Origin of the sequence: Halorubrum sp. AS12 (assembly GCF_051122765.1) — an archaeon.
Classification (GTDB): domain Archaea; phylum Halobacteriota; class Halobacteria; order Halobacteriales; family Haloferacaceae; genus Halorubrum; species Halorubrum trapanicum.
Genome location: NZ_CP185385.1, coordinates 1,130,754 through 1,188,424, shown reverse-complemented (window position 1 = coordinate 1,188,424; position 57,671 = coordinate 1,130,754). Strand labels below are relative to the sequence as shown.

Below are 57,671 nucleotides of genomic sequence, written 5' to 3'. Positions count from 1 at the left end.
CAGAAGTAGTGGAATCCTCACGCTTCAGCGCGGGGAGGATGTCAGTCGGCGCACACAGTCTCTCTCGGAGAGTCACATTACTGATGCTAGGGCCTGTGTTCGCTCGCTTGTGACCAGATGTTTATGTGTCTCGAGTCGTGGTCTTGACCGCGTCGAAGCAGCTCACCACGAACCGTCGATCGTTCCCTAATAGGTGTTTCTGCCTGCTCGGCGATCGCGTCCCAGTCGTACTTTCGAGCGTGCTCGGCTGGGGATGTTGGCGGCCGGGCCCCGCCTAGCGCGGCGTCGAGTCGCTTCGCGAGCGCGTCGACTGTCGGCTCGACGCAAACGCCGACGTCGGCGATGACTTCGTCGACGGCCCGGTGGCTGAGCATGTCCTCGTCGCCCTCGAAGCGGATGAGTACGTCAACAGAGCGGGGCCACTCTTCCGATATTCGATACCCCGTCCTACTGTTCCCATGGAATTAGAATCATCCCCATTCTGTATAGGTGGTCCAAATGTAGCTACATCTTGACATGAGGGCGGATACACCATCAACTCCCGAAGCGGCCAGCCGGGATCTGTATGTCGCGTTTGAGATAACGCCCATAATGGAAAGCGACTGTCCCCTGAACGAGTTCGACGGTGAGGGGGCTGATGTGATCGAGATAAACCAGCAACTACAACACGGTCAGTGCCGCACGGAAACGATGATTCAGACCAATGAGCCTCCTGAATCCTCGGACTGCGGGAAAGCGAACGTCGTCCATTCAGCCAGTGATGTCGGAGAGGGCTGTTACTGTGCGGTTTTTGGTAATTTCGGGTGTATTCCAAAAATCACCGGTGTTAACGGGGATATGATTCACATCGAGACGTTTCTCCCCGATCGAGAGCGACTTACCGACTTGGTCGAGGCACTGAAAGCAGTTACCGAAGAACTGCGACTTCGACAACTGAAACGGATCGACTCCACCAACAACAGTGACGCCTCCAGCCAAACGGTTACGCTCGTTCTCGACGAGGTCACGGAGAAACAGCGTGAAGCGGTCACGAAGGCTGTCGCAGCGGGCTACTACTCCACCCCTCGTGAGACGTCACTTAAAGAATTGGCTGACGACCTCGGTATCTCGAAATCAGCGTACTCGCAGCGCTTGAACGCCGTCGAGTCAACACTGGCGACGAGAGCGTTTGCGAACGCCACTACCGACATGTGACGACGCGAGGCTCTTGGACCCACTACGATCTCGCGTTGTCGTCGTTTTGCGACTGCGAACGCAGTAATCGACGCCTCACACTGACTGATCCTTGATCAACGGTTAACAGTGCCACGGGCATTTCGAGTCTTCCTCCCCGAAAACCTTGGAATACGGATATAAACGGCTCTGTTGAAATCCTATTCTTCAGACACATTATCAGCTGATACAGCCGGTCGCTGAAGTGTGCGAATGTTACACGGAGAAATTGGGAGTTGGAACGTAAGACCTTCCGAGAGGCGGGTAATGTTTATTATGACTACATATAAAGAGGGGATATGCCAACCATCGAGGCGTGGTCACTGTGGGTACATATCGCTACAGGCGTGGTGGCCGTCCTCGCCGGGACAGGTGCGCTCGTGACGAAGAAAGGTGGACACCGACACCGACAGGCTGGCAAACTCTTCCTCGTCTCAATGGGCGTCGTCGTCGGGACGGTGTTCGTGCTCCTCGCTCTCAATCCAACCTCATTTCGGATCATTCTTACGTTGGTTGCCGTCTTCAGTGGGTATCTTGCGTTCTCCGGATATCGCGTGCTTTCCCGGAAGCGACCGGCTGCCACCCCTCAGCGTCTGGATTGGATCGCAACCGGGAGCGTGGTTCTGGCGTGTCTCGGATTAGGTGTCTGGGGGATTGTTTGGGTCGTCACCGGTAATTCATTCGGGCTCGTGATGCTCGTCTTCGGCGGAATTGGAGTAACATTCGGAACGATTGATATTCGAGCCTTCCAAGGAGATACATCCGGTGAGTGGCTAGTTAGTCATCTTCAACGGATGATTGCCGCGTTTATTACGACGATCAGCGCTGTGTCCGCAGTCAATCTCACCCCCGTGTTGGGTATTCTGGCGTGGTTATGGCCGACAATCGTGGGAACTCCCCTGATATATTACTGGTCAAAGGAACACAGCAAGGAGTGACACGACGGTACCACAGTCATCCCCTGCTGACCACAACCGGGGCAGAATCTATCACTTTCTAAGGATTTCAACAGAACCATATAAACGATATTCATATTTTCAGGATCTGGAAGTGCGTATTATAAAACGCATGTCTCGGGCCTGAAACCCCAATATATGTGTGTTACTCTCTATCTACTAACCCGATTCTCGGCAATATCTAATATGACACTTGAACCCCTTCACAATCCAGAAGAAGGGATATTGATCCCAACGTGAAATGATGGAATGTATGACAGAGGAATCACGACCCACCCACGAGCCGATACCGGAGTGGGATGAGATCGCCGATGAGATTCTCGAGGGGTGTGGGTACGACCCGGATCTCGGAAAGCGCATGGCTGAAGACGCCATCAAGATCGCGAACGGCGAACTAACCGAGCAGGAGTTCCACGAGAGGTATCATGAGGAGGTCAAAGCCGAGTTCGGGACTGACGACCGACCCACGAAACCGGAGGGGTTCGATGACTGACGACGAACTCACTGCGTCCCGTCGGGATATCCTCAAAACTGGCGCTGTCGCCGGGGTCGGACTCGGCGGTGGTAGCGGCGTTCTTTCGACGCTCCAGCCCGCCGACGAACCGGGCGAAGCTGTCGATCAGGTCACGAGCTTCCTTGGCGAAGATCGAGTTGTCAAGACGGCGTGCGGGCCAAACTGTCGGGGCGATTGTCCACTTGACGTGTTCGTCCGGGATGGCCAGATAAAGAAGACCGAACAGCAGGTTCCGGCAGCGTCCGAGTTCAAGCGCGGCTGTACGCTTGGTATATCGCACGTACAGCGGGCGTACAACGCCAAGCGCCTCAAGTACCCGATGAAACGCGCGAGCTGGTCGCCGGATGACCCACAACCGGGTGCTCGTGGAGAAGACGCACAGTTTGAACGTATCAGTTGGTCCGAAGCGCTTGATCTGGTAGCAGAGCAGATACAGACGACCAAAGAGGAATACGGTCCCGAGAGCGTGTACTGGCATGCTGGGTCGGGGAGTCAAGGGACATCGGGGTACGGACGTCTGAAACAGCTTGTCGGTGGCATTCAAGACAGCTTCGTCTACGGGATCGACACCAACGTCGGACAGGGATTCAACCGCATCACCGGCGAGGGTGGCGTATTCATGCCACCGACGAACACCGTCGAAGACTGGGCGAACGCTGACACGCTGATCATCTGGGGGTCGGACATCTTCGCGAGTCAGTTCCAGATGGACGCCGAATGGATACTAGATGCGAAGCGAAATGGGGCGAAGCTTGTCGTCGTCGACCCGATGTACACAAATACCGCGGAAAAAGCCGACCTCTGGCTGCCGATCCGGCCGGGGAAAGACACGCACCTCGCACTCGCAATGATGAACTACATCTTTGAGAACGAGGTGTACGACGATACCTTCCTCCGACAGCGTACCAACGCACCCGCGCTCGTCCGCGTTGACGATGGAACCCTTCTCAATCCGTCTCGGGTCTCAGATAATCCACCGGACGGCGGAATCGTCGTGATGAACGAAGAGACCAGCGAGCCAAATGTGGTCGAGGCTGAGACCGGTGGCCCATTCGCGCTGTTCGGCGAGTGGACGATAGACGGTGTGGCCGTTCGCACCGGACTCGCTGCCCTTCGGGAACAGGCATCGGAGTATCAGCCCGCTGATGTCGCTGAAGTCGCGGGGCTCAATGTGGCGGATATTGAGACGGCTGCCAACTGGCTTGCGACACGGGGCGCCGGAGGGATTCTTCCGGCGTACAGCGTCGGTCGCTACCTGTATGGGCATGTTTTCGGACAGGCGTATGCGACGCTGATGGCACTGACTGGGGACTACGGCCGTCATGGAAACGTCCATGCCCAGCACCCCTCTTACGGCGGACCGTCGCTTCAAACGGGCGACTGGGGGAACCCCGAAGGTGGAGTTAGTCTAGACACGTATGGATACCAAGAAATTCTCAGTCTGCTTGAAGACGGCGACCCTGTCCAGCCACGGTTCCTGTACGGGACGAGCTCAAACATGCTCGGGAACCAGTTCCCGAACCGGGAACGGTGGCTGAATGCGATGGAGTCCCTCGAAACGATCGTTTGGGCAGACATGTACCACACGCCGACCACCCAGCAGGCAGATATTATTCTCCCAGCAGCACACTGGTTCGAGACGGAGGACGTTCTCGGCTCGGACCACCACCCGAATATCAGGTACCGAGAGCAAGCCCACGAACCGCTCTGGGAGGCTCGCGACGACTACTATATCATGGCGGGGATAGCCGAACGCCTCGGCCATGGAGACAAGTTCCCCGACGACAAGCGAGAAGTCCTCGACCGCTTCGTACAGAACGACGACCGGCTTTCCTGGGAAGCACTCCGAGAGAACGGAACAGTCGAAACCGACGAAACGCCGACAGTCGCGTACACTGACGCGTTCGGGACCGAATCCGGCCGGATTACGGTGTACGACGACGACGCGCCGACGGAAAAAGGACCGGGGCTGCCCGACGAGGGTATCTCGCTCGAAGTCCCAGAGCCGCTGGAAGCCAGAACTGCTGACGACTGGGAGGATCAAAACGAGTACCCCCTGGTGTTCATGGAGAAACACTCGAAGTGGCGGATTCACTCACAGTGGGCAAACGTTCCGTGGCTTCGGGAGGTAAACCGGGAACCACAGCTCGACATCCATCCGAAAGACGCCAAACAACGTGACATCTCAGACGGAGAGTACGTGCTCGTCCACAACGACCGCGGCTCGATGGTCGTTCGCGCGAAGTACAACGAAGGGATACAGCCGGGGCTTGTGAACACGGACCAAGGCTGGTGGGCAGAGGACTTCGTCGAGGGGCACTATCAGGACCCGATCTCCGCGGAGACTCGCAAACGTCGGGCGTACGTTCGCGTTCTACGACTGTCGGGTAGAGGTCGAACGTGCAGCGGAGGAGTACCAGTCCAACCAGTACACACAGGATAATCTGCGTGGTACAGCTGGCAGCGCTAGCGGAGGTGACTGACTGTGACAAACTATGGACTCGTAATCGACCAAGAGCGCTGTATCGGATGCCAATCCTGCGCAATCACGTGTAAGCAGGAGAACAACGTTTCGATGGGTCAGGCCTGGAACCGTGTGCTAACCGTCGGTGGCGACCACGTCGACACTCCCGAAGGCTCGTACCCCGAGGATGGAGACGGCGGGACGCTGGAGATGAGCTACCAGCCGACGGCGTGTCAGCACTGCGAGAACGCGCCCTGTGTCAAGGTTTGTCCCGTGAACGCGACGTTCACGCGCGAGGACGGTATCGTAGAGATCGACTACGACAAGTGTATCGGCTGCCGGTACTGTATGGCGGCCTGCCCGTACAACGCTCGCGTGTTCAACTGGGAGGACCCACAACACGTCCCAGAAGAAGGCACGGGAGATGTCGAAGAGCGGCCCCAGGGCGTCGTTGAGAAGTGTACGTTCTGTAGCCACCGCGTCGAGGAGGGACTTGACCCATCCTGTGTCGTGAACTGTCCGGCCGACGCTCGCATCTTCGGGGACTTCGACGACGAGAACAGTACCGTCTCGAAGTATGTCGCCGAATACGACACCCATCAGCTGCTTGATGATAAGGGGACCGACCCGAAAACCTACTACATTCAGGGTGAGATGTCGCCCGGTCGACCCTGGAAGGGGAAAGAACTTGAGGAAGAACTCGACGAGGAGCCTGCCCCCGAGGAGTCCGGCGACGTTGCCGGCGATGAGTCGGTCTCAGGTGCTGCTGCCAACCCGACCGGAGGTGACGACTGATGGCGAGTGAGACTACCGACAGAGCTACCACGTCCGCAGCCCGCGCACCAGTGCTGTCCTCGTTCGGAACCGTTTCGAAAGTTTGGCTCGGCCTCCTTGGCGTGCTGCTCATGGCCGGGCTCGGTGCGTGGGCGTACCAGCTCCAGCAGGGGCTCGCCGTGACGGGGATGCGGAACGTGTTCTCGTGGGGGCTGTACATCATGCTGTTCGTGATGTTCGTCGGACTGTCGGCGGGCGGTCTCATCATCTCAAGCGCCCCGAAGTTCTTCCACTCGGACCGCTACGAGGAGTTCGCCAGGCTCGGTGTGCTCGTGAGTCTCGCCTGTATCATCGTCGCGGGTCTGCTCATCCTCCCGGACATCGGCCGTCCCGGGCGCCTTTACCAGTTCTTCACGTCGCCGGATTTCCGCTCACCGATGGTCTGGGACTTCGGTATCGTCGTGCTGTACGGCGTGTTGAACCTGTGGTACCTCTGGCTGCTGACTCGGCGTGACCTCGCTGCCCGCGGCTCGCGGTTCGCGTTCGGTACCGAGGACACACAGGCGGGCCGGGACCGAGACCGGAAGCTGCTGTTCTGGACCGCCGCAGTCGCGTTGCCGACGGCGATCATGCTACATTCGGTGACCGGCTGGATCTTCGCAACGCAGGTCGGCCGTGGCGACTGGTTCAGTCCGCTCGTCGCCCCGGTGTTCATCGCTAAGGCGCTCGTCTCCGGGCTGGGCCTGCTACTTGTGGTCTCGATCCTCGCCGACCGCTACACGGCCTTCGACGCCGACCGCGACGAACTGGCGAGCTTGGGGAAGGTTTTGGGCGTCTTCCTCGCGTTCCACGTCGTCTACCTCCTCGCTGCCGAACGCCTCCCACACGCGTGGGCGGACCACTTCGGCTTCTGGGCGATCACGAGCGAGTTCCTCATCGGGGACTCCATCTACTTCTGGCTCTGGACCGGTCTCGGCGGTGCCCTGCCGCTGGTGTTGTTGATGATTCCGACACTCCGGAAGCGGCTATCCGTGATACTCGCCGCGGGCGCACTTGCTGTGGCCGGTACCTTGTTTGAGGGAATTCGGCTAGTGTTCACCGGCTACGAAAATGTGAACATCGACGCCGCACCGGGTATCTCGCTGGGCGGTGAGTACGCGGGCGTCGCGACAGATATCTGGGCAACTTCGGGCACCTACACCCCGACGCTGGTCGAAGTGGTCGTCACGGCCGGAATCATCGCAGTCGGCGCACTGGTCGTCACCGTCGGGCTCCGGTACCTGCCCCTACAGCAACCGACCACCCAGGAGGCGTACGCGGCAGACGGAGGGACCGAGGGCCATGACTGAGCACACGTCGACGGCAGCCGACCACTCGACGGTGGACGCGAGACCGTCGATAGCCGACACGTTTGGTACCCTGGCTGTCTGTTGGCGCGAGCCGTCCGAGGACTGGGTCGATGCGATCGAATCCGGGCGGTTCGAGTGGCTCGACGGAGTCGAGACGTTCGGGGACCTCGATGAACTGCGTGTAGAATACACGCGACTGTTCATCGGTCCCGGGCGCGACCAGTGCCCCCCTACGAAAGCGTCTACCGGGACGGTGAGGACAGTGCTGACCTCGGGCCAGTATACGGGCCTACAACGCAAGCGGTTGCCCGCTGGTACGACGAGTACGACTTGCGGCTCAGGGACTCGCGGTCGGCACCCCCGGATCACATCGCGACCGAACTCGAGTTCGCCGCGTACCTCTCCGCCAACGAGGACGACAGCGTTCTCGAACAGTTCCTGAACGAACACCCCCGAGAGTGGGTCGGCCAGTTCGTCGCTCACCTCCGAGAAAACGATCCAGGGGCGTTCTATCGGGCGCTAATACAAAGAACAACCGAAGCCATCAATCCCTAAACTTGCGCTTGACGCCGACGCCCCCGGGCCAACTGACGACGAACGCGAAATCCTCTTCCCCTGAGACGTGGTCGCTCCCGTCTCGATCTTCGGTGTTCCCCCGCTCGCCGTCGCGACGCGTCCGTTCGGTCTCCCGCTCAGCGTCTTCGAACGCGTCGCGGTGTTCGGAGTACTGCGTGAGCGCGCCGAAACACTCGGCCATCGAGATCCCGTACTCGCCGGCGACGACGTGTGGGTCCTCCTCGGCATCGATCTCGCGCCGCTTGATGTCGCGGACGGTGATCCGCGTCCCCTCAAGGCGGGGCTCACCAGAACGAATCGCGTCGTCTCGCACGATCGAGGGCATACCACGATATACGACCGAGATCCGTTTCGGCCTTCTGGGCGGCTAGACAGGCCGTCTCCACTGATTAACGTCGCTGACGGTTTCTTGACTGAGATGAACCCACTCTTTGCCGTTCCATCTCTCTTCGATACGTTGCCACTGGTTGGTTGGCTGGGGAACATACCGGATGCGGTGACGCGTTTCCGAGTGATCGGTGAACTCCACGATTCGCTCACAGCGGCTGGCTGTTGTCATCGGCTCAGTGGTGCTCGCAGTACTTTTCGGGCTGATTCCTCTCGGCTGGGTGGTGTTGTCGGCGGCGGCTGAGCTTTCGTCAGTCATGTTTTCACGGGGCGCATCTCATGTACGCCCTCCACCCCTCTCGGGGGGTAAAAACTACTTTTGTACCAACTACCAGACGGGGTCAGATATCGATAGCTGAGACCACAGGCGTTCACTTAGAGTACTGTAATCCAAAGTCTCATTTAAACTTAGTTAGAATAAATCACAAAAATACGATAGCGTTGCCACCCCACCCGATTACCGACACGATTATGCTTAGACCGCTTAGCTAAAGTTCTAGATTACGGACGATAACCAGTATAATCGCAAGACGTGGCGGGGTTACTCTGTTGAAAACCCGACTGATAATAAGAATAAAAAGAGCTACCCAGAGGATCCGACAGAGCATGTGAGTAAAATAGGGCGGTGCCACCCACCAGGGCCCAAGCGACAATGACCGGTACGGACACCCGATCCCAGACAGCGCACAGATCGGCAAGCGGCCATAGCACCGAGACCTGGGACACCACTCGACGTGGCATCAACATGGACAGCCACACCGAGTACGAACCCACGTGGATGGATCCGGTCTGATCTGCTCAGCAGCAATCCACCCCTTGTCGTAAGCCCAGTAGGGCCACGCACGCTGGAGGTCACAGGCCGATAGTGATGCGACCCGCCACAGTCTGGTGAGACGGCTCTAATATCGCTGTATCACACACGCTTCTCAGGAGACCTGCGATTCGGTAGCAGCCAACAGACGATACCACGGCGGGAAACAGGGCGATTGTCTGGGAGTAGACGGACAGTCCCGAGTAGCAACTGGTGGTCTGTCGCGAGGACATGAGACTCCTTCATTGAGCAGGCGGGTCTCCTACGGGAGGAAATGACGGGGTCTGTGTTGGGAACGGAGAAGTTGTTCTTTCAGGAACGGGGTATCCTGCGGTAGGAAATGTAGTGTCTTGCGTTGGGAAACGCGGTGTCCTACGGTAGGAAACCGGATGTCTTGCGTTGGGAAACGGTGTGTCTTGCGTTGGGAAACGGTGTGTCTTGCGTTGGGAAACGGTGTGTCTTGCGTTGGGAAACGGTGTGTCTTGCGTTGGGAAACGGTGTGTCTTGCGTTGGGAAATCGTCTGTCGTGCGTTGGGAGACAGGGGGTCTCGCGTTGGGAAATCGTCTGTCGTGCGTTGGGAAACGGGGGGTCTCGCGTTGGGAAATCGTCTGTCGTGCGTTGGGAAACGGGGGGTCTCGCGTTGGGAAATCGTCTGTCGTGCGTTGGGAAACGGGGGGTCTCGCGTTGGGAAATCGTCTGTCCTGCGTTGGGAGACGGGGGGTCTCGCGTTGGGAAATCGTCTGTCCTGCGTTGGGAAACGGTGTGTCTTGCGTTGGGAAATCGTTTGTCCTGCGTTGGGAAACGGTGTGTCTTGCGTTGGGAAATCGTTTGTCCTGCGTTGGGAGACGGGGAATCTTGCGTTGGGAAACGAGTGGGTCTCCAATAGGGACCAACTGGTCTTGCGGTCGGGAACGACGAGTCGTTGTTTCACCAGCGGCTGGTCTTGCGATAGGGAATCGACGGGCTTGCCCGAGGACGGACAGATCCATGAGTCCGGGGGCGACGGAGCCTGTCTCAGACAACGGATGCGCCTCCGGACGGAAGCGGGTATTCACAAGAACTGACTTGGTGCGTCTCACACAAGCTATCACCCGGGCAGCTTCAAGCCAGCGAGCACTCAAACGGCGGGTAGCAATGATAGGACTCCCCTTTGAGATGACGCTGCGGGGGATTCACTATCTGACACCTCTCGTTGCGTCCGGCTCGCCGCGAGCCGCTCTCAGGCGGCGCTGCTGGGACCACATCTTGACACCCTCCCCGCGCTGAAGCGCGAGGATTCCCACGGCACCGCACCGCTGGGTTGGGATATTGTGGTTTACGACGTGATCTGTTCTTGAGGTGCGAACGCACCAGTTTCCTTGTCAAACAAGAACGTCGATGGCTGTGCCAACCAGCCGTTACTCCTATCACCGCCATCCGTGGCGGGACTTGGAGATACTTTCTGCCGAATGTTCTCAGCACCGTTCACGTCCGCGTTCGCCACTGTCCCGCACTCATCGCAGACATACAGTCCGCGTTCAACACGGTTGGCTTCACGCTTCCGACCACAGCACGAACACGACTTCGAGGTATCCTGCTCAGACACTTGTTCAACCGTGATACCTTCCATTTCGGCTTTGTATTCGAGAAGGTCGGTGAAACGGTCGAACGCCCACGAGTGTAGATCAAGATTTTCGTGCTTGCCCCAGTCCTTCGACCCGTCGTTCTCCTCATCCTCACGGATGCCGGAGAGATCTCCCACCACGATAGTTCCAACTTCCTCGTCAACACACCGCTGGACGATATGTTTCGAGAGTGTGTGGAAGTAGTGGGTACGGCGAGCCGACTTCTTCTGGTTCAGCCGGGTGGCCTGATCGGAATTCGAGTCGTCACACCGAGCGATTCGCTTGCTGAAGTAGTAGTCGTCCTGTTTCAAGCAGTTCAGCGGGTACAGCTCGCTGTGACCGTCTTCATACGCGAGCGCGGCAAAGTTGTTGATCCCGAGATCAACACCCACAGTCTTCTCACCGGGGGCTTCAGCCACGTCGATTTCGACCTTACAGACGAAGTGTAGTTCCCACTCGTCGCCTGTCCACACAATCTTGGCTTGTTGGACGTTCTCCACAGCGGAGAGGTCAACGTCGGGGCGAGTCTGGTACTCACAGAGGATGAAGTCCGACCAATACTCCTTGAGGTTCGACCCCTTTGAGAGTCGAACGCGGTTGTACTGGGTATCGAGTTTGAAGCCAGCGGCTTTGAACGTCACCGTCGAACGCGGGTGCTCGTCGTCGTGTTTGCGGTAGCCGGGCGGGTTCGCTCTCGTATCTCCGTTGCGTCGTTTGCCGTACCAGCCGTTGAACGCCTCAGCGAGTTCTTGAAGGACTCGCTGACTTGACTGCGAATGCAGGTCATCATAGCGTTCGTGGGTTTTGAGGTACGTGGTGAGTTCGTTGTGGTTCGGGATGTGATCGATTTCATCCCAGATCCGACTACACGTCCACCGTCCGACGTTCCAGAGCTTACTGGCTGCGAACCCGAGCGAATCAAGGTCGTCTTGCACCCGAGACTGGTTCCGTATGGAAGCAGTGTAGGTGCGAGTGACGACCTGTTTCGCCATACGTAACCTATGTAGACAAAATCACTTGAAGCTGTGTATTTGCTCAGCGTGGAATATCCAGCCGTGCCATCGAACGGTGGACTGTGAAGGGTAGTGTCGGATTCATCCCCGCGCTAAAGCGCGAGGCTTTCTCCTCGATTCTCCGTAAGGGATGACAACGCGGTGGTCGGGTGGATCATGATGTGGCCACACGGATCGAGCGGGGAGCCCGCAGGGATGTCTCCTGCCGTTGGAATGGGTCGACGCGACAGGTGATCGGGTGGCGAACTGGGATACACTATCGAGCGAGTGCGCCATGGCTGCGTGGCGTCCCATCTCATGGCTGGGGGTGTACTGTGGTCCTGTTCAGGGAGGGATGGCTGTTGGCGAGCCGTGCGTCTCGGCGCGTCGTAGTGGTCACAGCGGTGTCCTAGTGTGGTGTGTGCGGTCGTTCAGTCGTGCGAGTACGGGCGTGGCGACTAGTGGCGTTACACTCGCCGTGATGTCGTCGTGGGGGACGACGGCGTCTTGCGCTGTGGACGTCGTCGGGGCGACACGGTCGTGAGGGAGCTGCGCGGCGTGGGACAGCTGGTGTTGCTGTGGTGGTGTATTATTTGATCGCAGGGTGCTGTGGCGGTGAACGAGGCCTCCTGACGACATCGAGAGCGAGTCCGTACAGGGGCGCCGTACCAGGAGCGGTGGCAACGTCGTGATCGTGTCGTGTTGGCGTCGTGGTGTCCGTGGTGGTGGGCTGGTCTCGCGTCCCGGATCGATCTGGGGACACCTGGGGCCACGGTGGTCTCACGACGGGGTCAGTTCGGTTCGATACGCTAGTCGTTCGAGGGTCGTGCTGGGATCGCGTCGGATTGATACGCCACTGATTCGAGGGTCGTGCTAGGATCGCTTTGGATTGATACTGAATTCGTGTGGCCACACATTAACAGTGGTTGGTAATGCGGTTTCTACACTCAGAAATGCGGCTAAAATTAGTTTTCAAGGAACCTGTTCAGTTCGGCAAATTGCTCAGGTGAAAGAATTACCTCGGTATCGAATCGCATCGAATCGGTCGAAGTCGTCGTCAATCGTCAACACCGTCTTCACTCCTTCGTCAATCGCTACTTGCGCGTAATACCCGTCCCATCCATCCACGTTTACCTCACCCGGTTGTGAAAGCCCACCCCGAACGACATCTTCAGGCATCCGGTCGTACCAGTGGATTCGCTTCGCATCCAGAAAATTCTGGAGCAGACGAGAGGCGTCCGCGTTCGAATACCCGTAGTACGTCGTAAGGACAGTATGAGCGCCGAAGACCGCAGGATACGGAACAACGGAATCGATCTCGCCAGCGATCGCCTCTCGAACGTACGAGAGTGCCACATCACGAACTGGAGCCGTTGTGTGTGCGAGAGCTATCACCCCGTCATCGAACAGATACGGGCCACCAGCGTTACTCATCGTATTGTTCCGCTCCTCGTTGAACGGCATCTCTATGCTTGTGGGCAACCGGGTCGGCTCCCTCGGAGATGGGTATCGTCTCTTCCCGGTTCGAGGCCGCTTCCTCAACGAGCTGTTCCATCTGGGCGAGAATTTTGTCGGGGCTGTCCTCTAGCTCAACAACTGCTTTTCCGTCTTTTTCGCGGACATCGACCTCTGTCCCCGGAGTAATACCAAGTCGATCTCGCACTTCTTGCGGGAGGACGATTCGCCCTTTTGAATCCACCTTGGTCATATTCCCACTTAGAGTGGGAAGAGTCATAATTGTTTTGAGTAGGACATGACTCTAACCGCATTTCTGAATACAGAAATCGCATTATCAACTACTGTTATGGATAACCACGCAGTCCCTCAACTGTCACTGTGGGTGTCGGCGTCCACACGGCCAATGTGTTTCACCCTAATTATCGTTCGGCTCCGTCCTGAACCCCTCTCTCACCAGACCGCCTTTGTCTACACTACTTATTCTTATTATCAGTCGGATTGTGGTCTCCATAACCCGACGCCTGCTGTCGATTTAGACTAGTAGTAACCGTCACCGTAATTGGGACTCCATCACCGACACGACAACCCATATCTGGCTATGTATTATCACAATCAATATTCTCGGCCGGTCGTTTATACTGCGGTATCGAAGACTGCCTGACCACACGATATGTTGCGACGACGACGAGTTGTGGTGCCGGTGTGGTGCCGGTGGACGACTGGGGCTGCGCTCGGAGGCGATCGGGTACTCGTTGGTGTCGACGACGAGCACCCACGCCGTCGGGCTAGCTGCCAGCCGCCGGACGGTCCCCGACTGTCACACGCGTGCCCTCAGGCGTCCGTTCGAAACGACGGCTCACAGGAGACGCCGACAGCCCGAACGACGGGGACGGCGAGCCAGATAGGGCGGTCGGCTGCGGCATGTGGACACGCTGGCTGTCTCACCGCGACACGGCGAGTGGATCGGCGGTGGCGCACCCGGCCACCGCGGTGGCGATACTCTCCACGTCCCGAACGCGCTCGTCGATTGCGTCGACGACGTCCGGGCACCCCTCGGGAGCGACAGGTGCCGCGACACCAGTGGTCACCAGCACAGCATCGAGCTATTCCCGGCACCCGACAGGTCCCGCGGCCAGCAGCGACCAGGCAGTGTGTTCCGCTGGCGACAGGTGAACAGTGCTGACAGCGTCACAGACGCCCTCGGCAACCGACGCCCAGTGGGTCCGACTAATTCCGCCAGGGGTCACCGATCCAGCCGCGCGGATCACCAATTCGATGGGAGGCCTGTTGGCACAGGCAATCCAGACGATCTGTACTGCTGACCAGGCACACCTTCGCGCCATCGATATCCTGTGTTATCGAGGGGTCGCTCACGAGGAGTATCTCCTGCGGGCGTGTCCAGCCGCAGACAGTAGTGGCGGTTCGTCACTCCCGATTGTCTCGAACCCAGCCTTCGAGACAACCCACACCTCGGTTCAGGATATCGACACGGTTACGGCCCGGTTTGGTGCGTTGCTCGCGGACCAACTGATTGACCGGCTCGGTGTCGAGATCGTCTACTGTGATCCGACGCCGCTCGGACGAACGCAGACACTGACGACGCGGCTAGTGTCCGATACGGAGACACCGATCACAGTCGATCGAGCTGGATCACAGAGCCATCTGGCGACGTATCTCAACGAACTGCTCGAAGCCTCTGTTCCCCACGTTGCGCACACAATTATCGCGCCGACTGGGTCGGGCACTTACCACGTCGAACAGCAGGTCGGGCATCTTGCCCCGGAGGCGCGCACGCTCCAGCGACGTGATCTCGCACGCCATAGCACGCGGACTACTGGGCCGTCACTTGCCGCGCAGTACGACACCGACGCGATCACGTCGACGTGGGAGCTGTTGACTGATGTTGGATGGGAGCCCAAGACGCCACGCAGCCAGTCCCCGTGTCACCCCACGCTCCACCGACAGCCCGGGGCTGGTGCGAGCTGTAAGCACGCTGTATGACCTCTGTACAGACCAGCTGGAGTATCAGCGACTGCTCGGGACGCTTGGTGATCCGCAGCCGCTCGCCGACCAGTATGCCACGCTCGAGTATTCACCGACGCTCGAGGTTGACGCTGCGTCGCTGGCGAGCATGCTGGGACTTGTCTGGGGGTATGAGACGTCGGCCTGGGACACCCAACACGACTTCGATCGGCGGCCGCCAATTCTTGAACCGCTCGCGCTGCTTCGAGCTGCTCGAGGGACCGACGAAACGGCTGGGCATCTCCCACGCGCGCCGGCTGGTGATCAATCGTCGTCTAACCTCTGGACCCCGACGCCGGCGACGACTGCTGACTGGCCGACAGCGTCGCTGCGGTCCGGGGAGTTGGGCCCGGCACCACCAGGCGTGACACGGCGGGCAATTACTCGACTTCGCGAATACGGGGACTCGCTGTCGCTGGCTGCGACGCCCGGTGTTGATACGCCGTGGGCGATCGCTGAACGGCGACCGCCAGACGACGACCCGAGTATTCTGGTGGTCGATGCCGATGGCACCGTCCCACCGGGCGAACTCATCGCCGCCGCCTCGCATGGTGTCGAGACACATGGGATAACAGTTGTCACCGAGACGCAGGCCGCAGCCGAGCGGGCGGCCGCAATTCTACGGGAACCGTTCGTTGGGGGAGCCGACACGGAAACGGTCCTGTATCCACGGACGGCCCGTCATTGGATCACGTCGGGACACGTTGCTGTTGTCCCCCGCGAGATGCCGCTTCAGTGGACAATTGGCCCAGATGGAACGGTTCGGTTGTACGCCGCCGACGCGTGTCTCGCGAGTGGGACCGTCTGGGGAGATCTGCTTCGACCGACAGTCCCGTTCGATGACCCGTCGACCCCGCTGCGATGGGTCGACCCAGACTCGTCGCCGGTTGTGCGGACGACCGATGGCGTCGCTCGCGATCAGTATGACACGCCAGCAGCGCTCGCTGACGAGTACCGGTCGATCCCGTTGCCAGCTGTCCCCGCGCGGCGCTGGTGGAGTCCACGCGCGACGTGTCTCTCACTCGGGCCAGCGGGCCCGTCGGTGGTTGATCCACGCCGGCGGTTCGGGAGACATGAGGAGTCACTTGAGACCGCTCTCGAGGAGTTCGTCACCACGTACACGTGTCAGGCTGAAACAACACTGACGGCGTCGACCATCGCTGCTGCGTGTCGCCGCTTGTTGTGGCCACAGTCGGCCACGGTGGTGTCACAAACAGAGCTGAAACGGTTGGTGACAGCGCTCTCACGGCGGACGACTGGGCCGACCCAAACCGAATCAGCGCTCATGGAGCCCGATACGGTGACGCTCACCCAACGTGGGTGGATCTACCCGGACACGACAGCGGATCGGCCGGCCGCTCCGTTTGCTGACGCGACGGCGGTAGAGACATCGGCAGCATCGCTTGCAGATACCCTTGCGATTGACCCTGATTACGAATGACAGCGACCTCTGATACGGACGACGTAGCGATTTACTCACAGTGGCCCCGCGTCGGTTGTCTCCGATTGCGGCCACCGGAACGTACTGATGGAACGCCACCGGCACAGAGTCACCCGCTCGCGTCGGTGATCCGATCGGCGTTTTCAAACAGCAAACTCCGGCGGCTTGAGCTGTTGTCATGGCCGGCAGCACCGCATCAAGAATGGGTGCTTCATCCGATCGATTCAACGGTCCAAGCCCAACCAGACGAAGACGAGGATCTTACTGACCCCGGCCAGACCCAACTTGACAACGCTGGCACTCCAACATCGGCGACTCACGATGAAGCGAGCGCGGCGACTGGAGCGCTTGAATCGGCGTGTAAAGAGCATCTCGTCAAGCCGTATGGGTACGGCTACGACCGGTGTGCTGTCGATCTGTCACCGCTTGAAGGGACTATTCGGCCGACGTGTCGGCTTGCGGTTCGGGAAAGTCCCGATCTGCTACCGTTAGCACAGCGGAATCCACACGGTGTCGTTGAGCTCATCAGCGATCTCAACGACGAAGATATTCCCTACCTGCTACAGACGATTATTTCGCGGGGCGATAACTCCACGTTCGAACTCTCACAGCGGCTTGCCGTTTATCGGCCCAACTACGGACTTGCCACCGAACACGATTTCGCCGAACACCTCGATACTGGTGAGCGAGTCGATCTTAGCACGTACTATGACGACCAAACGAATCGGATTCGCTCAAACTTTGATCTCGATGCGACACGGTATTTCGATATCGACACCTCCGGAGATCGCTACGAGGCCGTCTCACGGCACAAACATGATGTCGAAATTATCCGTGCGGCACGACGCGTGCTCGCCGGGCGGAAGGATTGTCACGACCTGTACGCGGGGTATCACGACACCGACAAAGAACTCGAGAATCTCTATCAGTACGCCAACTACTACACGAAGATCCCGGTTGATAAGCGGACAGTGCGAGCGTTCGTTGCGCTCGTGTCTGACTCAATCGAGTACTCTCCGTGGGAGAACGTCGGCTACATCGATCCACCCAAGCTGATCACGAATCCTGTCGTCTTACCAACAACTGCGGGCGAGACAGCGGATCCGGAGGCCGCTTCGCCCGAAAACGTCACCCAGTACGACGACGACGAGCAGTCGGTCACACTGGCCACTCGTGGGTCAGCGGAACATCAGCTCAACGAGGACTGGGTTGTAGACTACTTTGCGGACGCTGGCTGGACGGTCAAGCAACTCGATACTGAGGCAACCGAGTCTGTGCCTGATATCTGGATACAAAAAGACGAGATCGAGTACTTCGTTGAAGTCGAGGAAAAAAACAGCGATCAACCAGCAAATGTATTGACGAACGCAGCACGCGCCGCGCATTATGATATGGAGGTCATTTTTGTTGCCAAAAATAAATCCAAAGCGAAATCAATCGCCAAAATGCTTCGAGAGCCCGTCACCGACACCGACGTTCATAATGGCGCACAGCTGTACACGATGTCGGACGAGCTGACGCTTACTGACGGGAGTACACCGGTGTTGCCACCGGATGTCGAGTCATCGCAGTGGTATCTTCGGTATCAGGAGCCACCGGAAGCCGAAGCCGAAGACGAGGACGATGATGACATCGAAGCGCGTTCGCCATCACAGATCGAGCCGGAACTCCGGCTTGAGACACCGGATGGGGAAGTGCTTGCCGCTGGGTCCGTTGATGAGAGTGTCGCAACATGGGAGTTTGAGGAGCTCCTCCGGGCATCGGATCCGAGTGCTGCTGACCGGACAAAGGTTCATGGACCGTTTGTCCCAACGCAGCTCGCGTACTTAGACCGGAGTAGTCTTCGGTATCGTAACGGCGACCAACTCGAGCGGCTTGATCCAAATGAGTACCCCGCTAATTGGAATCAAAGCGACGCGGCTGGTAAACGTGAACGGTACAAGAATGCCTACGAAACATTTGTTGATAGATATACTGTCGCTGTCGACTACACCGAGATTGAAAAGCCCGACTTTATCACGCCGATGAATGAGCGGATCTACAAACCGCAGACGTCACGCAAAGCCCCCGGCATGCGTGAGTCTGGCCGGGCGCTCTGGCAGTTCGCTGAGCGTAAATCTCGTGACAACAATGCTCTTGATCTGATCAAAAACCGGACGTGGCGGTGGCCCCACGATGTGACCTCGCCGGATATGCCATTTGTTGGTCACTCAACTGTGTTGTCCGAACTTGGGCTTGAGGAGTGACTGGCTGCTACCGCGGAGGCGTGTAGTTCGAGGGATTGTATCCAAACGACTGCCTTCGCTAGCTGGCCGATTCTCGCTGAGAATACGGAGTAGCCGCAGCTAGTTTGGAGTGTGACTGAGTTCCCAGAGGCGAACAAGAACCCGGATTTGGCCGGCGTGAACTGCCTCGGGGTCAAGCCCCGAGGCTTCTTCCTGCGGCTTAGCTGAATATAGGAGCTAAGCCCCCGTCCTCAAGGAGCGAGCAACGCGAGCGAGTAGGGCGGGGATACAGCGCCGTCATCAGTTATCTTACACTGACTGTTGTAGGCCCACAGGTCCACGGAATCAACAAATTAATGTAATTACAATGTATACACTCTAATGATGGATAGACACGAAATCGAAGGCCACGAAGTCATCGAAGGTGAGGTGAAAGCCACTGGTAATGGTGCTCACGTTTTCGTTCCCAAAGACTGGCGTGGCGCAGACGTGAAGATCGTCCGAATATCCGATCCAGACGGGTAACCCATGCACTACGCCTACAGGTATCGACTCCACCCAACAGAAGACCAGCGGGAGACGCTGGACTATCACCGCGATACCTGCCGGCAACTGTACAACCACGCACTCAACGAGTTCGAGCAAATTCCTGAATCATCAGGAACACTCAACCAGCGAGTGCGTCAAGTCCGTGACCAACTACCCGCTCTCAAAGACTGGTGGACTGAGCTTACCGACCTGTACTCGACAGTGACACAAGCCGCTGTCATGCGAATCGAAGACAGTATTAAAGCTCTCTCACAACTCAAACAGAATGGGTACAACGTCGGGAGTCTTAATTGGAAGGGACCGAGCGAGTTTCGGAGTTTTAAATACGTGCAGTCTGGCTTCGAGTTCGACAAAAAGAACGGCCAGACTGTCCTCTCGCTCTCGAAACTTGCTGACATTCCAATCAGTTACCACCGCGAAATTCCCGAGGATGTTACTGTCAAAGAGGTCTGTGTCAAGAAAGAACGAACTGGCGAGTGGTACGCTTCATTCGCCGTCGAAGGCAAACAAGAACCAGTGAAACCAGATAATCCCGACCGCTGTGTCGGGATCGACGTGGGTATCCTCAAATACGCTCACGACACGGACGGGCGTGCTGTTGGCTCACTTGATCTACAAGACGAACGAGAACGCCTCATACGCGAACAACGGTCGCTCTCCCGGCAACAGCACGGCTCGAACAATTGGGAGAAACAACGGCTGAGAGTAGCTGAGTGTCACCAGCGAGTCAGACGGAAACGCCACGACTTCCTACACAAACTCTCGAATTACTACGCCACCGAGTACGACTTGGTGGCCGTCGAGGATTTGAACGTGAAGTCGATGCTGGAGTCGCCTGGAAACAGTCAGAACACGGCTTCGGCAGCGTGGGATACGTTCACCGCAATGCTCGAATACAAGTGTAAGCGGGAGGGTACGCACTTTGTCGAAGTAGAGCCAGCGGGCACGACCAAAGAGTGCGCGTCGTGCGGCGTTGAATCAGACAAACCGCTGTGGGTGCGTGAACACTCGTGTCCTGCCTGTGGGTTCAACATGGATAGAGATGCAAATGCCGCACTCAACGTTTTGTCTCGTGGTTTCGAGAAGCTAGGACTGGGACAGTCCGAAGACACAACGCCTGTGGAGACTGCGCTCCCTATGTTCATACCGTCGGATGCTTCCGATGTTGTGGATGTAAAGCGCGTCGTAGAAACAGGAAGCCCCACCCTCAAGGAAGCCGCGTCAGCGGCTGAGTAGGGTGGGGTAGTTCACCGTAACACTCCCGCGCCACTCTCGGTCTGGTGACCTCCAGCGAGTGACGGGGTCGCAGTCGGGCGGTCCACACGCCCCGATGCCTCTCGTCGCACCTGCTGGAATCCCGGTAGGATCTTGAGAAGAGGCACATTTCTCTCTTCTTTCGACATCCACCTTTTCGCGATACTGATGCCAGCCCCACGATCTGCGTGGTCCTGACACCCGCACTCAACACACTTGAATCGCTTCCCACGCCGATTCGCTCGGACTCGGTGTTCGCACTCCGTTCTCGGACACTCTTGGGACGTGTACTCTGGATCAACCGCATCTGACGGGATGCCCTCCCATGCCGCTTTGTACGTGATGTACGACCGAAGCTTGGCGAACGGAAGCGAGTGTAGCCGCCGGTTCATTCGAGTCCCATACTCGATGTCTTCACGCATGTCGGTCAAGTCCTCGAAGACCATGATCGGATTTTCGAACTGACTGACCCACTCCACAACGTCGTGTGATATTTTGTGGAGTTGGTCGTGAACGTACCGCTTCTCACGGTCTTGGAGAACCGTCTCGAACGCGGTTTGCCCGTTCTGTTGCATTCGCTTCCGCATCGTGAAGAACTCGTGACGACGTTCCTTGATCAGTGTGTAGTCGATGATCACGGAGGCAATGATATCGTCTTCGTCCAATACGGCGAGCGCAACACAGTCCTCGTTGATGTCCACGCCAACAACGGTCTGAGCGTCTTCTTTGGGAGCAACGTCAGCAGTTGTCCGTGTGACGTTCACGTGTAGCTCGTGGCCGCCGTCTACGGGAACGACTTCTGCGGTACCGACACGCCATTCGTCATCTTCGTCTTGGAGTGCGGTTCGGAGTTGTTCTACGTGATCGGGACTGCCCGTGAGAATGCCGCGAACGTGGTTGTGTTTGAGTGCACTAACTCTGAAGTGGATGTCGTTGGTGTCCCCGTCAAGAGATAGGTCGTATCCCTCTCCGTGATTCATCCGAATGGGGAATGGTTCGCGAACGTTGTTGTTGGGGCGTCCGTAGTCGTGATCCTCGTCGCCGTAGTATTCTCGGAGTGCGGTGGTCGCTTTGGCGACGAGTCGTTGAGTAGTGTTTTGGACGTGGTCGCTGCGGTCAACGACGGCGTCTTCGATGTCGTCCCAATCCCAGCCTTCCTTGTCGAGACGGAAGATCTCGTTGACGACTCGTCGGGATTCGAGTGTGCCGTCTGTTAGGAGGGATGGATCGCCCTCTCGAATGTCGAGCTGGAAATCGAGAGTGTGGGTGAGTCCATCCGCTTCCATGGTCAATTATACGAGATGTTGTCTTCTAAAGCTACCGGCTTCTGTTGTTTGTGTAGTGTTTGTCGGCATTCACCCTCGGGGTCAAGCCCCGAGGCACTCTGCCTCGAACTCTGTAGACGGGACTGGTATTCATGGTACATTCTACCAAAAAAGAAAATGAGGCGACTGATCAGTGCTTGGGCCGAGGCGCGGTTTCGTACCGCTTGATGGTGTCTGTCTTCTCGACGCTATCGTAGACGTCTGCCAGCGTGTCCTCGGCTCGAAGGAGGCCGTGTTCGTCAAGGAACTTTCGACCCTCGTCGCTGAGTCCGTAGAACTTGTACGGGAGGTCGTTCTGCCGCTGGTCTTTCGGGAGTGCGACCTCCTCGAGAATGCCGACATTGACGAGTTCTTGGAGGTGCTGGCGAATCGTCGTCTGGCTCTTACTCGGGTTCACGTAGTCCAGTTCCTTCAGCGTCGGCAGCTGCTCGGGATGCCCGAGGACGTCCTGAATCAGGGCGAACCGCGTCTCCTGGGTGACGACGTTCAGCCGCTCCCGGACGCCGCCGATGTCGTTCGTGGGCTGGTCTGGCGCGCTCATACTCCCGTATTTGGGGAGAATCCAGTTAAGCATTTTGTCCAAATACGAATTGGTTACGACCGAATCGGTTACCAATTCAGACGCCGCATTGAAACGCAAAGCCGCCCAATACCTCGATATGGCCGAGAACCGGGCAGCCGAGCTTGCAGCGAAAGCCGACGAACACCTCCACGACGCCTCCCTCACTCCAGAAGAGTACGAAGCCCTCAAACAGAGTGTCGCAGAACTCTCGCCCATCTTCACAGCTGACAGCGCGTACTTCGTCCTCGGCAGCTACGGACGCCCCGAAATTCACCGCCTCCAACTCGTCAAAGACCGCTTGAACCGCCGCCCCGACACGTACGCCTTCCTGATGGTCGACATCCGCCAAGAATGGGTGAACACGTATCTCAAATTCCGAATTCTCGCTGACTACACCGACTACCTCATCGGCGTTAGCGAACACGACCAAGGCGGCTTCCTCGTCGAACAAGGTTACTTCACCGCCATTGAGACGTACTTCGAGAAAACCCACGTCCTCAAACGCGAGTACACCGACCTCACAACTGACGATATCGACACGAACGCCGATATTAACGACCCATATAGCGGGATGCGAACCGCGATCTTCGACATGCTCGAGGACGCCGACCGCCTCTATGTTTGGACAACTGAAGCCGACCTCGTCGACGTGACTTCCCAGCTCCCATAGCAACTATTCGGAGTGCGATTTCGCTTGGTTGGCCAGGTTTGAGGATAGCCGAGCGACCATCTTCATCCTCTGTGAGTCGTCTCGGCCATTGGTGTGGGTCAGGGACTTGAGCCGCTTAGACACCGTCTTCGCGAAATCGCTTCACGGTCACGTCGACGTCGTCGAAGTCGTCGTCAGCACCTATGTAGGCTGTCGCCTCTTCCATTGCTGCTGTGGCTAGCGTAAAGGCGTCTCCGAGTGCGACTTTGTAGTCGCGTTTGTAATCGGCGGCTGATTCCCAGACGTCTTCGGCGGTAACGATATCGCACCAGTTTCGAATCCGAGTTACGTATGCTTGCGCCGTCTGCGGGTCGTCTCGTCCGCATACGTACCGCACTTCGGTACACGTCACCGTATTCACTGACCCCTTCAGCTGGCCGTCTTCTACGCGGTCAATAATCGCTTCGACGGCATCACTCCCAGGCTCGTCCCAGTAGTAGGCAATCAGCGGTTCCGCGTCGAATACGACGTGATCCATTAATTGTCTCGCTCGAGGCGTTGACTTCGCTCCTTGTCGGCCTTCCGCTCCTCACGAAGGATGGCCGTTCCGCGCTCTGCCGTGGTTGCGGCTCCACGGAAGTCTTGGAGGCTGGGGAGGGGTTCAACGACGATCTCTCCTTGCTCGTTTTCGTGGATGCGGACCCTGCTTCCCGGTTCGATTCCATGCTTCTCCCGGAGCTCTTTGGGAATCGTCGCTTGGCCTTTCTGACTCAGGTTCACGATTCGGCCTTCGTCAGTTGTACTCATTATAGTATTACTATTCGATGTACTACCTTGAAGCTTTTCCCAGTCGGCTCTGAGAAGAGGTACCGGCCTTGAGAACGCAGATCAAGTCCGTTCGAGACAAACTTGAGTGACGACTCGTACTCTACCTGAAGTCGTAGTCAGTGTCGCGGGCGTCGACGTACCCGTCGTTGCCCTCTCGATCAGGCACGTAACACGGACCACTGCCGCCAGCGTAGAACACGGGCGCCTCGATGTCGAGATCGCTCCGTCGACCAACCAGCTGGGGAACGGTATCCCGGAGCTCGCTCACCCGTGGCTCGCGGCGAGTGCGGAACGTGCCTCGCGGCGGTCGATGTTCGGTCAAGGCTGGGGGCGACTTCTTGCTGAGATCGTCAATAGAGATTCTTTGCTATCGGCCAGATACATCCCACAGATCCTCGATCCGCGTTCGGATATTGGCGAACGTTCGTGCGAACATCGCCGAAGGATGATGATCGGAGGGAGAATCGGGAATCGCATCTTCCGATCGGGCTGCTGGCGGCGGGTGAAAATGCGTTCGGGTCGTATGCGGATTCGGGTGCCGATCCCATCGACAGTGCCAGCTCTCCCCAGAAGCGTGCGTCTCTGTGTAGTGGAAATTGTAGTCTCCGTTCGTATACCACCGGATTTCTAGCTTTGCTTCTTGTATCCGATCAGGATACTGATCGGGATCGAGTGTCGCACGAACTACTGTGAATGTTCCACCAGTTCGATCCCCAGTGACTGTCTCGACCAACGGATGGGTCTGGGGCCGTTCAAAGAATCGTTCCACGACGGCTTCGTCGATGGGTGCTGCTGGACCCATCGACTCAGGTAGTGAGCCGGTCGTCTGTTCGGCGGGCGATCCGAATCGCCTCCTTGTGCCGGTCGATTTCTTCACGCACCGTTGCCCACTCTGAGAGCGTCTCCAGTTGTGCTTCTATCTTGGCGTGTGTTGTCTCAGGTGGCAGATCAACATCGGAAGGTACCGAAGCGTCGAATTGCTCCTGAAACTGGTCGTGTGTTGTTTCTAGGCTGGCGAGTTCCTCGAGGAGTTCCTCAAGAGTGTGTGAGACGGCAAGTTCGTTTGCTCGCCGCCAGTGAACGTACGCTTCGTTGCGTGCGTATCGTGTGCCAGTCGATTGTTCGTGTTTTCGAATTATTCCAAGCGTCACAAACTCCTCGAGATGAGTCCGTGTAGCGTTCGCCGAACACTGTGCGCGATCGGCGATTGTCGCCACTGTAGCGGGTTCATGGAGTCCCAAGACGACGGTGCGGATTCGGTTCCGCGTATTCGTCGTTTCTGTCCACACCTCCTGCTCCTTCGTGATTGCGTCGTCGGGCGGCGCAGGATCGAATGTTCCCATATTCAATATATGAGCTACTACCGCAAATATGTTTGGGCGTGGTCCCTGACGGGTGCGGGACATGTCTCGCAGCGGTCGATGTTCGGTCAGCGGTGGGAGCGGCTCTGTGGTGAGGCCGTCGATGGTGACGATCCGCACATCAAGCAGTTGCGCGAGCCACCACGCCGACGTAGTCACTCCCCACGCCACCACAAGAACGGGCATCGCACGGGCGAGTAGCGCTCGATGCGAGATGGCTGCGACTGCGCTGCGGCCGACAAGCGACGTGTGCCAGTCTTCACCTAGCGCAATCGTAGGTACCCTATGGCAACCGAAGATATCTCAACTCAACTTGCACAGCTCAAGCCCAAACTTGAGCAGGAGTATCCGATCAGCGAGTTGGGTATCTTTGGGTCGTATGCGCGTGGTGAACAACAGCACGACAGCGATCTCGATATACTCGTCGCGTTCGAGCAGCCAGTGACGTTGTTCGATCTCGTTCGGTTAGAAAACGAACTGACGGACGAGCTCGGTATTGAGGTCGACCTCGTGACGAAAGACTCGTTGAAGCCACGGATTGAATCCCGCGTTCGTGACGATCTCGTCACCGTATGACAGAGGTTCTAGATGATCTCGATAATGTTAGCAACGTCGTATCGTTCTCGGAAGTGGTTCACTGTCCGGTACCCACGTTGAGAGAGTCCAGAGGTTTCTCCTCGACTGCTACCTCGCGCCAGCGGCTAATCACTGCTCGAGTGACAACCTGAACTTGGGTTTCCTCGCCGAGAAACGACGGTTCAGCAGCTCCGGCGTCCGGTGGTGGATGGAAGTGCGCGTCGGGCGCGTTTGTTTTCGGGTGGTTGTCGAACCGAAAATCAATCCCGTCGGGTTCCGTGTAGTGATAGCGATATGCTCCACGTTTCCACCATGTAATCTCTATTCGACCCTCTGTGTCCAGCCCAGACGAAAACGCAACGACGAGTTCAGTCGGATTCACCGGATCATCGATTGCCGCAGAGTCGACAAGTGGTTCTTCGGTCACGAGTAGATCCCGAATCTGTTGGAGGACAACGGAATCGACGGGTCCAACAGGGCCAGCGACATCACCGGCCATCGATTACTGTGTCGCCGCGCCAAGATCGCGGGCTCGACTGTAGTTGATCGCGGCTTGGGCGATATGGAGGTTCCGTTCAGTCGTCTGCCATTCAGAGACTGCCTCCCACGCACCCTCTGGAGGACTGTCCCCCAGCGACGTCGCGAGGTCTTCTGGGGACACGGCGTCGTACGTGTCCTCGAAGTCCCGAATTCGCTGTTTCATTGTCTGGACATTCTCGATCAGGGTCTCTCGACTGTGGTCTGTCGAGAGGTCGCGAATCCGCTGGTAGAGGAGTGTGTCCTCGTTGCGCGTGTACGTTGTTCCAGTACCGTCTTCTATTGCGGTCGCCGTCCCGACTTCCACGAGCGAGTTGAGATGTTTTCGCGCAGTCGGCTCGCTCACAAGGGCTTCCTCGGCGATGTCGCTCGCGGTTTTTGGTGATGTCGTTTGTTCAATGGTCTGGTGGACCCGTTCTAGTGCCGTCGTCGACCGTTTCCACTGGTCACGAGCGTTACTGAGCGTTTCATGATCGGAATCGGAATTCATACGTACGTGTTCAAGCTCGCACACAATATATGTTTCTCTGGAAAATAATTGTTGTGTTCAACTGAATCGGTAGCGCGGAGTCTCCTTCCTCAAGGGCGACCGAAGGGAGCGAGTAGGGAGGGGAGGAGCGCGTTCGTATCAGTACTCTTGTACTCAAGAATATAACTCAATAATTTGCGTGGGAGTAGAACTATTACTGTTGAGCCCGCACTATCTCGTATGTCGCCTCCAGAACCGCCTGATGACGCTGATTGGATGGAGACTTGGAAGGAACACGCATCGGCGTTTGATCGAATCAAGTCGGTGACAATGACGCTCTCGGAGCCCCGATCTGCTCCGTGGATTGCGGAGCAGGCTGCCGTTTCTCCGAATACGGCACGGGATCACCTCCGCCGGCTCGTCGACCTCGGCGTTGTGGCGGAAAGCGACGACGGTGGAACCCGCCACTACTATCCGGATCCACTGTACACTCGACTCCGCGATATTCGCGAATTACTTGAAGAGACGACGAAACAAGAACTCTCGGAGCAGGCCGCAGCATTGAAAGACGATATTGCGGCATGGAAAACCGAGTACGATGCTGACACGCCGGATACACTCCGGGAACGAGCGGCCGCAGAGACCGTCTCTGCCGAGCACGCGTATGAACTCACGCAGGTCGCAAGCGACTGGGAACTTGCCCGGTATCACCTCTCTCTCGTCCAAGATGCGATCACAAACTACGATACGTGGTCCACTGACCAGTCGTCGCTCACCGTATGACAGACGAGTCGGATGTGCCGGATACCCAGTCTTCTCGTCACCAATATGCTGGCTCTCAGCCGCAGATGGACAGTGTCCGTTCCGATGGCGGGACCACGTCAGGACGGGATCGACACCGTATCCTCCGCGAGTTGCGTGGCGAGTTGACGCGACATCCCGCCGTGTTATCGGTTGCAGGTGAGCCACCGAGTGAATACCGAGAACTACAGGCCGAGCTTGACCCGTCCTGGTTCGGTCGCTCGGGAGCGACTGCCTCCCTCCGACTTACTTGGCTTCCAGACCCGTCACCTGGGCCGGAAGACGCTGAGCGAACGAGTGATACGTGGATGCGAACGCCGGTCCGTGCATACTATACACTTCACTATAGCGAGTCATCCGGCTTCGATTGTGGCTTCCATTGTGAACCGAATCCCCATATCGAGGGCCTGCTTCATTTTCAGGAACGAGAAGACCTGAACGAGCCATACACGTACGAACCAGTCTCATTTGACGCAGGTTCGGTGTCCGGACTTCTGTGGGAGATGTTGGACGCCCTCGCCACTCGCCTCACCATGCGGGATGGTTCGTGATCTCCTCAGCACTTGTTCCTAGCCGAAGTCGTCGTCAGTGTCGCGAGCGTCGACGTACTCGTCGTTGCCCGTTCGGTCCGGCACGTAACACGGGCCCTTCCTACCCCTGTTGTAGAACACCGGCGCCTCGATGTCAAGATCGCTTCGTCGTCTCAACAACTGCGGCATATTATCCCGGAGTTCGCTCACCCGTGGTTCGCGGCGAGTGCGGAACGTGCCTCTCGGTGGTCGGTGTTCGGTCAGCGGTGGGAGCGATTCGTTGGGGAGGTCCTCGGCGGTGACGATTCGAACGTCGAGCAGCTGTGCGAGATACCATGCTGAGGTAGTCACACCCCACGTCACTAGGACGGACACCGCTCAGATGAGTAATGCTCGGTGAGGGGCAACCGCTGCGGCATGGAATGACAGATCGACGAGCAAGCCGCGGGAACCGATTGCGAGAATGTTACGGCGGGTTTTCTGCTTCGTTCAGCTGTACAAGCGAGTTCTCCTCGTACGCACGCCGCCAGAGAGAATGTACAGCACGTGTTGCCTGCCTGGGTTCTGTGACCGTAATACAGGAGCGTTGCGGGCGCTCTGACGGCGCATCGGGTGGGCCATGAAAATGCTTGTTCGGAGCGTCCGGTTTGGGATGGTAGTCAAATCGGAAGTTGACATTCTGTTCGTCAGTATGGTGAAAATTGTAGTATCCCGTTTGGTACCATCGAATATCGAATCGACAGGAGTTCGCATCTCCGATGCCGTCATCAAGTCGGACGACGAGTTTTGTCGGGTCCAATAGACTGTCGAACCCTGCTTCGATGACGAGACCATCTAGCGTTGTGAACTCGTCTCGAATCTGTTCGACCGCTGTCTCGTCTAACGGCCCGACTTCCCCCTCAATATCTGTGTCAGGCACCATCTAGGCCGTTGACTGTTCGCTGTCATCGCTGAGTGTACCGTACTTGGACGATCCGGTAACACGGCTGGTGTCAGCAACACGAGCCGCAGCGGCGTGGCTATCGTCAGGGTCGAAATCGTAGAGTGAGAGCGCCGCCTGTGCGATCTCAAGATTCTGTTCAATCTGTTGCCAGCGAGTGACATCTTGCCACCCGTCGTCTCCAGGTTCTAGTTCGAGAGTGAGTTCGTCGACGTCAGCAACGTCGTACTGCTCTCGGAAGCTGTTCAGTTCCGTCTTGAGGTCTCGAATCGCGTCTCGGATTTCGTTCTTGGTATGTTCACGATGAATCGCTGCGATACGCTTCATTGCCAGCATTTGGGGGGCACGCATATACTGGGTTCCAGAATCCGTGTTAATTGCTTTGACGCGGCCAGTTTCCGCCAGTATAGAGAGGTATTTTCGCGCGGTCGGTTCACTCACCTGTGCTCGTTCAGCGATCGTACTGATAGGTTGTGGCTCGGTGGTGACGTCACTGACGTGCCGGACGCGGTCGAACGTGGTTGTATCCGCCTTCCACCCCTCAATAGCGGCCTCATTCACGTCCCCCTCCCACAGTCCGTGGGGAGCGTCAGGTGTGGTCATGTGTAACATCGGATACTGGCTCCAACGATAAAATACTTTCTTAGAAATAACTAATATTTGGTACTCTACCCGAACTCGTAGTCAGTGTCTCGAGCGCTGACGTACTCGGTGTTGCCCGTTCGATCCGGCACGTAACACGGACCGTGACTTGGCCCGTTGAAAACGGGCGCCTCAATATCGAGGCTGCTTCGACGGTGAACCAGCAGCGGCAACCGGTCACGCAAGTTTTGGATGAGCGGTTCCCGCCGTGCGTGGAGCGTGCCACTCGGCGGCCGGCGTTCGGTGAGCGGCGGGAGCCGGTCTTTGAAGAGATCCTGTTCGGTCATGATCCGCACGTCGAGGCGCTGTGCCAACTGCCACGCACCCGCAGTTACGCGGCGGGCGACAGCAAGCACAGGCATTGCTCTCGCGAGAGCGGCTCGAAGCGCGATCGCTTCGACAGCGTCCCGCTGAACCGGCACTTGGTGCCAGTCTTTACACTCGACGACGAGGAAATCGGTCGGCTCCCCACGCAGTCTGTGCCGGCGGGCGATCACGTCGGTTTCGAGCCCGAAACAGTACTCGTTGCGGGCGGTCCTGTACCCCCACCGGTCGAGTGCGTCGGCGACCTGGGTTTCGAGCCACCGGCCGTTGGTTGGATCGTGATCTGGCTCCTCGCCGTCGGGCGTTCCGACCGTGTCGATGTCGTCTGTGAACTCGGGGGTGTCGTCACTCATCAGTTGGATCCTCGATGGTGTCAGCCGCGGCTGCGCGTTCGGCTGCCTGTTCGAGCGCGGTCGCGACCGTTTGCGCTTCGCTCGGTGTGAGCACGGCGTAGGTGACTTCGTGATCATCACCGAAGCCGAGGAGGACACGCGAGCCCTCGGTGACCTCGGTGCGGTCGGTGCTGACCTGGATGGACCCATCTGTCGCTGTCGGGCGGTCGTATCTGATGACGGTCTCCAGATCGAGTTGTTGGTCACTCATTGGTTGGCCCCCTTGGGTGAGAGCTGGCGCTGTTCGAGTGGCGCTGCGACTGCGGTCGTCGGATGGGGTGTGGCTGTCATTGTGTCGCTGGTGTCGGTGTCTCGGGTATTTCGGTGGGTGTCGGTGCTGTGCGACGGACGACGGTCGTGAGCGGTGGCTATCGGACGCGTGGTGTGGGGAGTGGCCCCGCTGGGGGTGGCAGCACGCAGGACAGGTGGGGGTTGCTTCCACGTCTGCGGCTGGTCCCCCCGGTTGGCCTTGGGGAGTGGTTTCTGCTCGCAGGCTGTCGACGAGTGTCGGTGCGTCACCAGCGGCGTTGTCGTGCCCCTGCTCGGTGGGAGCCACACCGTCACGGGTGGCGTTCGCGACGTGGGTGTCGCTGTGGTCGCCCACCGACGATGGCCATCGACTTGGACGGGACGGACGCGATCGAGCTCGCGAACATCACTCAGGCGGCGATCATAGCTGCTCGCAGAGATGTCTGCGCGCTCGAGTATCTCCGAGCGGCCGAGCGGTTTGTCGGCGCGCAGGAGGGTGGCGTACAACTTGGTTGCCGTCGGCGTGAGATCCGGCCGAAAGCGCTCTGGTGGGAGCGTGGCCATCGCGCGCTCGACGTCGGCAGGGGTTGGGTGGTGTGACTCGTTCAGCGCTTGTAGGAGGCTCTCCACGACGTCGTACGGACACGCTCGGTGGGTGTCCACCGGGCCAAACGAGCGGAGACAGAGCCGCACGAGCCGCTGGCGCTCGCGGGGTGTCCACTGGATGTCGTGGGTCATCGCAATCTTCTCTAGCACCCGCCGGATGGCGGGGTAGGTCGTGGCGTCTCGAACCGGGATGGTGAGGGGTGGTGCGTCTTCAGTACCCTCGGCAATTGCCTCGCGGACGGTGGTGAGTTCTTCTTGGAGGGTGGTGGTGATCTCCTCGTGGAGTTCGGTGATTGTTGGGCCCGCAATCACCCACGACATCGTGAGATCGAGGCGATCTGTTGGGTCGATGTCGTAGGGGAGTCGCCGGCGCAGTTTTGCGGGCCGATCTTCGAATAAGAGTCGGTACCCCGAGTGAATTCCATACGCTGATTGTTTGGGGACTGTCTTGGCGAGGAACTCACAGAAGTCCTGTCGGGTTGTGGGATTGCGAGCAAGGGCGGCCGTGTCTGGGACTCTGAGCGTGGTTGTAAGGTTGAGTCCGGCCGCCTGGTACAGTTGGGTTGCCGACGCAATGAACCCGTGAAGGTCCTCGAAGAGGTCGCTGCGAGCAGCGGTGTCATCACTATGTGTAAGATCAGCGAGGCGGGCAAGTAGCTGATCGCGAACGCTGGTGATTCGATCTCGCCACGCCTGATAGGTGGCTTCGTCGTCGCTGAACCACCCGACTTGATGGCCACGCTGGATGATGCGGGGTGTGTCCTCGCCTGAATCAGTGATGTTCTCGAATTTGTTGCCAAGCCGTGTTGGGGTGAGGATTTCTGAGAGTGCTTTCTCGCTTAGTAAGGCGCTCGCGAGACGTCCCAACGTGGCTAACGGGCCACCCCACTGGAGCACGACGAGCGTTTCGGTGTCGGTGTGGCTGAGGTAGGCGACTCTGCCGTCCTCGAACGCGTCGAGTGGGTCGTCGACGAGCGTGATGCTGTCATCGGCAGCAACGGTGGCGAATCGCTGGTGGCGGTTGGTTGGGGAGCTGGCCTTCGGGTCGGTGAGCCACTGGACGTACTCGGCGTCGTCGGCTGTCTCGCCAGTTGCTGTGAGCCACTCCTCGGTGGTGAGGGCCCCCGGCCGGCAGGGCGACACTGTACTTGTGAGTTCCTGAAGGGTCCCAGTAAGACGCTCTCCCAGTTGGCGCTGATTCGGGTGGATGAGCGCTTGTGTATCGTCAAGACACGCTGTGATGGCCGTTGTTCCCAACGCGGTAAGCTGGACGGTGTTCCGTTGGCCACGCCGATCAACCGTGACGAGGTCGCGAGCTTCGAGATCAAGGACATAGCGGCTGATGGTGCCTTCAGCAATGTCGAGTGTGGGATCCTGAACGAGGTCAGCATACGAGCGCGCGTACTCGTCTGTGAGACACCCGAGCAGGTGGCGTTTCGTTGGTTCCGTGTCGAGATCGCGGATGGCTGCCCACGCGTCGTCGAGGTGTCGTGACTGCTGGTGGTGGTGGCCCCTAGTGGGGGACCGATCCCGACTGTTAGTAAGATCGAGATGGGTATCGGTCCACTGTGGATACCGCGCGCTGAGGTGTCGTTGGAGGGCGGGTGAGACACCGACCTGAACACAAAACCCGTGTGCGAGTACGGCGATCGTCGCGAGCGCGCGCACCCCGGTGCGGCGATCGTTGAGATTAGTCCACGCGGCCCCATCAAGCAAGAGCGTGATGACGCGTGGGTCATTATCGAATTCTCGATGGAGCGCAACTGGGCCCTTGGCGAGCGCTCCCAAGCCGGCGTTGACGGGACCGCGGCCGGTTCCGATCGACTCGACAGTGTTGGTGAGGTCGGCGTGGCGGTGCTGGTGGTACCTCGAGAGTTCCTCGGTCGTGTCGTAGGTGGTCGCGAGTGTGGTGATCGCGTGGGTGTACGCGACGGCTTCGGCGACGTCGTCGGTCCACGCGTCGTCGAGGGCGTTCCATTCAGGGTGGAGTTGTGAGCAGAGTGCGATGCTTGTCCGCCACGAGTCGGTGGGAGAGTGGTTTCGGATTGTTGCTTCAGTATGTGCTCTGAGTTCGGTGAGCAGCGCTGGAAGCCACTCTGTTCGCCGTGGCGTGACTGCTGAACAGACGAGTCCGTCTGTGGATGTGGCTGTCTCGTGGCTGACGAGGTGGACCCCTCGCTCAGGGGCCGCAGGTTGGCGTGTCCGCACCTGCGATCACCGTGGTTTGGCTGCGGGGTGGCGTCGTTCGGGCCGCATTACTCCGAGCCTCCATCACGCGGGCCACCATCAGCACGCGTCTGCTCGCGAACAGCGGTGAGCAGTGGTGTTGGCTCCCGCTGGGTAGGTTGGGTAGGAGTGCGTGGGGTTGTGGTGTCTGGGTGGACGTGCGGCTCCGTGCCTGTGGTGGTGCTCGTGACGACAATGGTCGGCGCAAGAAGGACCCAGGTCGTTGATTGGGTGCGGGTGTTCGCACAGCTGCCGATGTAGCCGGTGACGACGAGTTCACGAACGCCGCGGGTGAAGACGGTCGGATGTTCGTGCGTATCGTGGCTGCAGCATGAGATACCCGATCTCGTAGGTTAGCTTGCCGGCTGGGCGGTACGCGTAGACGGTGATGTCGTCGCCTTCTTGGAGAGCCTCACCACAGACTTGACACCGCGGATCGCGCGTTCCGAGTTCGATCCGGGAGAGGTGGCTGCGATCGGTCTGGCGGCTGTACGAGTTATTCATCGCGGCCCTCCAGAAGATCGGTGTAGAACTCCCCGAACGCAGTCGCGCACGTGGAACAAAGTGGACCGCCAAAGGCGGCGTCATAGCCGCTTGCGGTCTGTTCACAGAGGCGACAGCTGCCTTTGTAAGTATACGACTCCGTGGTTGTCTCGCAGGGCTTAAGCCCCGCAGTTGCCAGTATTAGCATGGTTCTGTGATTGGGCACAGAACCCGTCCCGGCTGGGTGCTGGTACACCGCAGCCGGGGTTTCTACACTTTCTCGCGAGCCGAGGGTTCGTCACTTGGGCTCTGTACTTGCTAATAGTGGCCTATGTGTGATAAATCTAACTGTGTTTTCTATACCACACAAAATTGTACTGAACATATATTCGATGAAACAAAGTACAGTTAAGCAAACAGTGTTTGTATGAGAAAAAGCGCAGACTGGATGACTATCTGGGACGATCGTATCCTAGAAGCCATACGCGCCGAAGGATCTGGCTCTCCTACCCCACTATCTGAACACAGTCACATTCATGTACAAAAGTCACATATCTCTCAAAGATTAAAGAAATTAGCAGACTACAATCTGTTAGAACACCTCGGAAATGGTGTCTACATTATTACGCCTGAGGGTGAGAAATATCTTGATGGCGATCTTGATGCCACAGGTTTGGCGCGTAATGACCTAGATGAAGAACAGTAGTTGCTGTTAGAATCGATCTAACAGAATAGTAGTTCTGGTTATCAGTTTGACGCAAGTGATGAACGGTCTATAGCCCTCGAGCCAGCTGCTGACTCTGTCATAGCTATGTGAACAGCAGCTATCTGCGGTTCACATAACAACTGTTCAGTCTTCTCAGGACGAACCCACTTACTGTCTACGTGCTCGTCACTAAGCTCAATACTACCATCAGTTTGCCCACAGTCATAATGGACGGCAAACCGACCCTCATCTGCCGTGTTGACCCATGAGTTCGCCTTCACGATCTCCGCCACCTCGACATCCAGTCCGGTTTCTTCGTGAATCTCTCGGCGAAGTCCTTGTCGCGGAGACTCATCCCGGCTAAGTCGACCTCCAGGAAGCTCCCAGTCCTGATCCGTACTCCGCTGTACAACTAGTATGTGGCCGTCAGCGTTGTGAATTACACCACGGACACTTACGGTCGCACGGAGGAGGTCATCAGTCATTACTCAAAGTAGTAAGCAACTCATGATAAATGGTGTGCTAGTCAACGCTTACTAAGAACGGGGGTGCTGTTACACTACGAATTAGACCAAATCCTGGTTATGTTCTTACTGACTGGGCATCTTCGCACAGCTGCCGGGAAGAACCCTCAATAGAAGTAATCCAGAAGGCCTATTGATTCTCTCTCAGACACATCTCGTGTATGAGCGACGACTTCCCGGCGAGCGTCGACGTCGATTACACCGACGGCGAGGGCGAGAGTCCCGACGACTACCCGTCGATCCAGCACAAAATCGAGAAGGCAGTCGAGGTCACCCGTCGCGGTCTCGAACAGTACGACAACCCAGCGGTGATGTGGACCGGCGGGAAAGACTCCACGCTGACGCTGTACTTCATCAACCAGGTGGCCGAGGAGTACGGCTACGAGAAGCCGACCGCGGTGTTCATCGACCACTTCCAGCACTTCGACGACATCACCGACTTCGTCGAACACTGGGCCGACGAGTGGGAGATCGACCTCGTGTACGCCCGCAACGACGACGTCGGCGCGTACGTCGAGGAACACGGGCTGGAGCCGGGCGACGACATCCCCGTCGACGCGCTCTCGGAGCACAACCAGCACCACATCCGGGAGATCCTGGAGTTCGAAGAGGACACGTTCCCGTTCCTCTTGGACACCTACGTCGGGAACCACCTGCTGAAGACGGTCGCGCTCAACGACGCGCTCGAGGAGTACGACATCGACGGCGTCATCTCCGGCGTCCGCTGGGACGAACAGGAGGCCCGCGCCGACGAGACGTTCTTCTCGCCCCGCCACGACCCCAATCTCTTCCCGCCGCACGACCGCATCCAGCCCATCCTCCAGTTCGCTGAGGCCGACGTGTGGGAGGCGTTCTGGAACTTCGTCGTGCCGGACACCGTCGCGGCGTTCCCCGACGAGGGGTACATCCCGCAGGCCGACGACGACCTCCCCGAGGGGGTCACCCAAGAGGACGTGCCCATCTCGCCGAAGTACTTCGCCGGGTTCCGCTCGCTCGGCAGCGAGGTCTCGACGGAGAAGACGACCGAAGAGCCCGCGTGGCTCCAGAACCTCGAGGACACGACCGAGCGCGCCGGCCGCGCCCAGGACAAGGAAGACCTGATGGAGCGCCTGCGCGACCTCGGCTACATGTGAGATAGCTACTCACTTCTCCACCTACTCGACACCTCACCAGTAATCTCCCAAAATCCAAATATATTTCATAACAATTTATACAACGATTGGGTTAGGAGAGCCATATTAAATACAGTTAGGTCAACATCTCGTTCCTACGGATACCATATGTGTCGGCAGCCTTCCGATCTGTAACGCTTCGATACGGTATCTCGATTACAGGAAGACAAAGACTGCGTCTTTCGTTTGTGTAGAACAAGTTTCATATACTGTGACCGTAATAAGTGTATACTAGTTGAATTCGTACAGATGGCATCTACTACACAGCAGTCATCAGTTGAGCAGGAACGACCGGATGTTACCCGTGACCGAAGTGCTGATGAGTTGCTGGTTGGGCGCGACTCAGAGACCGCCCCTCACCTGTCTGTCGTGATGCCGACGCTGAATGAAGAAGCCGGCATTCGTACCTGTATCGATTGGATCAAAACGGCAATCGAAGATCTTCAGGTCTCGGCAGAGATCATCATCAGCGACAGCTCGACAGACCGCACCCCTGAGATTGCGCGTGAGATGGGGGCGATCGTCGTTGAACCCGACGGGAAAGGCTACGGGTACGCGTATCGGTACGCGTTCGAGCGGACACGCGGCGAATATATCGCGATGGGTGACGCCGACACGACTTATGATTTCAAACAGATTCCGCGGCTGTTAACCCATCTTGAGGAGACCGGCGCCGATATGGTGATGGGGAGTCGGCTCAACGGCGAGATCAAAGACGGGGCGATGCCATCGCTTCACCAGTATATCGGAAACCCAGCGCTCACGCGATTTCTGAATACGTTCTATGGTGCGGGGGTAAGCGACGCCCATAGTGGCTTCCGGATCTTCACGCGGGAGGCGTATGAGACGATGGACTGGGAGACGACCGGGATGGAGTTTGCGTCTGAGATGATTATGGAGGCTGGAGCAAAGAATCTCGATATTGTGGAAGTCCCCATCGTGTATCACGAACGCGAGGGTGAAGAGACGCTTGAGAGCTTCCGAGATGGGTGGCGTCACGTCCGGTTTATGTTGGTCAACGCGCCGGGCTATCTGTTTTCAGTCCCGGGGCTGTTGTTGACCATCTTCGGGGTTGCGGTTATGACAATCGCGCATACGGGCGTGGCACTTGGAGAGGTGACGCTCGGGGTTAACTCGATGATCGCTGGGAGTTTGGCTACAATCGTCGGGACACAGGTTGGGTCCCTTGGCGTGTTTGCGACGGTGGCGAGTGAACCGATTCAACAGCCTGACGACCCGCTTACAACCGGGATTACGGAGTACGCAACACTTGAGCGCGGCGCGACGGCGGGTGTTGTTGTGTTCGCAGCTGGTGGTGTGTACGCTAGCTGGCTGGTCGGCGACTGGATCCTGAGCGGCTTTGGGTCGGTGCCGTTCACCTCAGCGGCGCTTCTTGCGTTTACTGCTGTTGTCGTCGGAATCCAGCTTGTCTTCTCGTCGTTCTTTTTGAGTACGGTGAACTGATCGACGCTGGCTGCTGCTGGGATTGGGCAGGTTTCGTTGGTGCTCGGAAGTGGCGCAGGCGGTGTGCGCGCTGCCGAGCGACAACCCGTGTCGAACCTCTTGTGGATGGATTCACAGTACCGTCGTGCGAAGAGTGTCGCAACTGGGTGCGTCCCGTCTGATCACTTGTCTCGGTCGATGGCTTGTGCGGTGTGTGTCCTGGTGTGGTGGTGGTCAGTTCGTCGCTTGTCGCGTGTGGTTTCGTTTGTGGGATGGTCTCTTTGAGCCACCGACCGCTCTGATAGAGACCACACACGAGTGTGTACACTACCATTCCAACAATACAGAACCAGCCGACGACGAAACGCTGGATCATGGTTGTTCCGCGCTTGGTAGACCTGTTATCTCGTTATTCAGTTGCTACTCCTCAGTAGGACCTACATAAAGCGTAGCGTTGGGCCCTCATGCTAGCGTGATGAACCAGTACTCTGGTGGATCGTTTGCCCTCGTTTTTCGATATTGGGTCTGGCAGCACAGACCGCCTGAGATACCTTCGTGACAGAGGATCTCTATTAGAAACTGTGGAGACAACCTCTTGAGAATCGCTGTACCGTCATCGAACTCAACAGGGTCGTGGCTACCTGTTGATCGCCCACGAATCGTTGTCACAGCATTTGCTGGAGGCTCGGCAGTCTCTCCGGATACATCCGGGATGCTGTGGTTGTGATAGCATGTGCCGCCAATGGCGCACTGATCTGGAGCGTCACAGTTCTTGCTTGTAGCGTGTGAAGGGCATCAGAGTGAACACGGACTGCTGCCGTGCGGGAGACCCCCCTATGTCCGCATAATCTCTCCATGGGCTCAAGGGATCGCTCCCGAGTTAGTGACCCACGACTGAAGTCGTGGAGTCCCTCCGTATTCCTCTGTGAGATGAATGAATGACCTCTCTCAGGGCCTCCACCATGTCCGCATAATCCACCGAGAAACGGAACGGATCGTCTCCTAAAGAGTCTCTCATATCGTCCGAATTCGGTCGTATATTATGTCAACAGTATGAACGTCCGTCCGAAAATTCAATAATGAAGACGCTCCGGACGCGATGGTTTTATATCGGGCGTACACGATCACGTTCGTATGTCGCGGTCGTTCACGGACCAGACGGACATCTTCGCCGACGAGACCGTTCTTTATGACTCCTGGACACCTGATGAGCTTCCAGAACGTGAAACGGAGCTCGACGACCTCCACGATGCCCTCGCGCCCGTGGCGAGAGGCGCTTCGCCGCACAACACGTTCGTCTACGGAAAGACAGGTCAGGGAAAAACCGTCGGTGTCACGTACAAACTAGCGGACCTGCGAGCGTTTGCCGACGACAACGATATCGATCTCTCCATCGTTCGGTATTCGTGTGCCAAAGACAATACGAGCTATCAGGTCGCCTCGAACCTTGTCGCGGAGTTGTCAGGCGAGAAGCCTCGAGGGTACGATAAGAAAACCGTCTTCGACCGTCTCTACGAGAATCTACAAGCTCTCGGTGGAACCGTGATCATCGTCCTCGACGAGATCGACTCGATCGGCACGGACGACGACATTCTATACGAGTTGCCGCGGGCTCGCGCCAACGGCCATCTGGAGGACATGTGGGTGTCCGTCATCGGCATTTCGAACGACTTCGAGTTCCGGGACAACCTGAGCCCGAAAGTCAAGGACACCCTCTGTGACGAGGAGCTCCACTTCGCTCCCTACGATGCGGGCGAACTCCGCTCGATTCTCACCCGGCGTGCTGAGAAGGCATTCAAAGACGACATTCTGTCCGAAGACGTCATTCCCCTCTGTGCGGCGATGGCGGCGCAGGATACGGGTTCGGCACGCCAGGCGATTCGGTACCTGTACAAGGCGGGTGAACTGGCGTCGAACGGCGGCGACGAGATAGTGACGGAAGCCCACGTTCGGGAGGCCGAAGCAGTCATCGAGCGCAAGAGCATCGAGCGTGGGATTCGAGATCTGACCACACAAGACCACCTCGCGTTGACGGCGATCGTTTCCCTGGAAGTGGACGGGGAGACGCCGGCACGCACGAAACAGGTGTATGCGAAGTACACGGACATCACCACCCGTATCGGCGCCGAATCGATCGCGATGCGGCGTGTTCGTGACCACCTTCAGGACCTTAATCTGGCCGGCGTCGTGAACGCGATGGAACGCAACACGGGCATACAGGGTGGACAACACTACCTCTTCGAGCTCGGCGCAGACCTCGGCACAACCATCGACGTCCTTCGCGAAAACGAGCGGCTGGGTGATGTGATGGACCGCATTACGGCGTAGAGAATTATGCGGACACGGTGGGGTGTCCCTCTGTGTGTGCTTGGGCGGTTCTCTGGTTCGTAAGTTATGCGGACGTGGGGGGGTCCCTCCGGTTGAGGGTGGTATTTCACACCGGGAGACACGTTAATGTGGTGACCACTCACCAATCAGGGTCAAGCGGCCTATGGCTGTACTTTCACTCTGCTCGCCTGAAGTATAAGTTGTAGAGCACGCAATCTGGGTGAGGGAGTAGAGTTGAGCCGATTGTAACAACCGTACCGCGACACACGAAGACACCGTACCGCCTCTCGGATGAGACGTGGTCAGAGGTCCTCGACATACTCCTGCCGGGTTTCGCGGCGGTCCGACTCGGTGCTCATGTCGTACCACCGCTCGATCGTGTCTGGGTTGGCGCCGCAGGATTCTGAGACCACTTCTTCGGTGGGGACACCGTTCGCCCGGAGGTGGGTGATGTATCCCCGGCGGACAGGATGCGGGGAGAGCGACTCCGAGCAGTCGTATGCGGCGATGTTCGTCTGTGCGGCGTCACACGTGTCTGGATCCTCGCCGACTGGACACTCTTGTCCGGTGGCACACGGACGGGTCCAGGCATAAACATACTGATGAATCGAACTCGGCGTCGTAGCCGTGCTTCAGGGAGTTGTTCTCTGATATTTGGTGCGAATAGTACAAACCTGTCTGTCACTCGGCTGTGGGACTTTTCATACGTCAGCAGGCTGGCTTTTGTGTCGTCGATAATGCTGACCAATTCGTCGTAGATTGGTTGAATCCGAATTCCTGGGGCCGTTGCTGGCGAGCTCGAGGAATATCGCTTGGTCATAGATACCCACAATTCAGCCTCACCTCTTAGCAGCTACAAACCATTGAATTGATTAACGAATGTGACAGACGTTTGTGCTGAGTAGAAGCATTCGCTGTGGCCAAATTTCCAAAGTATGTCCTCTCATCATAATTCTCCTACTGACGACGATGACCTGTGTTGTTCGGCAGGTGATCTCTGTGAGCGAAGACAGACCCTTTCGTTAGCTGATCTGACATCATTTGTTACGTCTCACGATATAGATCTTACCGATACGGTGACTCTCCAGTTCGATCGGACGTGATCCACGTGCCGGGACGATTGAGGCGCGTCGAACCGATGATTATGATACAGAGGACCTGGCTGGTAGTGGCCAGACGCTCGAAGATTCGTACTCGGCTGCCATCCAATGTTTTAGAGTCAAACATCAGAGCCGCACTTGTTGACGAAATCAACGACGAAACAGCGGTTGATAACGTTCTGATGGCGCTGCGAAATTGGAAGCACGGCAGCTATACCATTCACACACCGGAAGCTCTCCCGGATCAGCTACGCCCGAACGACGCCGGTGACCAGTATGCACATTACGCACAGACTCACGAACTCGTCTGTAAAGAAGCGTTGTCGATCGGCACCTCTGTACGCAACGACAACCTTGACGGAGATGATCCATCAATCCAAGAAGTTCGGGCACTTCAGTATATCCATGGCCTCTCACGATGCTTTCTCAGAGAACACCTCTCAGAAGACGGTCCGTTCACACTCCATCGAGGTGTGGGCGGTGTCGCGTTCGCGGATGTTGGACGACAACTAATCGACGACGAAGGGCCGCTGATCGAGGTGAATGAGAAGGCAGCGCTTGCGAATTTCTCCCCGTCGAAGGATGTCGCGAAAAGTTTCCGGGGGTTGATCCTCTCCCTATCGGTCTCTCCGGACGCAATCGCTGTGGCAGCCGATCAGCTGTTCAAATGTACTGACGAACATGGCGACATCACAAACCGTCATGCGGAGGTTCGTGTCGTAACTGACTGTTATCGTGAATCAGCATCTCTTGACGACTTACGACTTCCGAGCAATACGAAAGCTCACGACTTTCTGCAAAACCCTCACACGGATAATCTCGAAGACCACCGGTTCATGGCCAGCCTCCTGAATCGGTGGTTCAATCAATATGACTCGTCTGATGACCGCCCGATACCGCAGACAACGACCGGATTTGACCGAATCGAAGAATGGCATACTCAGTATCAGAATCTCCTCGAAACCCGTCAACGAGAAGCATTAGAACAGGAAAATTTTGAATTGGCAGACCGACTGAGTGAACGGCTCACAATCGTTGATGGGCTCACGAAAACCGCAGACACGGTTCGTGACGAACAAGAGATTTGAGGTGTTTTGCGAGCGGATTAGCGTAACAGTGGGGAGAGGCCCTCCAACAAAGGCTTTTAGTTTGGAGGTATCCAATAATTATCTAGTGATCCCAGATGACTGTTCACCTTGATCTATCTCCTGATACGGTGCCTGACTGGCTCGCAAAGGTAGCAGCAGGCGATAGTGAAGATGTCTGGGACCAACTCGACGAAGCAGAACGGAAACGACGTGCCGCCTCCGTACAATTAGATGCGCTCGCCGAAGAGCTAATTAACCGTAACCTCGCCCCCCCGGAAACTGCCCGGGAACTCGCTACAGTCTTGTATGAACAGCTCTCTGACGACGAGTTTCGGGAACTCCGCAAGGATGCGCTTGAGAGCGATCGTGACGAAGATTACGTCGATAAAGTCGCAACCGAGCTCGTAGACAATATTGAGGAGTTATCCGCAACAGCAGAATCTGCCCCCGTTGTAGCATTTCCTGACGCAGCGCGGTATGTGTCCTACGCAGCATCGGCTCAGTCGCAGTTTCCCACTGCCTTGTTCGGTGCTTTAGGGGCAGCTCGCGCGTCTTCAGAGGCGGCGCTTCTCCCGATAGTCGAGTTCTCTGATGAGCCCGAACGGATGACCGCAGATTACTCACCTCAACTCCAGGTGGAGGATCCGTCATCGCATACACAGGGCTGACACCGATCATTGTCCCCACATTTATGTTCTAGTCCTGTGAGTTCTCAGCCATGATTAGACGGTTTAGATACCGATGGGCGCAGTTTTTCTCTTCGTCACCTATCGAGCACACTGAACGCCGTAAGGAATCATGAAAGCAACACGATATCAAGTTACGTCCGTCGATCTCAGTCTTGACAACCCCGACCTCTCTGATATCGAGGACGGAGCTGTCAAGGTTGACTTCCAAGCGGGCAGTGAACCGGAATATGACGACGAGTTAGATGCTCTCGTTGGGGCGGCAACACTCAACATTGACCTCTACTCACACGATGGCATGGGTCGGCCGCCACAAGGTACGATCGGCGATCCGGATGCCAAACTCGGCGACATTTCGGTCACGTTCCGAATAATTCTCGAGGGCAATTCCGACACACTCACCACGATTGTGACAACATGGCAAGAAAATGGCTACACCGCACTCGATTCAGACACTCGCTTCCACTTGGAAAGTGGAATCGGGACTGAGATCATGAATCCACTCTCTGACCTCATTGATAGTTCGTTCAGAGGTTTACTCCCGCATACTCGATTTACACAGAGAACTCTCGACGAGTCAGATAATTCAGAATAATGCGATAATAGATCTGGTTCGCTCATTAACTATGTTTAGCAGAGTGTGCGGACTCGATTCTGGCTGACAGTTCTCGTATCCGATTCACCACTCGCCATCAATAGCGCGCTGATAGGCAGTTTCAGCCTGGTTTGCGACCGTGTCCCAGTCGTACTGCTGGGCGCGTTCCCGTGGCGATGTTTCGGGGCGCGCCCCACCCAGCGCGCTGTCGAGTATGTCGGTGAGCGCGTCGGCGTTCGGGTCGACGAGAAAGCCTGCGTCGTCGATGACTTCGTCTGCGGCCGAATCGGGATGATCTGCTGCGATGACGGTACAATCAGCTGCCATCGCCTCAGCAAACGTTAGGCCAAATCCTTCTCTTGTACTCGGCGAGCAGAAGATGTCGGCGGCCCGCATGTGGCCGAGGACATCCTCATAGTCGTCGAGGAAGCCGAGGAACTCGACGCGGTCTGTATGGGTGAGCGAGTCACGTTTTGTTTCGAGCCGGTTTCGTTCAGGGCCGTCACCGATGACTCCCAGTGTGGCATCGTGTCGGCAGCGACGTTATCGAACGCATCAAGCAGGACGTCCACGTTCTTATGCTCGATGAGCCGGCCCGCAAAGAGCATCTTGTAGCGCTCCTGTGGGAGTGGGGCCGTTGCGATCTGGTCAACGTCGATCCCATTCGGCACGATCTCGATGGTTTCGTGGGCAGGGCCGATGGTGGCGAGGTTATTGGCGGTGATCGACGATACCGCGATCGGTTGCTACGGTACGCGTGCGGTGACACGCTCGGTGACCTTGCCGAACGGCGCGAGGCGTCCGAGGTACTCCTCCCAGTAGTTGCCCCAGACCTCGTGCCAGGTCGTGACGACGGGTGTGTCCGTCCGCAGGCTCCCCAGTTTCGTCGACAGCACCGGGAAGTACGGGAAGACGCTGGCGACGACCACGTCGTGTTCTTCGTTTTGGAGCCGTTTGTACAGCGGGAGAGAGTGCGCTGCGAAGTCGATCGCCTCGGTGATCCAGTGCCACTTCTCCGGGTACAGGTCCTCTCGGGCGCAACCGCGTGGAACGTCAGTTCTACGCTTCGCTTCTGAGTGGGAGAAGGTGTCTGTATCGTTCTCGTCATCGTAAAGGGGCAGGTAGGGGTTGCGCAGACTTCCACCTGCTCGGGGAATAATTCGACGATGTCTCGTCAAAGAAGGGCATTAGCGACTTGTACGCAAGTGATAGAGGATTGTGGTTGCCTATGACGAGTCTTCATTAGAAATACAGACCGTCGAGATCGAGATCTTTTGTATCGACTCCACGTTGCTGGGGAGGTTCAAGCAGACTTTCTCGTCAAGCCAGTTGACGATGGAGTTAAGAAGTTGGTCTTCACGAATTCCACTATCTGCTACTGGTGTTTGGCCACATCAATATCATCAGCAAACAGAAGTCTCAACCAACCGATTTGTGGGGTACTCAAAACTGTTCGTCAAGTGAATTGCGTCAGTGACCCCATTGGTGTCAATTCCGAACATCTGGCGCATGTTATGGGATATTCTATTATTGTTCTATAATCACTTATGTGGTTAGGCTCTGTGCGTCAGCACATACCCCAGAACGGATGAGACCAGATCAACATCGCGGTCAATCCCGACCTCAAGTAACCTTGTGGATCAGATTCCTCTATGCGGTCGAGCATCTGGAAGATCGATACTAACTGCTGCTGCGCTGATGGGTGGTATATGCGTAAATGGAGCAACACCTATTCAGGCTCACCGCCCGGATGCTAGCGGCATCCGGGCGGCCTGCCATGATGCTGATTCCTTGGCACGTAGGCCAATCAGAGCCACGCGTTCTGAGACGCTGTTGAATCATCGGCCTTTGACCACCCCAGTACCTCTCTACGCACGCTGGGGACTTAGCAGGCTTCATCCCATCAGAGCAATCCATAATCAACAATCGTAGTAGTTATTCGACGATCGAACGTCAATTGAGGTGATAATAAACTGGACAATACCAGCAATAGGAAAAATAAAATGATTTATAGTGACAAACTATGCGGTTTTTGACAAGAAGGTAAGACTAATACATGCACAACGGACTATTACCCAGCAGACACCGCAGACTCACAAAATATAATGTCAATGCAAGAAGACACTCGTTCGTTGGAACTGCCGGAGCAAGTTGTCGAACGCGTCGAAGAGAGACTGCCACGAACAGAATGGGACGAGCCCAGAGAATACGTCACGTACGTCCTTGAGGAAGTACTCTATCAAGTTGAGCAAGAGACTGAGGACGATGATTTTGAGGAAGTCGACGAAGCGAAAGTCGAGGACCGCCTGAAGTCACTCGGCTACCTCGACGAATGATTACGTCCCGTGGCGTCGTGTTCGCCAACTAGTGTTCTTACTGGTAGTATGGATCTCTTCACCCACCTATCCTTGCCGGTGACGGCCTCGTACGTGCTGCGACCGGGATTCTTCGAGCAGCCGTGGCGATTCTCGCTAGCAGGATTCAGTCTGCTGTCTGATCTCGATAAGCTCCTTGGTGTTCCGGGATTGTTACACTCCGCTGTTACACTCGTACCCATTACGGGATTTCTGTTCTTCATTGAGTACGCCGTCCGCAGAAACCTCACTGTAACTCCGATGGTGGCGGCGTTCATCTGGAGTCACCTTCTGTTAGATGTTTTGGACGGTGGCCCAGTTCCCTTATTGTTCCCACTTGTGCGGACTGGTATTGGCTTTCAGTATCCGGCACAGACAGTCTTCGGGGAGGGCATTATAGGTGTGCGGTTGCGTGGGCCGCTCGTAGCGCTCCGAATGGCCGTCCCCGTCCCGGATTCAACACCTATGGATTGACAAAGGGGAACGGAGTAGCAAGCGCATTCTTGTTTATTGCCGTCCTTGTAGACGTGTTTCGATCGAAGTGGGAGGTGAGTCTCTGATCCACGTTGTCCATCTCTACGACGGCCACGAACAAGTGTACGGCGGCCGAGGTTCGGTACCGGGTGTCGTGTGGAATATCGCCCGCGAGACAGCTGCAGCGAACCACGATGTGACGGTGTTAGAGCGGCGGTGGGACGATCTCCCAGCGACCGCCGAATACGACGGTGTCGCATTCCACCGTCTCAATCTCCGAACAGGAGCCGACAAACCGTGGATGCGTGTTCCCTACGAAGAAGTGACATCACCTGGTGGTGCAGTACGCCTCGTCGGTGACCGGACAAACTTCGCCTTCGCGGCGTTACGCTGGCTATACGAGATGGAGTTCGACATCCTCCACGTTCACCTCCCGTTCGCGGCAAATGTCATTGCGACCGTTGCGCCACAGTTGCGTGACCGCATGGTGTACACCGCTCACCTCGGGGAACTCCGGCTCGACCTCCTTGAAGACAGTCAGGGAGACAGTAGTGACGAATCTGGACTGGACGTTCCTGCGGTTCTCTCGGCTTTCTCGCCGGATGTTTATTTGGCGAAACGTGTGGCGGCGACGACTGTCCTGAACCCGGGCATTGAGTCTCGGATTCGTCGACCAAGGCGTAGACGCGACCGCGTTGCACGTGATTCCTAACGGCGTCGATATTGAGCGATTTGGTAATATGGACGCCACGGCAGTCGAGCGTGTCCGAAAAAAATACGGTATCGGTGACTGTCCGGTCGTGTTGTTCGTGGGAACTGTGATGCCGCGGAAGGGTGTAGTCGAGCTAGTGCGGGCGTTTGACCAGCTCGTGAACGAGCGTGGACGAGATATACACCTCGTGCTCGTCGGTGAGACCGGGCTTGATGAAGCATATGTAGAAAAGGTAGAAAGCTTCATATCACGTGACAAACTGGATAATCATGTTACGATGCCCGGTTTCGTTCCCGGTGATGACCTACCAGCGCTCTACCGGCTCGCCGATGTCCTTGCCGTGCCTTCACTGGAAGAGGGATTCGGAATGACCGCTATCGAGGCAATGGCCGCCGGAACGCCCGTAGTCGGGTCACGTGTTGGTGGCCTACCGCAGGTAATCGAGTCCGGGCAGACAGGCTTGCTCACGGAACCCGGAGATGTTGACGGACTTGCTACTGCAATTGAAGACGTGCTCACACAGCTAGATCGAGATGACATCACAGACATGGTTAGACAGAAAGCAATGAAATATTCGTGGGAATCAGTCGCAACGCAGTTCGAAACAGTCTACGAGGGAATTCAGAATGAGTGAGAATATCGTACTTGTCTCTATCGACAGCTTACGTGCGGACTACTGTGGGTTCATGGGCCATGAAGGTGGGATCACACCGACTCTTGACTCGATGGCCAAAGATGCAATTGTTTTTGAGAACGCTACTTCACCAGGTCCACGGACGCCTGAATCAATGCCGGGTATCTTCACTGGTGAGTTCGTTTCTGATGACTTGCCGACGGATATGGTTCCTCAGAGAGAGTTGATTAACAAGCATATGGAGCGACACCGGACGCTCCCAGAACAGCTCTCGGAGATGGGATACACAACAATCGGACTTACGCCGAACCCGTTCACGTCTCGGTTCTTCGGATTTGATCGTGGTTTCGACTACTTCCAAGACTTTATTGGTGATTCGTCTGACGGTTTCTATCAACGCCTGTTTAAGGGTTGGCTCGGTGGAGATACCGTCTCAAACGTGCTCCGGCTGTCCCGGAACATGATTCAACGAGAGGAAGTCTTCAAACCCTGGGAATCGTTCTACGACGAAGCGATTTCCGAGGTTCAAGACACCGAGGAGCCATACTTCTTGTGGGTCTTCCTGATGGACGTTCACGAGCCATATATGGCGGGAGACGGATTCCGCTCAACAAAGTTCTGGGAGCGCTGGAGCGCGATCTGGCGACTCTACTTAGGAGACAAGGAGTCGCCATTCGACGAGAAGACGACTCGGCGACTGATTCGGGCGTACGAAGACTCTATCGAGTATACGGATGCGTTCTTCGATCGGTTATTAGACGATCTGAGATGACACAGATCCAACCGTATTCATGCATGGCGACCACGGAGAAGCGTTTGGCGAACACGGTGTCTATTCCCACGAACCGTACTTTTACGAAGAAAATATCCATGTACCATTGCTTGCCTATGGCGACGGTAGTGATCGAATTAAAGAACCGATCTCTGTGCGGCGAATCCCTGATCTGGTCATCGACGCGGCGAACGGGAAGCTCGCAGAGAACGTCCGTCAACAGACAGGGACATTCTCTGTGTCAAGGACAGCAGCAGATCACAAAATTTCGCTCCGAGGGAGCAACTGGAAGTACGTACATGGTGACGACAATGACGTGACTCGACTGGTCGATCTCGACGACAAAGAGTTACCGACCAATGGTCACTCGGAATTGCTTGAACGACTCGCACAGAATAGCGAGGAATCGATTCGAGAACGGCAGCGGATCAATGAAGCTGTAGCAGACGCATTTGTGGAATCACAGCTCTGATAGATATGGGAGAAAATATCATCTTTGTTACTATTGATAGTCTGCGTGCGGACCACTGCGGCCATCATGGGTACAACCGTGAGACAACACCTACACTTGACCAGATGGCCTCCGAGGGATTGGTTTTTGAGAATGCAATTGCTCCCGGCCCTCGAACACCCGATTCACTACCAGCAATCTTCACTGGCTATCGCCCCATCCCGGACGATCAGCGTATCGAATCAGAACGCGAGGTTATTTCGAACCATCTCAATCGGCACACAACTCTCGCAGAACACTTCTCTAAAAAGGGGTACGATACTGCCGGATTCACACCGAACCCGTATACATCTAGATATTTTAACTTCGACACAGGATTTCATCACTATCAGGATTTTATGGATGAAGACCGTTCGAGACGCCTGTTTGAACGGATACTAGAAGGAGGATCACTGCCATCTGTAGCACTTCGCTTGCTACTCAGTGGAATACAACGCGAGAATGTATTCAAACCGTGGGAAGCGTATTACAATGAAATCCTAGAATGGATTGAGTCCGCTTCAGAACCGTATTTCCTGTGGGTCTTCCTGATGGATTGCCACATACCATATCTGGCAAACTCTGAGACGCGCACGCAGTCCCGACTGAACTCCTACTACGCAAATCTCCGCTGGTACTGGGAAGACAAAGACGAGCGGTTCCCAGACCAGGACCACGATCGTTTGGTGACGGCCTATGACGACTCGATTCGGTACTCCGACGCATTCCTCAACCAACTGTCTTCAGACATCTCTGACGCATCTTTCGTCGTCACTGCAGATCACGGCGAATCATTCTTCGAACATGGTCGATACGGCCACCCACCCGAGTGTCTCTATGAAGAGAATATCAATGTCCCATTGGTGGTCTACGACGGATCCACCGAGGGAAGTGTCTCAAAACCAGTCTCCATCTCAGATCTCGGAAACCTTCTAAACTCGATCAGTGAGGGCACACCAAAGATGTCCTCCCCGAATACAATAGTATCTCACCCGTTAGGCGGGGATAAAGTAGCAGTTAGAGGAGACAAATGGAAATATATCAGTAAATCGGTCAGTAACGGCTCAGATACTGCGGAAGTATATAATCTTCTCGACAACCCAGATGAAACTAACAACATCGCGGAAACAGAAAGTCAGCTCTCTGAGATAGGCCAGTCGATATGCGCAAGACGCAGTTCTCAAGAGCGGGAACGAGAGATGATTCGTCAAGTCGTTATGGACAACAATCTACAGGTATGACAGATATTTGTATTGCTCACGGCGGTGACATCGGTGAACCTAATGGGGGAACAGACAGGGTTACCGCGTTAGCAGCGGGATTGAGCGACCGCGGATACGACGTTACCCTCGTTGTTCCCACCCCCAGCAATCAACTAGACGAACGCTTTTCCGATCTCCGGATTGAATCGATAGACTTGCCGACACACGGTGTCTCGACACAGCCGAGACGTGCGTATCAGATCTCCAAGCGGGCTATTGAGGTCGCAGACAAGGAAAACGCAAAACTCCAGTTCGAACATTCCACACTCGCCGGCGTCGGAACGTTTCGAGGTGTCTCAGATTTCGTGCTAGACATCCACGACCTTGCGTTTCGTTCACCCCTATATGGCGAACTCCCGATGGGATCGATTATCCAGCGCTTCATCGAATTTGTTGAGGGACGAGCGATCCATCGTGCGAACAATATTGTCGTCGTCTCAAAATTGATGAAAGAGATTATCGTTGAACAGTGGAAAGTACCAGTAGACGATATCATCGTCGTGCCGAACGGTTACTTCGAACACCGGATCGCTCCGTACCGTTCAGTGGAGACCGTTCCAAGTCGAGTCGCGTTCCTCGGGACACTTCACCCAAAGCTCGACATTGAGGCCATGTATGATATTGCCAGGCTACCTGAAGTAGATGAGTTTGTTGTTATTGGAGACGGAAATCGTCGAGAAGATCTGGAATCTGCAAGCAAGCAGATTGATTCCCTCAGTGTAACGGGACGTTTACCAGATGAAAAAGCGTTCCAGCTAGTAAGTAGTGCCGCAGTCGCAGTTAATCCGCAGTTCCCGTCAGAGCTCCAAGCGACCTCCTCCCCGGTCAAGCTCTACTACTATGCCGGCCTAGGTGTCCCGTCTGTCGTTACAGAAGGTCCAGAACTTGCCACAGACTTAGAGGCTGCGGGAGCTGCGAAAGTGGTCTCCCCAAATGAAGATTTCGATATCGCAGTTAGAGAACTTCTCAATTCCAAAGATCGGCGAGAGTCAATGAAACAGTCCGCGAGAAGGGCGGCTGAAACGTTTCAGTGGTCACGGCGGGCAGCACAGTTTGCAGAGGTCTACGAACCGGTGGTCGACATGTGACTCGTATAGTACAGTTGTCTGTCCGAAAGACTAACTAATCACTATGATTAAATACCTATCAAGCAGATGATTCGACCTATCCCATCGTCTATTCACGTCGATGCGAGACAAATTGTAGCTATTGTTTGGACTGTCCAATTGTCATTATTCGTCCTCACTGCGCTTGCTGATCTCGGGGTTCACGTACCATTAATTCGTCCTCCTCTAGCCGTATTTTACTTGACGTTCGCTCTAGGCGCGTTGATGGGGTTGGCGTTCAACCTGCAGACTTCAACAGTTACGCGGGCAGTTCTCTACGTCGTTGGAATGAGTCTCATGATTGTAATGGGTATCGGCGCAGTTATCAGTTTGATTTATCCTCTATTAGGTGTGGATCGTCCACTCTCGACGTGGCCAGTTCTATTGACGCTATCTGCTTTGGTTACTGTTCTCAGCGCTAAAGTCATCCACAGTAGTGATTTCTCATGTGTTATTAATATTGATGATACTATCTCCCCCTTACCGCTCGCGTTCCTGTTTCTACCGATTACAAGCATTTTCGGATCATACGCACTTGTGAGGTTTGATAACAACCTACTTTTGCTCTACTTGCTCGGCGTTATAGGGATGATTCCCGTCGCTGTTGCGGTTCGAGATCGTAATTCGCAGTGGTACGGCTTTGTAGTTTGGTGTTTTGCCTTCGCATTGGTGTATCACGCTGGTCTCTGGCCGTTCAGTGGCGGTCATCCCGAGTTCGCATTGATGATGGAACATGGCCGCTGGTTGCCGAACGCTAATCCGGGTGTTGGTTCATTGTTACCGAACTCAGTCTTGTTTCCTATCTACGCCCTGTTGACAGGGTTTCCGATGGCAGTCGAATGGTCTGTAGTTAATCCTTTTCTCGTATCGTTTCTTCCTGTTGCCCTGTATACAATATACCGGTCACAGGTCAGTGCAAAACGAGCGCTAATCGCGTCGTGTCTTTTTACATTTTCATATCCATTTTACGTCTTGTTTCCGGGTGCAGGACGAACGGCGACACCGATTATGTTTCTCGCTCTGATGGGTGTCACTGTTACGGATCAGGAACTCACTGGCATCCAGAAACAGGTTCTTACGATAACTTTCGCCGCTGGTTTAGTTGTCTCTCACTACGGGACCGCGTATGTCATTATGTTCGCGCTTCTGGTAGGTGCGGTCATCTTCCAGAGCATTCAACAAATTGATATTCTGCACGACTACTTGGACGAAGATAGCAAGATTGGATATATAAATCAACAATTTCGGTTTTCTTTGTCATTTAGACAGCAGGTGTTCCGGCCCACATTTCTATTCCTCTACTCGATATTCGCAATAGCGTGGTATATATACACAGCTGAAGGTGTAAAGTTTTACCAACTTCCAATAAAGGTTGTTGATGCAATTTATGGAATTATCTACGGTCAAGCGTCGGGTAGCGCCGCAAACGTGGTCACGAAAGACTACGGCTCGCAGTTAGTTGCGACAACCCGACTGTTCTATATATTTTTTGGTGCTCTGATGAGTATTGGATTTCTTTATGTCGGGTACCAGCGTGCGGTTCGTCGCAACCAATTAACCTCTGACCAGTTCTATGCGATTGGGAGCAGGGCACTTCGCTATGCTCGCTGGATCCGCGTTACCATCTGGGACAGGGTTCTCCGTTGCCCGCGTGATGATGATCGTATTCACGTTTTCAGCACCATTCGCCCTTTTTGGTATTGATGGCATACAGAGCGCAATTTCGTTTATTATGGAGCAACTATCGGTTCCTAATTTAGTTTCTAGAACAGAGGCAGTGCAAGTGTTTGCGGTTATTCTCTGTATCTTCTTACTCATGAACTCGGGTGTTACTGCGGAGCTTGTACAGCGCGATTACTCACCAAGTCAAAAAATAAGTAATGAAAGACTCCTGAATAGCGATGTACCGTCTGAACGGGCACAAGCCACGCAGTGTTTACCCTGTGATGTTAATACACATGTATGGTTATATAAACATGCAAGCGGGAGTATTCAGGCATATGGTGACGAATATATTGAGTCACAAACAGATTTCTATTCCGCTGCTATTACTGAACGTGTTGGATTTACTCCAGGGCCAAACTACTATAAATCAATATGGACTGCTCGTAACGGCACGAATGAAACCGCATATTTAGTATTGTTACCACGGAATATTGATACTAATGGAGTCTACGAAACGAAATACCGATGGCATTCAATGGACAAACTCGAACCAATATATCAAAATTCGAGCGTAATATACCATTCAAATGAAACTAACATTTATATAACCTATGGTGATTAGACTCACAGGTGACTAAATTGTCTTCGTTAAGCTATGTACGGATCGTGTTTACTTAAACATCGATTCCAGCAGACGGCGAAGTTTCGGAGACTGACTCTGCTGTCGTTGGCTCCGTATTTCTAGATGTATTCAAAAACAAAGTTTTCGACTTTTATTTCTCTAAATATATCCGACGATATCTCGATTTCCATGACGAATGATTTGAAATCGGAGCGGCGATCGTGAGAGTATAGCTGTGAGATGTCCTCCAGCGTCAACGAGAAAGAGTGGATTCTCAACGTGTGGGTCTCTCTGAAATTGCGGAAAACACTAGAATAAATTGTTGACTTTGGACGGGAATACGTTAACGTGAAGGAATTCATTTGCGCGAGGATCTACGGCGGCTTACAGCCAGAATCTGTCCGAGTCGCTCTGAATCGCAGTCTCATCGACTGCCACGCGAGTTCGGCTCGCACCGTCAGCTGACTGTAGATCGGCCTTCTGAATCCAGTTGTGAATTGCTGTTCGACTCCGATCGACACCCAACTTCTCAAGATATCGTTTGGTATTTGAAGTGATAGTCCAGCAAGATGGTGTTGAATATCGGTTTCAATGAGTTCGTGAGGTGTCCGCTCTCGCTCCACAAACTCCATGTCTATTCAGTCTGTATAGCCGTTGAAGAAGTTGTTTTCTGACATAAAGTATTCGAAACTATGGCCGCCTCATTCTTAACTTGTACGTGTTTAGCCCCAGAGAATTTCGGCACTGTCTCGTAGCAGGCGACCAATCGGGGAGATATGTACCCTCAGCAAGGGCTAGTTGAACTTCTTCAGGGATGGTCTCCGTCGGAGACCATCCCGGTGACGCTGCTGAGGTAACGCTGAGGTGGTCATAGTGGATAGCCACGACCTCAGCAAAGACGAGCTTCTCTCACGGTTTCTCCAAATGGAAGAGCGGATCGACGAGCTAGAGGGAAATCTCAAACAGAAGGACGAGCGAATCGAAGAACTCGAAACACGCCTTCGCAAATACGAGAATCCGCACACTCCACCCAGCAAGCGACGGTCAGGGACCGACGAGTCCCCGACCTCGCAGGATGACGAAGACGACGATGTCCGAACTGACGGCGGCACTCCCGGTCGGAAGGACGGTCACGATCCGGAGTGGCGTTCTACAGCTGATCCCGACGAAGAAATCGAACTCACCTGTGACTGTTGTCCTGAGTGTGGCGAGCACTTCGACGAGTCGGTGGGCGTCAGCCCCCGACTCGTCGAGGAGATCCCTGATCCGCAGCCCCCAGAAATCACCCGGTACAACCGCCACTACTACCAGTGCGCTTCCTGTGGGACAGAGACAGTTGCTACACACCCCGACTGCCCCGATGAGGGGCAGTTCGGGGTGAACGTCATCGCTCAATCAGCTCTGTCACGGTACGATCACCGCCTTCCGTACCGGAAGATCGCTGATCGCTTCGAGCAACTGCACGGACTCGAGCTCTCGGTCGGATCCGCGTGGCACGCGACCGAGCGCGCTGCGCGCGCCGGTCGCTGTGAGTACGAGGAGATCCGTCAAGAGATTCAGGATGCTGACGTGGTTCACATCGACGAGACAGGCATCAAACGCGACGGTGAGCAAGCGTGGATTTGGACGTTTCAGACCGTCCAACACACGTTGTACGCGGTCAGGGAGAGTCGTGGAAGTGATGTTCCCGCAGAAGTCCTCGGCGAGGACTTCGCGGGAACGGTCGTCTGTGACGGGTGGACGGCGTACCCAGCTTTCAGCAGCAACCTCCAGCGGTGTTGGGCGCACATTCTTCGAGAGGCTGAAGACGCCGCGGAAAAGCAGGCAGAAGGTGAACCGATCCACCAGGCTCTCAGACAGGTATACGTCGCTCTCCAGGCCCGGCTGGAGAGAGACCCAAGTCCTCGTGAGAGAGCAGACCTCCAGCGTGTGGCGCGAAGAGGGCTTGAATCGCTGATTGACCGGTCAGTACCCGACGGACCAGTGGCAACACTGCTCGGGAAGATCGAAGGAGGTCTCGACCACTGGCTCACCTTCGTCGGTGAGCCAGCGGTCTCTCCGACGAACAATGCCGCAGAGAACGCGCTTCGTGAGCCAGTAGTTCTCCGGAAAATCATCGGAACGCTCCGTAATGACCAAGGAATGTTCGTTCACGAGACGGTCTTGTCCCTGCTGGCGCCACGTCGCCAGCAGGGACGCAATCCATACGAAGAGCTTCGTCGAGTCGTCAGCAATAATGAAATGATCTCACGGGCTCACGCTGTGCCGGCTGTCGGGACCTCGGGGTAAACACGTACCTTAACTTAATGTCGCCGTCTTTGACCACTCCAGTCTCTTCACGTACGCTGCAGGCTTTTATCCCATCAGAGCCATTTTATCGTAAACTTTGCAATAGTTCCATGTCGCTACTATTAATGAATAGTGCTACTAATAGTAAACAATATATGAATATTACAGGAGCCATTAGAGCAAAACTAAATAATCCATCATACGGTATAGTATAATATATAAAGCACACCGGAATTGCACTGACTATAATTGATAGGAGTTTAGGTGTGATGGTATGTAGCCCAAATTCGTTGTATAGAATGCCCATTGCAACCATGCCTCCAATAAATGTAGACACGGCGAGACCAATCGCAGCTCCCGTTATCCCTAATGTTGGAACTAACAGATAATTAAGGATACTGTTTACCGAAACTTGTAATATAGTAATATAAAGCACGACATATTTTCTCCCAACTCCTATTAAAGAAGGTATTGGTAGTCCGAATATGAACGAAACCATACTACCTAATAGAATAATCCGAACTGATTCTGTGCCTGAGAGATAGTTTGAACCAAATGATAATCTGACTATTGGTTCAGTGAATAGAAAAAGTAAAATAAATATGGGGATTGCCACCAGAACCATATATTTGGTAATATCTCTATATATCTGAATCATACGCACATAATTTTCTTTTTTATCAAGTTTTGCCATTGTAGGAGGTAATAAAAATGCGATACTTGAAATAAGTGAGTTGAGTACGTTCCCAATTTGTAGGGATACATTATATATTCCAACATCTTCGGAATTCAAAAAATATCCGACCATATATATGTCTATATTTGAGTTCAAAAAGTTGACGCCTTGGAAGGCTAACAGAGGAATTGAAAAGTATAGTATCTCCTTATACCTAGCTTTGGCATGATAATTCAGGTTCGAAAGGAGATCCCAGATAAGAGCGACAGATAAAAAAAAGCAAGTAATTATTGCTATGGCATGACCAATAATTGCACCAACTGATGCAAATCCTAACAGCACTAATCCTCCAATAAATAACAATCTGCCAACAGGGCGAGCTATTTGCCTCACATATGCATGAGGCTTTGCATCACCTATTCCTTTAGATATGGAAATAGTAAGACCAGTGAGAACAGTAAAGGGAATACTGATTACAGCCAGTCTAATTAGAGTAGATAATTCTGGTATATCAAAAATTCGATCAGATATTATTGGTGATAGTACAAACAAGCCCAATGATATGAGTATACTTGACACAAATCCAATTTGAAGTGCAGCCCATATTACGCCAGATAATTTATCATTATCGTCTTCATATATCGGAACTTTTCTCATAATACCATCGTCTAGTCCGCTGTTTGCGAGAAAAGTCGCCATATTAATTATACTTAAGACTAATATCACTTGGCCGTATCCGGATTCTGTTAAAAATCGTGCCATAGCGATTTGAACAAGATATCCGACCGTGATCGATATGATCTTGCTCCCCGATACTAAAATTCCTCCTGATAGAATAGAACTAATGTCAGTTCTCTGCTGACTTTCTTCAACCATTATTCAAG

Annotated in this window: 53 protein-coding genes and 4 pseudogenes (1 of these 57 only partly in view); 33 read left to right on the top strand and 24 right to left on the bottom strand. The window is 55.6% G+C overall.

Features of this window, described 5'->3' with window-relative positions:
* Positions 1-86: 86 nt before the first annotated feature.
* Positions 87-374, bottom strand: a complete 288-nt coding sequence (locus ACODNG_RS06000) for a hypothetical protein (RefSeq protein WP_434522833.1) — start codon at positions 372-374, stop codon at positions 87-89.
* A 142-nt stretch (positions 375-516) separates the two neighbouring features.
* Here ACODNG_RS06000 and ACODNG_RS05995 point away from each other — a divergent pair, with 142 nt between their 5' ends.
* The 7 genes and pseudogenes from ACODNG_RS05995 to ACODNG_RS05965 all read left to right on the top strand — a co-directional run bounded on the left by ACODNG_RS05995 (position 517) and on the right by ACODNG_RS05965 (position 7,824).
* Positions 517-1,194, top strand: coding sequence for a helix-turn-helix domain-containing protein (locus ACODNG_RS05995; RefSeq protein WP_434522832.1), 678 nt, complete (start codon positions 517-519; stop codon positions 1,192-1,194).
* A gap of 317 nt (positions 1,195-1,511) precedes the next feature.
* Positions 1,512-2,150 (top strand): hypothetical protein, encoded by a 639-nt coding sequence (locus ACODNG_RS05990; RefSeq protein ID WP_434522831.1) that lies wholly within the window; start codon positions 1,512-1,514, stop codon positions 2,148-2,150.
* A gap of 271 nt (positions 2,151-2,421) precedes the next feature.
* Positions 2,422-2,661: a 4Fe-4S ferredoxin N-terminal domain-containing protein gene (locus ACODNG_RS05985; RefSeq protein ID WP_434522830.1), complete on the top strand. Its 240-nt coding sequence runs from the start codon at positions 2,422-2,424 to the stop codon at positions 2,659-2,661.
* A pseudogene (locus ACODNG_RS05980) lies at positions 2,654-5,165 on the top strand (molybdopterin-dependent oxidoreductase). The gene ACODNG_RS05985 and the pseudogene ACODNG_RS05980 overlap by 8 nt, the downstream one beginning before the upstream one ends.
* A 2-nt stretch (positions 5,166-5,167) precedes the next feature.
* Complete coding sequence (gene dsrO, locus ACODNG_RS05975; RefSeq protein ID WP_434522829.1) at positions 5,168-5,941, top strand: sulfate reduction electron transfer complex DsrMKJOP subunit DsrO; 774 nt, start codon at positions 5,168-5,170, stop codon at positions 5,939-5,941.
* On the top strand, positions 5,941-7,269 hold the full coding sequence (gene nrfD / locus ACODNG_RS05970; RefSeq protein WP_434522828.1) for an NrfD/PsrC family molybdoenzyme membrane anchor subunit: 1,329 nt from the start codon (positions 5,941-5,943) through the stop codon (positions 7,267-7,269). Before dsrO ends, nrfD begins: the two co-directional genes overlap by 1 nt.
* Positions 7,270-7,491: 222 nt before the next feature.
* Positions 7,492-7,824: a TorD/DmsD family molecular chaperone gene (locus ACODNG_RS05965; protein ID WP_434522827.1), complete on the top strand. Its 333-nt coding sequence runs from the start codon at positions 7,492-7,494 to the stop codon at positions 7,822-7,824.
* Here the strand turns inward: ACODNG_RS05965 and ACODNG_RS05960 are convergent.
* From ACODNG_RS05960 to ACODNG_RS05945, 4 genes and pseudogenes are all read right to left on the bottom strand, one after another.
* A complete protein-coding gene (locus ACODNG_RS05960) occupies positions 7,814-8,170 on the bottom strand; it encodes a DUF433 domain-containing protein (RefSeq protein ID WP_434522826.1) in 357 nt (118 codons plus the stop codon). The two genes, ACODNG_RS05965 and ACODNG_RS05960, sit on opposite strands and share 11 nt — an antisense overlap.
* A gap of 2,189 nt (positions 8,171-10,359) precedes the next feature.
* Positions 10,360-11,640 carry an RNA-guided endonuclease InsQ/TnpB family protein gene (locus tag ACODNG_RS05955; RefSeq protein ID WP_434522825.1) on the bottom strand — a complete coding sequence of 427 codons (1,281 nt, stop codon included), beginning with the start codon at positions 11,638-11,640 and terminating at the stop codon, positions 10,360-10,362.
* A gap of 965 nt (positions 11,641-12,605) precedes the next feature.
* Positions 12,606-13,074: pseudogene (locus ACODNG_RS05950) on the bottom strand (hypothetical protein).
* Positions 13,067-13,348 (bottom strand): AbrB/MazE/SpoVT family DNA-binding domain-containing protein, encoded by a 282-nt coding sequence (locus ACODNG_RS05945; RefSeq protein WP_434522824.1) that lies wholly within the window; start codon positions 13,346-13,348, stop codon positions 13,067-13,069. Before ACODNG_RS05945 ends, ACODNG_RS05950 begins: the two are co-directional and overlap by 8 nt.
* Before the next feature lie 1,037 nt (positions 13,349-14,385).
* Here ACODNG_RS05945 and ACODNG_RS05940 point away from each other — a divergent pair.
* From ACODNG_RS05940 to ACODNG_RS05920, 5 genes are all read left to right on the top strand, one after another.
* Positions 14,386-15,099, top strand: coding sequence for a hypothetical protein (locus ACODNG_RS05940; RefSeq protein WP_434522823.1), 714 nt, complete (start codon positions 14,386-14,388; stop codon positions 15,097-15,099).
* Entirely contained in the window at positions 15,074-16,561 is a 1,488-nt protein-coding gene (locus tag ACODNG_RS05935) for a hypothetical protein (RefSeq protein WP_434522822.1), read from the top strand. The genes ACODNG_RS05940 and ACODNG_RS05935 overlap by 26 nt, the downstream gene beginning before the upstream one ends.
* A gap of 206 nt (positions 16,562-16,767) precedes the next feature.
* Positions 16,768-18,807: a hypothetical protein gene (locus ACODNG_RS05930; protein WP_434522821.1), complete on the top strand. Its 2,040-nt coding sequence runs from the start codon at positions 16,768-16,770 to the stop codon at positions 18,805-18,807.
* Positions 18,808-19,170: 363 nt separating this feature from the next.
* On the top strand, positions 19,171-19,311 hold the full coding sequence (locus tag ACODNG_RS05925; protein ID WP_434523062.1) for a DUF2080 family transposase-associated protein: 141 nt from the start codon (positions 19,171-19,173) through the stop codon (positions 19,309-19,311).
* A 3-nt stretch (positions 19,312-19,314) separates the two neighbouring features.
* Positions 19,315-20,571, top strand: a complete 1,257-nt coding sequence (locus ACODNG_RS05920; RefSeq protein WP_434522820.1) for an RNA-guided endonuclease InsQ/TnpB family protein — start codon at positions 19,315-19,317, stop codon at positions 20,569-20,571.
* A gap of 11 nt (positions 20,572-20,582) precedes the next feature.
* Here the strand turns inward: ACODNG_RS05920 and ACODNG_RS05915 are convergent, their stop codons facing one another.
* Positions 20,583-21,875 (bottom strand): RNA-guided endonuclease TnpB family protein, encoded by a 1,293-nt coding sequence (locus tag ACODNG_RS05915; protein ID WP_434522819.1) that lies wholly within the window; start codon positions 21,873-21,875, stop codon positions 20,583-20,585.
* Between the two features lie 169 nt (positions 21,876-22,044).
* The gene (locus ACODNG_RS05910) at positions 22,045-22,455 is read right to left on the bottom strand and encodes a transcriptional regulator (protein WP_271963506.1); all 411 of its coding nucleotides are present in this window, start codon (positions 22,453-22,455) and stop codon (positions 22,045-22,047) included.
* Positions 22,456-22,573: 118 nt separating this feature from the next.
* On the opposite strand from ACODNG_RS05910, the gene ACODNG_RS05905 reads away from it, so the two are divergent.
* Positions 22,574-23,146: a hypothetical protein gene (locus ACODNG_RS05905; RefSeq protein ID WP_434522818.1), complete on the top strand. Its 573-nt coding sequence runs from the start codon at positions 22,574-22,576 to the stop codon at positions 23,144-23,146.
* A 115-nt stretch (positions 23,147-23,261) separates the two neighbouring features.
* Here the strand turns inward: ACODNG_RS05905 and ACODNG_RS05900 are convergent, their stop codons facing one another.
* The 4 genes from ACODNG_RS05900 to ACODNG_RS05885 all read right to left on the bottom strand — a co-directional run bounded on the left by ACODNG_RS05900 (position 23,262) and on the right by ACODNG_RS05885 (position 25,296).
* The gene (locus ACODNG_RS05900; protein WP_434522817.1) at positions 23,262-23,663 is read right to left on the bottom strand and encodes a type II toxin-antitoxin system VapC family toxin; all 402 of its coding nucleotides are present in this window, start codon (positions 23,661-23,663) and stop codon (positions 23,262-23,264) included.
* The gene (locus tag ACODNG_RS05895) at positions 23,663-23,932 is read right to left on the bottom strand and encodes an AbrB/MazE/SpoVT family DNA-binding domain-containing protein (RefSeq protein ID WP_434522816.1); all 270 of its coding nucleotides are present in this window, start codon (positions 23,930-23,932) and stop codon (positions 23,663-23,665) included. Before ACODNG_RS05895 ends, ACODNG_RS05900 begins: the two co-directional genes overlap by 1 nt.
* A 121-nt stretch (positions 23,933-24,053) precedes the next feature.
* Positions 24,054-24,221 (bottom strand): hypothetical protein, encoded by a 168-nt coding sequence (locus ACODNG_RS05890; RefSeq protein ID WP_434522815.1) that lies wholly within the window; start codon positions 24,219-24,221, stop codon positions 24,054-24,056.
* Positions 24,222-24,759: 538 nt separating this feature from the next.
* Entirely contained in the window at positions 24,760-25,296 is a 537-nt protein-coding gene (locus ACODNG_RS05885; protein ID WP_434522814.1) for a DUF7342 family protein, read from the bottom strand.
* 303 nt (positions 25,297-25,599) lie between these two features.
* Between ACODNG_RS05885 and ACODNG_RS05880 the strand changes: the two genes are divergently transcribed.
* A complete protein-coding gene (locus ACODNG_RS05880) occupies positions 25,600-25,890 on the top strand; it encodes a nucleotidyltransferase family protein (RefSeq protein ID WP_434522813.1) in 291 nt (96 codons plus the stop codon).
* Between the two features lie 58 nt (positions 25,891-25,948).
* On the opposite strand, the gene ACODNG_RS05875 is transcribed toward ACODNG_RS05880, so the two are convergent.
* Together ACODNG_RS05875 and ACODNG_RS05870 are read right to left on the bottom strand one after the other, a co-directional pair.
* Positions 25,949-26,317, bottom strand: coding sequence for a hypothetical protein (locus ACODNG_RS05875; protein ID WP_434522812.1), 369 nt, complete (start codon positions 26,315-26,317; stop codon positions 25,949-25,951).
* A 75-nt stretch (positions 26,318-26,392) separates the two neighbouring features.
* A complete protein-coding gene (locus tag ACODNG_RS05870; RefSeq protein ID WP_434522811.1) occupies positions 26,393-26,917 on the bottom strand; it encodes a winged helix-turn-helix domain-containing protein in 525 nt (174 codons plus the stop codon).
* 219 nt (positions 26,918-27,136) lie between these two features.
* Here ACODNG_RS05870 and ACODNG_RS05865 point away from each other — a divergent pair, with 219 nt between their 5' ends.
* Positions 27,137-27,679: a DUF7342 family protein gene (locus tag ACODNG_RS05865; RefSeq protein WP_434522810.1), complete on the top strand. Its 543-nt coding sequence runs from the start codon at positions 27,137-27,139 to the stop codon at positions 27,677-27,679.
* Positions 27,680-28,266: 587 nt separating this feature from the next.
* On the opposite strand, the gene ACODNG_RS05860 is transcribed toward ACODNG_RS05865, so the two are convergent.
* The 6 genes from ACODNG_RS05860 to ACODNG_RS05835 all read right to left on the bottom strand — a co-directional run bounded on the left by ACODNG_RS05860 (position 28,267) and on the right by ACODNG_RS05835 (position 33,588).
* Positions 28,267-28,578 (bottom strand): hypothetical protein, encoded by a 312-nt coding sequence (locus ACODNG_RS05860; RefSeq protein ID WP_434522809.1) that lies wholly within the window; start codon positions 28,576-28,578, stop codon positions 28,267-28,269.
* A 115-nt stretch (positions 28,579-28,693) separates the two neighbouring features.
* Positions 28,694-29,149 carry a hypothetical protein gene (locus ACODNG_RS05855; RefSeq protein ID WP_434522808.1) on the bottom strand — a complete coding sequence of 152 codons (456 nt, stop codon included), beginning with the start codon at positions 29,147-29,149 and terminating at the stop codon, positions 28,694-28,696.
* The gene (locus tag ACODNG_RS05850; RefSeq protein WP_434522807.1) at positions 29,150-29,770 is read right to left on the bottom strand and encodes a DUF7342 family protein; all 621 of its coding nucleotides are present in this window, start codon (positions 29,768-29,770) and stop codon (positions 29,150-29,152) included.
* Between the two features lie 65 nt (positions 29,771-29,835).
* Positions 29,836-30,486 (bottom strand): restriction endonuclease, encoded by a 651-nt coding sequence (locus tag ACODNG_RS05845; protein ID WP_434522806.1) that lies wholly within the window; start codon positions 30,484-30,486, stop codon positions 29,836-29,838.
* Positions 30,479-30,736 carry a hypothetical protein gene (locus ACODNG_RS05840; protein ID WP_434522805.1) on the bottom strand — a complete coding sequence of 86 codons (258 nt, stop codon included), beginning with the start codon at positions 30,734-30,736 and terminating at the stop codon, positions 30,479-30,481. The genes ACODNG_RS05845 and ACODNG_RS05840 overlap by 8 nt, the downstream gene beginning before the upstream one ends.
* Entirely contained in the window at positions 30,733-33,588 is a 2,856-nt protein-coding gene (locus ACODNG_RS05835; protein WP_434522804.1) for a plasmid replication protein RepH, read from the bottom strand. Before ACODNG_RS05835 ends, ACODNG_RS05840 begins: the two co-directional genes overlap by 4 nt.
* A 949-nt stretch (positions 33,589-34,537) precedes the next feature.
* Here ACODNG_RS05835 and ACODNG_RS05830 point away from each other — a divergent pair.
* Entirely contained in the window at positions 34,538-34,795 is a 258-nt protein-coding gene (locus ACODNG_RS05830; RefSeq protein ID WP_434522803.1) for an ArsR family transcriptional regulator, read from the top strand.
* A 41-nt stretch (positions 34,796-34,836) separates the two neighbouring features.
* Here the strand turns inward: ACODNG_RS05830 and ACODNG_RS05825 are convergent, their stop codons facing one another.
* Positions 34,837-35,280, bottom strand: coding sequence for an NUDIX hydrolase (locus ACODNG_RS05825; RefSeq protein WP_434522802.1), 444 nt, complete (start codon positions 35,278-35,280; stop codon positions 34,837-34,839).
* Positions 35,281-35,480: 200 nt separating this feature from the next.
* Here ACODNG_RS05825 and ACODNG_RS05820 point away from each other — a divergent pair, with 200 nt between their 5' ends.
* From ACODNG_RS05820 to ACODNG_RS05795, 6 genes are all read left to right on the top strand, one after another.
* Positions 35,481-36,452: a phosphoadenosine phosphosulfate reductase family protein gene (locus ACODNG_RS05820; RefSeq protein WP_434522801.1), complete on the top strand. Its 972-nt coding sequence runs from the start codon at positions 35,481-35,483 to the stop codon at positions 36,450-36,452.
* A gap of 288 nt (positions 36,453-36,740) precedes the next feature.
* Positions 36,741-37,955, top strand: a complete 1,215-nt coding sequence (locus ACODNG_RS05815) for a glycosyltransferase family 2 protein (protein WP_434522800.1) — start codon at positions 36,741-36,743, stop codon at positions 37,953-37,955.
* A 1,113-nt stretch (positions 37,956-39,068) separates the two neighbouring features.
* Positions 39,069-40,262: a Cdc6/Cdc18 family protein gene (locus ACODNG_RS05810; protein WP_434522799.1), complete on the top strand. Its 1,194-nt coding sequence runs from the start codon at positions 39,069-39,071 to the stop codon at positions 40,260-40,262.
* Positions 40,263-41,430: 1,168 nt separating this feature from the next.
* On the top strand, positions 41,431-42,450 hold the full coding sequence (locus ACODNG_RS05805) for a hypothetical protein (protein WP_434522798.1): 1,020 nt from the start codon (positions 41,431-41,433) through the stop codon (positions 42,448-42,450).
* A gap of 128 nt (positions 42,451-42,578) precedes the next feature.
* Positions 42,579-43,118, top strand: coding sequence for a hypothetical protein (locus tag ACODNG_RS05800; protein WP_434522797.1), 540 nt, complete (start codon positions 42,579-42,581; stop codon positions 43,116-43,118).
* Positions 43,119-43,248: 130 nt separating this feature from the next.
* Positions 43,249-43,731: a hypothetical protein gene (locus tag ACODNG_RS05795; protein WP_434522796.1), complete on the top strand. Its 483-nt coding sequence runs from the start codon at positions 43,249-43,251 to the stop codon at positions 43,729-43,731.
* 84 nt (positions 43,732-43,815) lie between these two features.
* On the opposite strand, the pseudogene ACODNG_RS05790 reads toward ACODNG_RS05795, so the two are convergent.
* Positions 43,816-44,839, bottom strand: a pseudogene (locus tag ACODNG_RS05790) (glycosyltransferase).
* Positions 44,840-45,863: 1,024 nt separating this feature from the next.
* Here ACODNG_RS05790 and ACODNG_RS05785 point away from each other — a divergent pair.
* The 10 genes from ACODNG_RS05785 (at position 45,864) to ACODNG_RS05740 (ending at position 53,822) form a co-directional block, all read left to right on the top strand.
* Entirely contained in the window at positions 45,864-46,067 is a 204-nt protein-coding gene (locus ACODNG_RS05785) for a hypothetical protein (RefSeq protein ID WP_434522795.1), read from the top strand.
* A gap of 48 nt (positions 46,068-46,115) precedes the next feature.
* Positions 46,116-46,559 carry a hypothetical protein gene (locus ACODNG_RS05780; RefSeq protein WP_434522794.1) on the top strand — a complete coding sequence of 148 codons (444 nt, stop codon included), beginning with the start codon at positions 46,116-46,118 and terminating at the stop codon, positions 46,557-46,559.
* Between the two features lie 67 nt (positions 46,560-46,626).
* Positions 46,627-47,271 (top strand): glycosyltransferase family 4 protein, encoded by a 645-nt coding sequence (locus tag ACODNG_RS05775; protein ID WP_434522793.1) that lies wholly within the window; start codon positions 46,627-46,629, stop codon positions 47,269-47,271.
* Positions 47,272-47,299: 28 nt separating this feature from the next.
* On the top strand, positions 47,300-47,905 hold the full coding sequence (locus ACODNG_RS05770) for a glycosyltransferase family 4 protein (protein WP_434522792.1): 606 nt from the start codon (positions 47,300-47,302) through the stop codon (positions 47,903-47,905).
* Positions 47,898-48,677, top strand: a complete 780-nt coding sequence (locus tag ACODNG_RS05765; RefSeq protein WP_434522791.1) for a sulfatase-like hydrolase/transferase — start codon at positions 47,898-47,900, stop codon at positions 48,675-48,677. Before ACODNG_RS05770 ends, ACODNG_RS05765 begins: the two co-directional genes overlap by 8 nt.
* Positions 48,678-48,696: 19 nt before the next feature.
* Entirely contained in the window at positions 48,697-49,149 is a 453-nt protein-coding gene (locus ACODNG_RS05760; protein WP_434522790.1) for a hypothetical protein, read from the top strand.
* A 5-nt stretch (positions 49,150-49,154) separates the two neighbouring features.
* Entirely contained in the window at positions 49,155-50,408 is a 1,254-nt protein-coding gene (locus ACODNG_RS05755) for a sulfatase-like hydrolase/transferase (protein ID WP_434522789.1), read from the top strand.
* Positions 50,405-51,517, top strand: coding sequence for a glycosyltransferase (locus ACODNG_RS05750; RefSeq protein WP_434522788.1), 1,113 nt, complete (start codon positions 50,405-50,407; stop codon positions 51,515-51,517). The genes ACODNG_RS05755 and ACODNG_RS05750 overlap by 4 nt, the downstream gene beginning before the upstream one ends.
* Before the next feature lie 306 nt (positions 51,518-51,823).
* The gene (locus tag ACODNG_RS05745; protein WP_434522787.1) at positions 51,824-53,239 is read left to right on the top strand and encodes a DUF2206 domain-containing protein; all 1,416 of its coding nucleotides are present in this window, start codon (positions 51,824-51,826) and stop codon (positions 53,237-53,239) included.
* On the top strand, positions 53,136-53,822 hold the full coding sequence (locus ACODNG_RS05740; RefSeq protein WP_434522786.1) for a DUF2206 domain-containing protein: 687 nt from the start codon (positions 53,136-53,138) through the stop codon (positions 53,820-53,822). Before ACODNG_RS05745 ends, ACODNG_RS05740 begins: the two co-directional genes overlap by 104 nt.
* A 26-nt stretch (positions 53,823-53,848) precedes the next feature.
* Here ACODNG_RS05740 and ACODNG_RS05735 read toward each other — a convergent pair.
* Positions 53,849-54,454, bottom strand: a pseudogene (locus ACODNG_RS05735) (IS6 family transposase).
* A 292-nt stretch (positions 54,455-54,746) separates the two neighbouring features.
* Between ACODNG_RS05735 and tnpC the strand changes: the two are divergent.
* Complete coding sequence (tnpC, locus tag ACODNG_RS05730) at positions 54,747-56,111, top strand: IS66 family transposase (RefSeq protein WP_434523061.1); 1,365 nt, start codon at positions 54,747-54,749, stop codon at positions 56,109-56,111.
* A gap of 85 nt (positions 56,112-56,196) precedes the next feature.
* Here tnpC and ACODNG_RS05725 read toward each other — a convergent pair whose 3' ends face one another.
* Positions 56,197-57,663: a flippase gene (locus ACODNG_RS05725; RefSeq protein WP_434522785.1), complete on the bottom strand. Its 1,467-nt coding sequence runs from the start codon at positions 57,661-57,663 to the stop codon at positions 56,197-56,199.
* A protein-coding gene (locus ACODNG_RS05720) for a hypothetical protein (RefSeq protein ID WP_434522784.1) crosses the window boundary here: on the bottom strand, positions 57,663-57,671 show its final stretch. The gene runs 918 nt beyond the window's last position; 9 of the gene's 927 nt are visible here — the last part of the coding sequence; its start codon lies off the right edge, out of view — the gene reads right to left on this strand; the stop codon is at positions 57,663-57,665. The genes ACODNG_RS05725 and ACODNG_RS05720 overlap by 1 nt, the downstream gene beginning before the upstream one ends.

Bases quoted from the DNA above. Each gene is read 5' to 3' on its own strand.
- ACODNG_RS06000 (WP_434522833.1), bottom strand. From the start codon at position 374: ATGCTCAGCCACCGGGCCGTCGACGAAGTCATCGCCGACGTCGGCGTT.
- ACODNG_RS05995 (WP_434522832.1), top strand. From the start codon at position 517: ATGAGGGCGGATACACCATCAACTCCCGAAGCGGCCAGCCGGGATCTG.
- ACODNG_RS05990 (WP_434522831.1), top strand. From the start codon at position 1,512: ATGCCAACCATCGAGGCGTGGTCACTGTGGGTACATATCGCTACAGGC.
- ACODNG_RS05985 (WP_434522830.1), top strand. From the start codon at position 2,422: ATGACAGAGGAATCACGACCCACCCACGAGCCGATACCGGAGTGGGAT.
- nrfD (WP_434522828.1), top strand. From the start codon at position 5,941: ATGGCGAGTGAGACTACCGACAGAGCTACCACGTCCGCAGCCCGCGCA.
- ACODNG_RS05960 (WP_434522826.1), bottom strand. From the start codon at position 8,170: ATGCCCTCGATCGTGCGAGACGACGCGATTCGTTCTGGTGAGCCCCGC.
- ACODNG_RS05955 (WP_434522825.1), bottom strand. From the start codon at position 11,640: ATGGCGAAACAGGTCGTCACTCGCACCTACACTGCTTCCATACGGAAC.
- ACODNG_RS05945 (WP_434522824.1), bottom strand. From the start codon at position 13,348: ATGACCAAGGTGGATTCAAAAGGGCGAATCGTCCTCCCGCAAGAAGTG.
- ACODNG_RS05925 (WP_434523062.1), top strand. From the start codon at position 19,171: ATGGATAGACACGAAATCGAAGGCCACGAAGTCATCGAAGGTGAGGTG.
- ACODNG_RS05920 (WP_434522820.1), top strand. From the start codon at position 19,315: ATGCACTACGCCTACAGGTATCGACTCCACCCAACAGAAGACCAGCGG.
- ACODNG_RS05915 (WP_434522819.1), bottom strand. From the start codon at position 21,875: ATGGAAGCGGATGGACTCACCCACACTCTCGATTTCCAGCTCGACATT.
- ACODNG_RS05910 (WP_271963506.1), bottom strand. From the start codon at position 22,455: ATGAGCGCGCCAGACCAGCCCACGAACGACATCGGCGGCGTCCGGGAG.
- ACODNG_RS05905 (WP_434522818.1), top strand. From the start codon at position 22,574: ATGGCCGAGAACCGGGCAGCCGAGCTTGCAGCGAAAGCCGACGAACAC.
- ACODNG_RS05900 (WP_434522817.1), bottom strand. From the start codon at position 23,663: ATGGATCACGTCGTATTCGACGCGGAACCGCTGATTGCCTACTACTGG.
- ACODNG_RS05895 (WP_434522816.1), bottom strand. From the start codon at position 23,932: ATGAGTACAACTGACGAAGGCCGAATCGTGAACCTGAGTCAGAAAGGC.
- ACODNG_RS05885 (WP_434522814.1), bottom strand. From the start codon at position 25,296: ATGGGAACATTCGATCCTGCGCCGCCCGACGACGCAATCACGAAGGAG.
- ACODNG_RS05880 (WP_434522813.1), top strand. From the start codon at position 25,600: ATGGCAACCGAAGATATCTCAACTCAACTTGCACAGCTCAAGCCCAAA.
- ACODNG_RS05870 (WP_434522811.1), bottom strand. From the start codon at position 26,917: ATGAATTCCGATTCCGATCATGAAACGCTCAGTAACGCTCGTGACCAG.
- ACODNG_RS05865 (WP_434522810.1), top strand. From the start codon at position 27,137: ATGTCGCCTCCAGAACCGCCTGATGACGCTGATTGGATGGAGACTTGG.
- ACODNG_RS05855 (WP_434522808.1), bottom strand. From the start codon at position 29,149: ATGGTGCCTGACACAGATATTGAGGGGGAAGTCGGGCCGTTAGACGAG.
- ACODNG_RS05850 (WP_434522807.1), bottom strand. From the start codon at position 29,770: ATGACCACACCTGACGCTCCCCACGGACTGTGGGAGGGGGACGTGAAT.
- ACODNG_RS05845 (WP_434522806.1), bottom strand. From the start codon at position 30,486: ATGAGTGACGACACCCCCGAGTTCACAGACGACATCGACACGGTCGGA.
- ACODNG_RS05840 (WP_434522805.1), bottom strand. From the start codon at position 30,736: ATGAGTGACCAACAACTCGATCTGGAGACCGTCATCAGATACGACCGC.
- ACODNG_RS05830 (WP_434522803.1), top strand. From the start codon at position 34,538: ATGACTATCTGGGACGATCGTATCCTAGAAGCCATACGCGCCGAAGGA.
- ACODNG_RS05825 (WP_434522802.1), bottom strand. From the start codon at position 35,280: ATGACTGATGACCTCCTCCGTGCGACCGTAAGTGTCCGTGGTGTAATT.
- ACODNG_RS05820 (WP_434522801.1), top strand. From the start codon at position 35,481: ATGAGCGACGACTTCCCGGCGAGCGTCGACGTCGATTACACCGACGGC.
- ACODNG_RS05815 (WP_434522800.1), top strand. From the start codon at position 36,741: ATGGCATCTACTACACAGCAGTCATCAGTTGAGCAGGAACGACCGGAT.
- ACODNG_RS05810 (WP_434522799.1), top strand. From the start codon at position 39,069: ATGTCGCGGTCGTTCACGGACCAGACGGACATCTTCGCCGACGAGACC.
- ACODNG_RS05795 (WP_434522796.1), top strand. From the start codon at position 43,249: ATGAAAGCAACACGATATCAAGTTACGTCCGTCGATCTCAGTCTTGAC.
- ACODNG_RS05780 (WP_434522794.1), top strand. From the start codon at position 46,116: ATGGATCTCTTCACCCACCTATCCTTGCCGGTGACGGCCTCGTACGTG.
- ACODNG_RS05770 (WP_434522792.1), top strand. From the start codon at position 47,300: ATGGACGCCACGGCAGTCGAGCGTGTCCGAAAAAAATACGGTATCGGT.
- ACODNG_RS05765 (WP_434522791.1), top strand. From the start codon at position 47,898: ATGAGTGAGAATATCGTACTTGTCTCTATCGACAGCTTACGTGCGGAC.
- ACODNG_RS05760 (WP_434522790.1), top strand. From the start codon at position 48,697: ATGCATGGCGACCACGGAGAAGCGTTTGGCGAACACGGTGTCTATTCC.
- ACODNG_RS05755 (WP_434522789.1), top strand. From the start codon at position 49,155: ATGGGAGAAAATATCATCTTTGTTACTATTGATAGTCTGCGTGCGGAC.
- ACODNG_RS05750 (WP_434522788.1), top strand. From the start codon at position 50,405: ATGACAGATATTTGTATTGCTCACGGCGGTGACATCGGTGAACCTAAT.
- ACODNG_RS05745 (WP_434522787.1), top strand. From the start codon at position 51,824: ATGAGTCTCATGATTGTAATGGGTATCGGCGCAGTTATCAGTTTGATT.
- ACODNG_RS05740 (WP_434522786.1), top strand. From the start codon at position 53,136: ATGCTCGCTGGATCCGCGTTACCATCTGGGACAGGGTTCTCCGTTGCC.
- tnpC (WP_434523061.1), top strand. From the start codon at position 54,747: ATGGAAGAGCGGATCGACGAGCTAGAGGGAAATCTCAAACAGAAGGAC.
- ACODNG_RS05725 (WP_434522785.1), bottom strand. From the start codon at position 57,663: ATGGTTGAAGAAAGTCAGCAGAGAACTGACATTAGTTCTATTCTATCA.